Annotated in this window: 55 protein-coding genes (2 of these 55 cut by a window edge); 27 read left to right on the top strand and 28 right to left on the bottom strand. The window is 71.6% G+C overall.

What is annotated here, in order from left to right; genetic code table 11:
* Both JSY14_RS05035 and JSY14_RS05030 read left to right on the top strand, forming a co-directional pair.
* Positions 1-331, top strand: the end of a protein-coding gene (locus JSY14_RS05035; protein ID WP_259557673.1) for a prolyl oligopeptidase family serine peptidase. The gene continues 1,799 nt to the left of window position 1, outside the view; the window shows 331 of its 2,130 coding nt (coding positions 1,800-2,130); its start codon lies beyond the left edge, outside the window; it ends in the stop codon at positions 329-331.
* Positions 328-1,656 (top strand): alpha/beta fold hydrolase, encoded by a 1,329-nt coding sequence (locus JSY14_RS05030; RefSeq protein WP_259557672.1) that lies wholly within the window; start codon positions 328-330, stop codon positions 1,654-1,656. Before JSY14_RS05035 ends, JSY14_RS05030 begins: the two co-directional genes overlap by 4 nt.
* Before the next feature lie 26 nt (positions 1,657-1,682).
* On the opposite strand, the gene JSY14_RS05025 is transcribed toward JSY14_RS05030, so the two are convergent.
* Both JSY14_RS05025 and msrA read right to left on the bottom strand, forming a co-directional pair.
* Complete coding sequence (locus JSY14_RS05025; protein WP_259557671.1) at positions 1,683-3,053, bottom strand: DUF2079 domain-containing protein; 1,371 nt, start codon at positions 3,051-3,053, stop codon at positions 1,683-1,685.
* 22 nt (positions 3,054-3,075) lie between these two features.
* Entirely contained in the window at positions 3,076-3,747 is a 672-nt protein-coding gene (gene msrA, locus JSY14_RS05020) for a peptide-methionine (S)-S-oxide reductase MsrA (RefSeq protein ID WP_259557670.1), read from the bottom strand.
* 173 nt (positions 3,748-3,920) lie between these two features.
* Here msrA and JSY14_RS05015 point away from each other — a divergent pair, with 173 nt between their 5' ends.
* A complete protein-coding gene (locus JSY14_RS05015) occupies positions 3,921-5,741 on the top strand; it encodes an HNH endonuclease signature motif containing protein (RefSeq protein WP_259557669.1) in 1,821 nt (606 codons plus the stop codon).
* Between the two features lie 10 nt (positions 5,742-5,751).
* Here JSY14_RS05015 and JSY14_RS05010 read toward each other — a convergent pair whose 3' ends face one another.
* Genes JSY14_RS05010 through JSY14_RS04965 form a run of 10 tightly spaced genes read right to left on the bottom strand, consistent with a single transcriptional unit; the run spans position 5,752 to position 17,147 of the window.
* On the bottom strand, positions 5,752-6,990 hold the full coding sequence (locus JSY14_RS05010; RefSeq protein ID WP_432803649.1) for a class I SAM-dependent methyltransferase: 1,239 nt from the start codon (positions 6,988-6,990) through the stop codon (positions 5,752-5,754).
* Positions 6,977-7,915, bottom strand: a complete 939-nt coding sequence (locus JSY14_RS05005; RefSeq protein ID WP_259557667.1) for a quinone oxidoreductase family protein — start codon at positions 7,913-7,915, stop codon at positions 6,977-6,979. The genes JSY14_RS05010 and JSY14_RS05005 overlap by 14 nt, the downstream gene beginning before the upstream one ends.
* Positions 7,916-7,927: 12 nt before the next feature.
* Positions 7,928-9,142: a sialidase family protein gene (locus JSY14_RS05000; RefSeq protein ID WP_259557666.1), complete on the bottom strand. Its 1,215-nt coding sequence runs from the start codon at positions 9,140-9,142 to the stop codon at positions 7,928-7,930.
* Positions 9,143-9,178: 36 nt separating this feature from the next.
* Complete coding sequence (locus JSY14_RS04995) at positions 9,179-9,868, bottom strand: N-acetylmannosamine-6-phosphate 2-epimerase (protein ID WP_259557665.1); 690 nt, start codon at positions 9,866-9,868, stop codon at positions 9,179-9,181.
* Entirely contained in the window at positions 9,868-10,782 is a 915-nt protein-coding gene (locus JSY14_RS04990) for an ROK family protein (protein ID WP_259559553.1), read from the bottom strand. The genes JSY14_RS04995 and JSY14_RS04990 overlap by 1 nt, the downstream gene beginning before the upstream one ends.
* A 1-nt stretch (position 10,783) precedes the next feature.
* Positions 10,784-11,740 carry a dihydrodipicolinate synthase family protein gene (locus JSY14_RS04985; RefSeq protein ID WP_259557664.1) on the bottom strand — a complete coding sequence of 319 codons (957 nt, stop codon included), beginning with the start codon at positions 11,738-11,740 and terminating at the stop codon, positions 10,784-10,786.
* A gap of 24 nt (positions 11,741-11,764) precedes the next feature.
* Positions 11,765-12,556, bottom strand: coding sequence for an ABC transporter ATP-binding protein (locus JSY14_RS04980; protein ID WP_259557663.1), 792 nt, complete (start codon positions 12,554-12,556; stop codon positions 11,765-11,767).
* Positions 12,553-14,550, bottom strand: a complete 1,998-nt coding sequence (locus JSY14_RS04975; protein WP_259557662.1) for a dipeptide/oligopeptide/nickel ABC transporter permease/ATP-binding protein — start codon at positions 14,548-14,550, stop codon at positions 12,553-12,555. The genes JSY14_RS04980 and JSY14_RS04975 overlap by 4 nt, the downstream gene beginning before the upstream one ends.
* Before the next feature lies 1 nt (position 14,551).
* Positions 14,552-15,517, bottom strand: coding sequence for an ABC transporter permease (locus tag JSY14_RS04970; protein ID WP_259557661.1), 966 nt, complete (start codon positions 15,515-15,517; stop codon positions 14,552-14,554).
* A 22-nt stretch (positions 15,518-15,539) separates the two neighbouring features.
* Positions 15,540-17,147, bottom strand: a complete 1,608-nt coding sequence (locus tag JSY14_RS04965) for an ABC transporter substrate-binding protein (RefSeq protein ID WP_259557660.1) — start codon at positions 17,145-17,147, stop codon at positions 15,540-15,542.
* Positions 17,148-17,301: 154 nt separating this feature from the next.
* On the opposite strand from JSY14_RS04965, the gene JSY14_RS04960 reads away from it, so the two are divergent.
* The 3 genes from JSY14_RS04960 to JSY14_RS04950 are packed head-to-tail and all read left to right on the top strand — an operon-like array spanning position 17,302 to position 19,728.
* On the top strand, positions 17,302-18,012 hold the full coding sequence (locus JSY14_RS04960) for a FadR/GntR family transcriptional regulator (RefSeq protein ID WP_259557658.1): 711 nt from the start codon (positions 17,302-17,304) through the stop codon (positions 18,010-18,012).
* A 13-nt stretch (positions 18,013-18,025) separates the two neighbouring features.
* The gene (locus JSY14_RS04955) at positions 18,026-19,207 is read left to right on the top strand and encodes a molybdopterin molybdotransferase MoeA (protein ID WP_259557657.1); all 1,182 of its coding nucleotides are present in this window, start codon (positions 18,026-18,028) and stop codon (positions 19,205-19,207) included.
* Positions 19,208-19,221: 14 nt separating this feature from the next.
* A complete protein-coding gene (locus tag JSY14_RS04950) occupies positions 19,222-19,728 on the top strand; it encodes a PH domain-containing protein (RefSeq protein ID WP_259557656.1) in 507 nt (168 codons plus the stop codon).
* 42 nt (positions 19,729-19,770) lie between these two features.
* Here the strand turns inward: JSY14_RS04950 and JSY14_RS04945 are convergent, their stop codons facing one another.
* Genes JSY14_RS04945 through JSY14_RS04930 form a run of 4 tightly spaced genes read right to left on the bottom strand, consistent with a single transcriptional unit; the run spans position 19,771 to position 25,572 of the window.
* On the bottom strand, positions 19,771-21,480 hold the full coding sequence (locus JSY14_RS04945; protein WP_259557655.1) for an ABC transporter family substrate-binding protein: 1,710 nt from the start codon (positions 21,478-21,480) through the stop codon (positions 19,771-19,773).
* A gap of 32 nt (positions 21,481-21,512) precedes the next feature.
* On the bottom strand, positions 21,513-23,612 hold the full coding sequence (locus JSY14_RS04940; RefSeq protein ID WP_259557654.1) for an ABC transporter ATP-binding protein: 2,100 nt from the start codon (positions 23,610-23,612) through the stop codon (positions 21,513-21,515).
* On the bottom strand, positions 23,605-24,564 hold the full coding sequence (locus JSY14_RS04935; protein ID WP_259557653.1) for an ABC transporter permease: 960 nt from the start codon (positions 24,562-24,564) through the stop codon (positions 23,605-23,607). The genes JSY14_RS04940 and JSY14_RS04935 overlap by 8 nt, the downstream gene beginning before the upstream one ends.
* 3 nt (positions 24,565-24,567) lie before the next feature.
* Complete coding sequence (locus JSY14_RS04930; protein ID WP_259557652.1) at positions 24,568-25,572, bottom strand: ABC transporter permease; 1,005 nt, start codon at positions 25,570-25,572, stop codon at positions 24,568-24,570.
* A 213-nt stretch (positions 25,573-25,785) separates the two neighbouring features.
* Between JSY14_RS04930 and JSY14_RS04925 the strand changes: the two genes are divergently transcribed.
* Positions 25,786-26,907 carry a ThiF family adenylyltransferase gene (locus JSY14_RS04925; RefSeq protein WP_259557651.1) on the top strand — a complete coding sequence of 374 codons (1,122 nt, stop codon included), beginning with the start codon at positions 25,786-25,788 and terminating at the stop codon, positions 26,905-26,907.
* Positions 26,908-26,909: 2 nt separating this feature from the next.
* On the opposite strand, the gene JSY14_RS04920 is transcribed toward JSY14_RS04925, so the two are convergent.
* Together JSY14_RS04920 and moaA are read right to left on the bottom strand one after the other, a co-directional pair.
* Positions 26,910-27,149, bottom strand: a complete 240-nt coding sequence (locus tag JSY14_RS04920) for a MoaD/ThiS family protein (RefSeq protein WP_259557650.1) — start codon at positions 27,147-27,149, stop codon at positions 26,910-26,912.
* A 5-nt stretch (positions 27,150-27,154) separates the two neighbouring features.
* Positions 27,155-28,252, bottom strand: coding sequence for a GTP 3',8-cyclase MoaA (gene moaA / locus JSY14_RS04915; protein ID WP_259557649.1), 1,098 nt, complete (start codon positions 28,250-28,252; stop codon positions 27,155-27,157).
* A gap of 68 nt (positions 28,253-28,320) precedes the next feature.
* Here moaA and JSY14_RS04910 point away from each other — a divergent pair, with 68 nt between their 5' ends.
* From JSY14_RS04910 to JSY14_RS04890, 5 genes are read left to right on the top strand one after another with little or no spacing between them, the layout of a single operon-like run.
* Positions 28,321-29,532, top strand: a complete 1,212-nt coding sequence (locus JSY14_RS04910; RefSeq protein WP_259557648.1) for a molybdopterin molybdotransferase MoeA — start codon at positions 28,321-28,323, stop codon at positions 29,530-29,532.
* Positions 29,529-30,011 (top strand): cyclic pyranopterin monophosphate synthase MoaC, encoded by a 483-nt coding sequence (gene moaC, locus JSY14_RS04905; RefSeq protein WP_259557646.1) that lies wholly within the window; start codon positions 29,529-29,531, stop codon positions 30,009-30,011. The genes JSY14_RS04910 and moaC overlap by 4 nt, the downstream gene beginning before the upstream one ends.
* Positions 30,008-30,571, top strand: a complete 564-nt coding sequence (locus tag JSY14_RS04900) for a MogA/MoaB family molybdenum cofactor biosynthesis protein (protein ID WP_259557645.1) — start codon at positions 30,008-30,010, stop codon at positions 30,569-30,571. The genes moaC and JSY14_RS04900 overlap by 4 nt, the downstream gene beginning before the upstream one ends.
* Positions 30,568-31,089 (top strand): molybdenum cofactor biosynthesis protein MoaE, encoded by a 522-nt coding sequence (locus JSY14_RS04895; RefSeq protein WP_259557644.1) that lies wholly within the window; start codon positions 30,568-30,570, stop codon positions 31,087-31,089. The genes JSY14_RS04900 and JSY14_RS04895 overlap by 4 nt, the downstream gene beginning before the upstream one ends.
* A gap of 22 nt (positions 31,090-31,111) precedes the next feature.
* Positions 31,112-31,981, top strand: a complete 870-nt coding sequence (locus JSY14_RS04890) for a metallophosphoesterase (protein ID WP_259557643.1) — start codon at positions 31,112-31,114, stop codon at positions 31,979-31,981.
* A gap of 9 nt (positions 31,982-31,990) precedes the next feature.
* Here JSY14_RS04890 and JSY14_RS04885 read toward each other — a convergent pair whose 3' ends face one another.
* Positions 31,991-32,155, bottom strand: coding sequence for a hypothetical protein (locus JSY14_RS04885; protein WP_259557641.1), 165 nt, complete (start codon positions 32,153-32,155; stop codon positions 31,991-31,993).
* Between the two features lie 300 nt (positions 32,156-32,455).
* Here JSY14_RS04885 and groES point away from each other — a divergent pair, with 300 nt between their 5' ends.
* From groES to JSY14_RS04835, 10 genes are all read left to right on the top strand, one after another.
* Positions 32,456-32,752, top strand: coding sequence for a co-chaperone GroES (groES, locus tag JSY14_RS04880; protein ID WP_259557639.1), 297 nt, complete (start codon positions 32,456-32,458; stop codon positions 32,750-32,752).
* A gap of 4 nt (positions 32,753-32,756) precedes the next feature.
* Positions 32,757-34,343 (top strand): chaperonin GroEL, encoded by a 1,587-nt coding sequence (groL, locus tag JSY14_RS04875; protein ID WP_259557637.1) that lies wholly within the window; start codon positions 32,757-32,759, stop codon positions 34,341-34,343.
* 116 nt (positions 34,344-34,459) lie between these two features.
* Complete coding sequence (locus JSY14_RS04870; RefSeq protein WP_259557635.1) at positions 34,460-35,152, top strand: hypothetical protein; 693 nt, start codon at positions 34,460-34,462, stop codon at positions 35,150-35,152.
* Complete coding sequence (locus JSY14_RS04865; protein WP_259557634.1) at positions 35,149-36,078, top strand: pseudouridine synthase; 930 nt, start codon at positions 35,149-35,151, stop codon at positions 36,076-36,078. Before JSY14_RS04870 ends, JSY14_RS04865 begins: the two co-directional genes overlap by 4 nt.
* Positions 36,075-36,800, top strand: coding sequence for a hypothetical protein (locus tag JSY14_RS04860; RefSeq protein WP_259557633.1), 726 nt, complete (start codon positions 36,075-36,077; stop codon positions 36,798-36,800). Before JSY14_RS04865 ends, JSY14_RS04860 begins: the two co-directional genes overlap by 4 nt.
* On the top strand, positions 36,797-38,296 hold the full coding sequence (gene guaB, locus JSY14_RS04855; RefSeq protein ID WP_259557632.1) for an IMP dehydrogenase: 1,500 nt from the start codon (positions 36,797-36,799) through the stop codon (positions 38,294-38,296). Before JSY14_RS04860 ends, guaB begins: the two co-directional genes overlap by 4 nt.
* Positions 38,297-38,350: 54 nt before the next feature.
* Entirely contained in the window at positions 38,351-38,731 is a 381-nt protein-coding gene (locus tag JSY14_RS04850; RefSeq protein WP_259557630.1) for a hypothetical protein, read from the top strand.
* Positions 38,728-39,432 carry an exonuclease domain-containing protein gene (locus JSY14_RS04845; protein ID WP_259557629.1) on the top strand — a complete coding sequence of 235 codons (705 nt, stop codon included), beginning with the start codon at positions 38,728-38,730 and terminating at the stop codon, positions 39,430-39,432. The genes JSY14_RS04850 and JSY14_RS04845 overlap by 4 nt, the downstream gene beginning before the upstream one ends.
* 41 nt (positions 39,433-39,473) lie before the next feature.
* Positions 39,474-40,583, top strand: a complete 1,110-nt coding sequence (locus tag JSY14_RS04840; protein ID WP_259557628.1) for a GuaB3 family IMP dehydrogenase-related protein — start codon at positions 39,474-39,476, stop codon at positions 40,581-40,583.
* 4 nt (positions 40,584-40,587) lie between these two features.
* Positions 40,588-41,187, top strand: coding sequence for a GNAT family N-acetyltransferase (locus JSY14_RS04835; protein ID WP_259557627.1), 600 nt, complete (start codon positions 40,588-40,590; stop codon positions 41,185-41,187).
* Here the strand turns inward: JSY14_RS04835 and JSY14_RS04830 are convergent.
* The 3 genes from JSY14_RS04830 to pta all read right to left on the bottom strand — a co-directional run bounded on the left by JSY14_RS04830 (position 41,144) and on the right by pta (position 45,109).
* Entirely contained in the window at positions 41,144-41,758 is a 615-nt protein-coding gene (locus JSY14_RS04830; RefSeq protein WP_259557626.1) for a hypothetical protein, read from the bottom strand. The genes JSY14_RS04835 and JSY14_RS04830 overlap by 44 nt on opposite strands.
* Positions 41,759-41,819: 61 nt before the next feature.
* Positions 41,820-43,028, bottom strand: a complete 1,209-nt coding sequence (locus tag JSY14_RS04825; protein WP_259557625.1) for an acetate/propionate family kinase — start codon at positions 43,026-43,028, stop codon at positions 41,820-41,822.
* Positions 43,025-45,109, bottom strand: a complete 2,085-nt coding sequence (gene pta, locus JSY14_RS04820) for a phosphate acetyltransferase (protein ID WP_259557624.1) — start codon at positions 45,107-45,109, stop codon at positions 43,025-43,027. Before pta ends, JSY14_RS04825 begins: the two co-directional genes overlap by 4 nt.
* Positions 45,110-45,142: 33 nt before the next feature.
* Between pta and JSY14_RS04815 the strand changes: the two genes are divergently transcribed.
* The 4 genes from JSY14_RS04815 to JSY14_RS04800 all read left to right on the top strand — a co-directional run bounded on the left by JSY14_RS04815 (position 45,143) and on the right by JSY14_RS04800 (position 49,022).
* Complete coding sequence (locus tag JSY14_RS04815) at positions 45,143-45,883, top strand: SURF1 family protein (RefSeq protein ID WP_259557622.1); 741 nt, start codon at positions 45,143-45,145, stop codon at positions 45,881-45,883.
* Entirely contained in the window at positions 45,880-46,242 is a 363-nt protein-coding gene (locus JSY14_RS04810; protein ID WP_259557620.1) for a DUF3817 domain-containing protein, read from the top strand. The genes JSY14_RS04815 and JSY14_RS04810 overlap by 4 nt, the downstream gene beginning before the upstream one ends.
* Complete coding sequence (gene guaA, locus JSY14_RS04805; protein ID WP_259557619.1) at positions 46,239-47,840, top strand: glutamine-hydrolyzing GMP synthase; 1,602 nt, start codon at positions 46,239-46,241, stop codon at positions 47,838-47,840. Before JSY14_RS04810 ends, guaA begins: the two co-directional genes overlap by 4 nt.
* A 246-nt stretch (positions 47,841-48,086) precedes the next feature.
* Positions 48,087-49,022: an endonuclease domain-containing protein gene (locus tag JSY14_RS04800; RefSeq protein WP_259557618.1), complete on the top strand. Its 936-nt coding sequence runs from the start codon at positions 48,087-48,089 to the stop codon at positions 49,020-49,022.
* Between the two features lie 58 nt (positions 49,023-49,080).
* On the opposite strand, the gene JSY14_RS04795 is transcribed toward JSY14_RS04800, so the two are convergent.
* The gene (locus tag JSY14_RS04795; RefSeq protein WP_259557617.1) at positions 49,081-50,172 is read right to left on the bottom strand and encodes a GNAT family N-acetyltransferase; all 1,092 of its coding nucleotides are present in this window, start codon (positions 50,170-50,172) and stop codon (positions 49,081-49,083) included.
* Positions 50,173-50,195: 23 nt separating this feature from the next.
* The gene (locus JSY14_RS04790) at positions 50,196-51,179 is read right to left on the bottom strand and encodes an acyltransferase domain-containing protein (RefSeq protein WP_259557616.1); all 984 of its coding nucleotides are present in this window, start codon (positions 51,177-51,179) and stop codon (positions 50,196-50,198) included.
* A gap of 58 nt (positions 51,180-51,237) precedes the next feature.
* On the opposite strand from JSY14_RS04790, the gene JSY14_RS04785 reads away from it, so the two are divergent.
* The gene (locus JSY14_RS04785) at positions 51,238-52,770 is read left to right on the top strand and encodes a DUF853 domain-containing protein (RefSeq protein ID WP_259557615.1); all 1,533 of its coding nucleotides are present in this window, start codon (positions 51,238-51,240) and stop codon (positions 52,768-52,770) included.
* A 76-nt stretch (positions 52,771-52,846) separates the two neighbouring features.
* Here the strand turns inward: JSY14_RS04785 and JSY14_RS04780 are convergent, their stop codons facing one another.
* The 4 genes from JSY14_RS04780 to JSY14_RS04765 all read right to left on the bottom strand — a co-directional run.
* Positions 52,847-53,698 (bottom strand): hypothetical protein, encoded by an 852-nt coding sequence (locus JSY14_RS04780; RefSeq protein ID WP_259557614.1) that lies wholly within the window; start codon positions 53,696-53,698, stop codon positions 52,847-52,849.
* A gap of 183 nt (positions 53,699-53,881) precedes the next feature.
* Complete coding sequence (locus JSY14_RS04775) at positions 53,882-54,628, bottom strand: phosphoglyceromutase (RefSeq protein WP_259557613.1); 747 nt, start codon at positions 54,626-54,628, stop codon at positions 53,882-53,884.
* Between the two features lie 4 nt (positions 54,629-54,632).
* A complete protein-coding gene (gene dtd, locus JSY14_RS04770) occupies positions 54,633-55,064 on the bottom strand; it encodes a D-aminoacyl-tRNA deacylase (protein ID WP_259557612.1) in 432 nt (143 codons plus the stop codon).
* Positions 55,061-55,850: the 3' portion of a phosphotransferase family protein gene (locus tag JSY14_RS04765; RefSeq protein WP_259557609.1), read on the bottom strand. The gene runs 467 nt beyond the window's last position; 790 of the gene's 1,257 nt are visible here — the last part of the coding sequence; the start codon falls outside the window, past its right edge; its stop codon occupies positions 55,061-55,063. The genes dtd and JSY14_RS04765 overlap by 4 nt, the downstream gene beginning before the upstream one ends.

Raw genomic sequence — 55,850 nt, 5'->3', positions numbered from 1 at the left:
CCTGCTGGCCGGTGCCTCCTGGATGGCGGAGTACGGCGACCCCGACACCGACGACTGGGAGTTCCTGCAGACCTTCAGCCCGTACCACCGGCTGCGGGAGGGTGTCACCTACCCGCCGACGCTGGTGCTGACCTCCACCCGTGACGACCGTGTGCACCCCGGCCACGCCCGCAAGTTCACCGCGGCGCTGCGCTCCCTCGGGGCGGATGTGCGCTCGTGGGAGAACATCGAGGGCGGCCACGGCGGCGCCGCCACCACTGAGCAGGCGTCCCGCATGCACGCCCTGATGTACTCCTTCCTGTGGGCGACGCTCGGCGGAGACACCCGGTGAGCACCCTGCTCGACCGGGCCGGGCAGGACGAGCTGCTGACCTCCCGCGGTGATGTGATGACGGTGCTGCGCGAGGTCGTCGACGGAGAGAGGGACCTGTTCCCCCTGCGGTACGCCCGCATGATGTCCCGCCACCACCGCCCATCCGGTGCCGTCCCCGTGCTGGTGCTGCCCGACGGCCCCGGCATCGCCTCGGTGCTGCCGTACGACGTGGTGCGCCGCCAGCTCGCTGCCCACGGCGTCGACGTGCTGATGATGGAACACCGCGGCGTCGGCCTGTCCCGTCTCGACGCCCGCGGTGACGACCTCCCCGCCCGGGCACTGCGCCTGGACCATGTGCTGGGCGACATCACGGCCGTGCTCGACCACGCCCGGGTACCGCAGGTGGCCCTGTACGGAGTGGGTTACGGCGCGCTGCTGGCGCAGGCCTTCGCCGCACGCCACCCGCAGCGGGTGCGGGCCCTGGTGCTGGACTCCCCGATGTCCGGGCCCGACGACGAGGCCGTCTCCCAACGGGCCGTGCGGCAGCAGTACTGGGAGGGCGATCAGGGCCTCGCCCCCCTGCTGCGGACGCTCGACGAGGACGGTTCCATCGCCGCCTCGGAGGCCGGGCCCGTGATCATGGCGGTCCACGAGGTCGGCGGCCCAGACGCCGTCCGGGACCTGGTGAACCTGCTGGCCGGGGGTCGCGGCCTGGTCGCCTACCAGGGGGTGCGGGACGTCCTCGCCCGCCGCTGGTTCGACGCCGCCCCGTACCTGAACGAGCGGGATCTGCTGGCGCCGATCGCGGTCGGGCAGCTGGGCATGGGGCGGCACGCCGACGGTGGACCGCTGGACCCGCTGGTCAACGCCGGGCATGACGCCTGTCGTGCCCATGAGGAGGGCGTGAGGTTCGAGGGGCTGCCGTGGGAGGCCGCGACGCTGTCCGCACAGGTGCTGGCCCCCACCCTGGTGCTCACCGGCGCCCAGGACCTCCTCACCCCGCCGCAGATCGCCCGTGACCTGGCCCGCCTCCTGCCCCGGGCGGCGCTGGTCGAGGTCCCGGGGGCCGGTCACTCCATGCTCGACTCGCACAGTCGCATCGCCCAGGTGGCGATCCGTTGGGCGGCCGTCGGGGCGGTGCGGGAGCTCGCCGATCGGGCCGAGGACCTGGCGCAACTGCCGGAGGCACCGCTGTCCCAGGTGCTGTCGGCGGGTGTGCGACTGGCGCTCGCCGCGGAGCGACTGTCCCCGTGGGCCCTGCGCCTCCAGCGGGCTCGCCTGCACCGTCTGGAGCAGCGCCGCAGTCCCACCTCGCGGTCGAGTCGGCGTGTGACCGTGCGCTGAGGCGTCGGCCCCGGGCCGGCCCGCGCTCAACGGCAGACCGTGTGGAACCCGTCGACGGAGACGACCGTCCGGAACGGCACTCCCCAGCGGTGCTCGGCCCAGGTGGCGGGGTCGCCGATGTCGCCGGGTTCCCACGGGTAGGTGAGCTCGTCGATCACCGCGCAGTCGGGAACGCGCCGGTTTACACCGTGGATCCACTGCACGTCATGACCGGGCACCATCGGTGCCAGCAGTGGCAGATCGGTCGCCACCACCGACCCCTCCGGGGCCGCGGCCATCGCGGTGCGGGCGGCGCCCAGTCGTGGTGAGGGCTCCCAGGTGTGCGGGTTGGTCAGGGCCACCAGCGGGAGGGACGCTCCCAGTACCGCGGTGGCGGCCCCGGCCGACAGCACCGACGGTCCGCGTAACCACCCGTGGGACCGCAGCGGGGTGTGGGCGAGGGCATCGACCAGCGCTGCCGTCGCGATCGGCATCAGCACCGCGCTGTAGTGCCATTCCCAGCCCCAGTAGAAGGGAACGGTGCCGGTGAAGCGCCAGGCGAGGGTCGGCAGCATCAGCAGGACCAGCGGGCTGCGCACCCCCACCACGCCGGCGGCGATCACCAGCAGCAGGACGGTGCCCCACTTCTCCGCCGGCACCAGCACCAGCCACGGGGATCCCAGTCGGTCGGTGTAGTCGTACCGGCCGGCGGTGTTCATCAGAGGAAGGATCACCGCCGTCGACAGCACGAACCAACCGACCCCCCACAGGGCGAGGCCCACGCCCTCCCGCCGATACCGCGTATGACGCCAGGCGATCACCGCCCCCAGCATCAGCACGGTGAGGCCCAGGTCCTCCTTCACGAACACCAAGGGCGCGGCCCACAGGATGCTCGCGCCCACCCGGCCGCGCAGCAGCGCCGCAAGGGAGGCCGCCAGCAGTGGCACCGCGAGCGCGATCTCGTGGAACTGGACGTCCTGCGCGGCCTGCAGCCCGAAGGAGAACGCGTAGGTCACCCCGGTCACGGTGCCCCAGGCGGGACCGAGCAGGGCCCGGGCGGCTCGGGTCAGCGGCACCGCGGAGACCCCGAACAGAGCGGCCTGGGCCCACATCAGTGCCAGGCCCGACGGCCACACCCACCACAGCGGGGCGAGCACCACCAGCGCCGGGTGGAAGTGATCGCCCAGGAGGTTCACGCCGTCGCCCTTGATCGGCACGATCGGTGCACTCAGGGTGCCGTAGGCCTTCACCAGTTCGGTGAAGATCCCCAGGTCCCAACTGGGCGCCTCGAGTGACCGCCACTGCAGGGTCGACAGCGTCCCGTACAGCACGGTCGCGACCAGCGCGATCCCGGTGGGAACCAGGATGTCGGGGGTGCGGGGGGTCGCGGCGGGGGAGTCGGGCGCGGCGGGGGTCACGTCCTCGAGGTTAGCGGCCGGTTCACCCGAGCCGGCACGCCACCCCGTTGAACCCGTGGTTGCAGTACCCGCCGGGATGCACGGCGAGGTACTGCTGGTGCTCGGGCTCCGCCGGGTAGTAGTGCCCCTCCCCGGCCTCTGCCAACGGCGCCAGCTCCGTCGTGATACGGCCTCGCCCGGCGGCGTCGAGGGCCTCCTGGTAGCGGGCGGCGGAGTCGCGCACCACCTCGCCCTGCCCGGGCTCGGTCCAGTAGACGGCGCTGCGGTACTGGGTGCCGACGTCATTGCCCTGCCGCATGGCGGTGGTGGGATCGTGCTGCTCCCAGAACTGGGTGAGGATCGCGCGCAGGGTGTCGTCACCGCCCTCGTAGACCACGCGGACGGCCTCGGCGTGTCCGGTGCGGGCCGAGAAGACCTCCTCATAGGTGGGGTTCGGGGTCCAGCCGCCCGCGTACCCGGCACTGGTCGTCACCACCTGCGGCACCTGCCACATGACGCGTTCGATGCCCCAGAAGCACCCGCCGGCCAGCACGATCTCCTGCTGTCCGGGCCCGGTGGGGGCCAGCATGTCGGTCCCCAGCACGCGATGCTCCCGCAGCAGCGGGTACGCCGGGGCGTCCCGACCGGGCAGCGCCTCCTCCCGCGGGACCATCTGCTTCTTGTGCGCGTTCAGCAGGTCGAAGTACTGCCACATGCCCCCGAGGCTAGTACGCGACCACCCTTCCCGCAAGCGGAGGTTCGTCTGTCGGGGGTGTGGTCCAGACTGGGGGTGTTCGCACGAGAGGGCGCGTGACCTGCGGTGTCACCCGGAGCGGCCGGGCCGCGGGCGGGCGCACCAGGGCTATGGGAGGGACGGAGGTGATCGCCATGGGCGGACGGACCGGAGAGTCGGAGGGAACAGACGCGGCTGCCCCGGCGATCACCCGTCGGGAACTGCTGGACCGGGCCGACGAGATCCGCCAGCGCCGCGAGTGGGCGGCCCGACACCGGCACGACCCGATCGCGCGACCGCCGCGAGGGGGATTCCGCTACGAGCGCGACTGGCCGCAGCCCACCGCCGAACTGGACCGGCCGGTGCACCTGCACGACGTGTGCGCACCGGGTCGCCGCCCCGACCTCGACGACCCGATGGCGGCGGCCTTCTGCGAGCTCGCGGAGGAACGGGCCGAGGCACGTCGCGCCGCCCAACGGTACCTGCGGCCCGCGCCGATCTCCCCGGAGACCATCGCCGAGCGCACCGGCGCCGTCGAGGACGCCCGCCGCGCCGAGACCTACCTGGCGCTGCACGAGATCGAACAGGAGCGCACCCGCCTGCACGCCCGGTACCTGCGGCGGATCGCGGAACTGCACGACATCGACGATCTCCCCGACCCCGACGACCCCCTCGGCCGAGAGGAGCGTCGCCTCGAGGCGAGCCTGCCGCTGCGCCAGACCACCTCCCGCACCGCGACCACCATCGAGCGTGCGCACCGCGCGGTGACCTTCTTCCCGCGCAGTTTCGAGCTGTTGGACCAGGGCATCTTCCCGATGGAGTGGTTCGAACGGATGCTCTCGCGCAGCGGCGACCTCGAGGACCCGGTGCTGTGGGATCGGGTCGACGAGAAGGTCGCCGCGCTCGACCTGCCGCGCCTGTCGGCCGACGCCTTCCAACGGCGGCTGCGGGAGATCCTCCTGCTGGTGCGTCACCCCGAGCCGACCCCCGATCCCGATGCCCGCCGGCGTGTTCTCCTCAGCGAACCGGATCCGGTCGCCGGGACCGTCGACCTCGTCATCACCGCGCCGATCCCCGAGGGCATCGACCTGGCCAACCGCCTCGACACCGTCGCCCGGCGGATCCGCACCGAGCAGCGGTCGGCCCTGCGCAGCATCGCCGAGCTGACCGCCCAGGGGGACGAGCACGGCGCCGCCGCGGTGGAGATCCCCTTCGATCCCGACGGCACCGCGCGCCGTACCGGCCGCCCGCTGTCACTGGCGACACTGCGATACCTGGTGCTCACGCAGTCGCTGCTGCAGCACGATCCGGTGCATGTGCCGCCCCGGTTCCGGGTGAACGTCACCGTCCCCATGCTGACCCTGCTGGGGGAGGACGCGCCCGGGTTGGTCGAGGGGCAGCATCCGATCCCGCCCGATCTCGCGCGGGAGCTCGCCACCGGCAGCACCGAGCTGTACCGGATCCTCACCGACCCGGCCACCGGCCGGTTCCTCGACGCCGACGCCACCCGGTACACCGTGGGCCGGGGGCTGCTGGAGCATCTGCGACTGCGACACCCCGTGTGTGCGACCCCCGGCTGCACCCGACCCACCCTGACGGGCGCCCAGGCTGATCACATCGAGGAGTTCGATCATCGCGATCCCGCCGCCGGCGGCCCGACGCGGTTGGAGAACCTGCATCTGCTGTGCGAGACCCACCACCAGCTGAAGACCGCTCGGCGGATCGACCCGATCCGCGGTCCCTCCCCGGGACCGACCGGTGCACCGCCCACCACCATCTGGCGGATCGGACCCGTGGAGACCACCGTCGAGGAGACCACGGACCTGCTGACCGCGGGCCGATGGCGCAGCCTGCGCGAGGCCCAGGCCTACGCGGAACGTCTGGCGCAGCGACGTACCCGCGCGGCCGAACACGCCACGACACCTGCGCACACCACGACACCCGCGCACGCCACGATCGAGCCGCCACCCTTCTGAGCGGGGCGTCTCAGGCGCGGGGTGTGCTGGCGTGGGGTGTGGCCACCACGACGCTCTGCTCGCCGGCGATGCGGGTGAGGATCAGCGTCGCCGACTCGTCCCCGAACCGGCGGGGTCGCAGTCGGCGGCGCAGCTCCTCCGGTTCGACCGCGGTGCCGCGCTTCTTGATCTCCAGGATCCCCAGCCGGTGCACCCGCAGGTAGGCCGTGAGGCGCTTCAGAGAGAACGGCATCACCTCCCGCACCGCATACCCGCGGGCGAAGGGCGTGGTCGCCGCGGTCGGCGCCGTCAGGTAGGCAATGCTCGGATCCAGGGTGTGGGCCCCCAGGTCGGCGGCCAGGCGCCCCAGCAGGCCCGCCCGGATCACCGCCCCGTCGGGGTCGTAGACATGCGCCTCGAGCGGCCCCGGGTCCGGGTCGGCCGGCACGCCCTCGGGGCCGGACGCATCCAGCCGATGCGCGCCGTCACGGTCCACCACCAGGGCACTGCGCGGCACCCCCGGGCGGGCCAGCGGACCGAACCAGCACACCGCCTCCAGCACCTGTCCGTGCCACGACAGCCACTGCGTCTCCGTGCCCTCCGGCAGGGCCTCCCGGTGGATCCCCGGCCCGAGCTTGGCGCCCACCGGCAACCGGGTGGCGATCTGCGCGACCGTCGACAGTGGGGGTTCGTACTCCTCCGGGTCGTGCAGGCGGCGGGTGCGGCCCCCGGCGGGGGTGCGTCGCGCCGGGTCCATCCACACCCCGTCCACCCGGGACAGGTCGAAGTCCTCGGCGGTGCCGAGCTCCGCCCGGGAGTCCGGGAACGGCCGCAGGTTCACGGTGGCCACCGCGACCGTCGCGGGGTCACGGTCCACCGCCGTCACCTGCAGACCCAGGGCGCTCGCCGCCATCGCATCCCCACCGATGCCGCACCCCAGATCGGCCAGGTGCTCCACCCCGGCATCGCGGAACCGGCGGGCGTGCAGCGCCGCGACCGGCAACCTGGTCGCCTGCTCTAGCCCCTGCGGGGTCAGCAGCATCGTGTCGGCGAACTCGCCGAACTTCTCCCGCGCCCGCGTCCGCAACCGCGCCTGCGTGAGCACCGCCGCGACGGTGTCGGGATCATGCCCCTGCTCCCGCAGTCGCGCCCCGAGCGCCAGGGCCTGCGATTCGTCGTACGGCGGCAGCGACTGCAGCAGCTCCCATCCGGCCGGCTGCAGCACCCGCTCCAGCTGCGTCAGCAGCGTGTCGGACTCAGGCACGGGTATCCAGCACGATCTTGCCGCGGGTGTGGCCGGTCTCCAGACGGCGGTGGGCCTCCGCGGCCTGGGCGAGCGGCAACACCGCCGACACCTCCAGCGGAAGGGTGTCGTCAGCCAGCAGCTCGAGCAGAAGCTCCAACCGGTCGCGCCCGAAGACCATCTCCGCGATCTGCGCGTCCACACCGCGCTCCCGCGCCGGAGTGAGATCCGCCAGCGACGGCAGCACCACCATCCGGCCGGCCGACGCGAGCAGAGCCAGGCTCGGCACGAACGTCGAGTGGTAGTGGGTGTCGAGCACCACGTCCACACCGCGGCCGTCGGTGGCCTCCCGCACCGCCGTGGCCCAGTCGCCGCGGTCATGCGGCACCGGTTCCGCCCCCAGCTCCCGCACCCGGTCGGCGTTCTCCGCGCGGGAGGTGGCGAGAACCCGGCCGGCGCCGGCGCGCCGCGCCAGCGGCACGAGCAGCTGGCCGACGCCACCGGTGCCGCCGTGCACCAGGACCGTGTCGCCGGGCTGCACCCGGGCCTGGTCCAGCGCACCGAGCGCGGTCAGGCCCGCGAGGCCCAACCCGCCCAGATGGGGCAGCTGGTCGCGCCGGTCCGCCAGGGAGGCCGGCACCGGCGCGACCGCGCTGGCGGGGATGACGATCTGCTCCGCATAGGTGCCGCGCAGGTCGTCGGGGGTGCGGACCCCGACCACCAGGCCGCCGCCGTCGGCGCGTTCGCCGACGAACTCCCGGCCCAGCACCGCCGGCAGCTGCAGCTGCTTCGCCAGACGGTTCGACCCGTCGCGCATCTTGTGGTCCACCGGGTTGGTGCCCGCGTAGAGCACCTGGACCAGCAGCTCGCCGTCGGCGGGTTCGGGAGTGGGGGCGTCGGTGAGGACGAGCTCCTCAGGGCCGCCGAAGGCGCGGATCTCGATCTGTCGCATCCCCCCAGCGTGTCACCGCCCGAGCACCCAGTCCAGGGTGAAGCGCGCGAAGGTGAGCGTGTCACCGGCGGCCTCATAGAACAGGCCATACTCGCCGTTGCCCAGGGCCGTCACCACCGAGTACGAGCAGGCGCCCGGCTGGAACACGCGCGTGCGGATCCAGGTGCGACCGTCGTCCTCCGAGTACCAGAGGGTGCCGTTGCGGCGCTGGGTCGGGTGGTTCGCGTTCGAGAACAGCAGCACCTTCGCCTTCGCCGAGCCCTCCGGGGCGTCCGGGAAGGCGCGGGTGATGTGGGCGTTGCAGGACGGGTCCACCAGCTGCGGCTCCCGTACCGGCTCGGTCCAGGTCTCCCCGCCGTCGTGGCTGTACGCCACCCACCGGTCACCCCGACGCGGGTTCTGGCGGGAGTTCAGCATCAGCGTGCCGTCGGACAGCTCCACGACCTTGTTCTCATCCATACCGCGGCCCACGAAGGCGCCCCGCTGCCAGGTCTCGCCGTGGTCGTCGGAGTACAGGGACCAGGCGCGCACGACCTCGGACCCGTCGGCCTCCCGCACGAACCCGGCGTACTGCTGCACCAGACGGCCACGGTGCGGGCCGTAGCGCAGCTGGATGCCGGCACCGGAGGTGGCGAAGGTGCTGCGGACCTCAGCGGGTTTGGCCACCGTCGTGACCGAACGGTGGGTCCAGGTGTGGCCGGAGTCGTCGCTGATGCTCACGGCGCAGGACAGCACGTTCCGGTCGGCGTCGTCGTTGCCGTACACCGAGCCCCAGAAGCCCTGGTTCTTGGAGAACACGTGGAAGCACAACACTCGGCCGGCCTCCCGATCCACCACGTACGAGGGATCGCTGTAGCCGGTCTGGGTGGTGCGGTCCCCGGTTTCGAGCCCCGCGTGCACCACGGTCGGCGGCTCCCAGGTGCGACCGCCGTCGCGGGAGCGGCGCTGCCAGATGGAGTTCGGGCTCGGGGCGTCACCCCAGACGGGGCGCTTGTCATAGGCCGCGAGCAGGTCACCATTCGGGGCGACCGCCAGGGCGGGGATGCGGAAGTTCGCGACGCCGTAATCCCCGGCCTTCGCGAGGATCTGCTCCTCGTACACGCCGTGGGTGGTGGCGCGTGGGTTTTTCGGGTCCGGCAGGGCGAGGGCCGGGGCCGCACAGGCGGCGGCACCGATGCCGGTGAGGGTGCCCAGCAGGGCGCGGCGGTTCAGGGCGGAACGGGACATCGTCGTCTCTCCTTCGGGACGGTGGGGGAGTGGGTATCACTGCTCCTCGACCGCGCTACGGAACCAGCGGGTGAGGGTCGTCGGATGCGTGATGGCGGTGCCGACGACGACCGCCCGGGCACCGGCGGCGAGGGCCGCTGAGGCCTGGGCGGGGGTGTGCACGCGGCCTTCGGCCACGAGCATCGGCCCGGCAGGAAGCCGGTCTGCGAGCTCCCGCAGGAGCTCGAGATCAGGGCCCTCGGTGCGGGGGCGGGCCGGGGTGTAACCGGCGAGGGTGGTGCCGATGATGTCGGCGCCAGCGGCGGCCGCCTCCAGAGCGGAGGGGATGTCGTCGCAGTCGGCCATGATCGGGCCGTCGAAGCGGTCGCGCACCGCGGCGAGGGTCTGGGCGAAGGTGCGGCCGTCGGGGCGGGGTCGGCGGGTGCCGTCGAGGGCAAGAATGTCGGCGCCCGCGTCGATCACGGCCAGGCAGTGCTCCAGGGTGGGGGTGATGAACACGCCGTCGGTGCCGTCCTTCCAGATGCCGATCACCGGCACGTCGACGGCGGCCTTCACAGCGCGGATGTCGTCCAGGCCCTGGGCGCGCACGGCGCTGGCACCGCCCTCGACCACCGCGGCGGCGATCTGCGCCATGGTGCGGGGGTCGCGCATCGGCTCGCCCGGGTACGCCTGGCAGGAGACGATCAGAGTGCCCTCCAGAGGGGCGAGGACGGGATGCAGGGTCATCAGGAGCTCCTCTCGGGGGCATGGTCGTGAGCATGGACGGCGGCCCCCAGCAAAGCGGCCCGCACCCCGGCCCGGGCACGGAACAGCGGGGTGCCTCGCACGGCGTCCAGGGCGTCGTGACGGAAACCCTCCCGCACGGCCTCCCACCAGGGGCCGACGGCTTCGGCGACACCGCCGGTCAGGACGATGACTTCGGGGTCGAGGGCGTTCGCGAGCCCGCCGAGCACACGGCCGGTGGCGACACCCGCGCGCTGGTAGGCGGCGGCGGCGTCGGCGTCCCCGGAGGCGGCGGCCGCGGCGAGGGCCCGACCGTCCCCGGCTCCCACCTGGCGCAGGATCCCCGGGCCCGAGGCGAAGCCCTCCAGGTGACCGGTGCGGCCACAGGAACAGGGCACGCCCTCGGCCTCCGGCACGGGAAGGTGTCCCACATGCCCGGCCACCCCGTGGTGTCCCGGCACCACGGAGCCGTCGAGCAGCACCGCCCCACCGATGCCGGTGCCGACAGCCACCAACAGGGCGCTCGTGGCTCCGGCAGCCGCGCCGAAGCGCGCCTCCCCGAGCCCGTGGGCGTGGACGTCGTTCAGCGCCGCGGCGGGAAGGCCGAGAGCCTCGGCCAGGCCGTCCCGCACCGGAGTGCCCGCCCATCCGGGCAGGGAATCGGTGGCGTGGGTGATGGCACCGGTGTCCGGATCCACCACCCCGGCGGTCGCGATGCCGAGGGCCCGCGGCTCCGGATGCCCCTCCCGCACGTCGCGCAACAGCTGCGCGGCCGTCGCCAGCACCGCCTCCGGATCCGCCGAGGCGGGCGTCGGGGCGGTGCGATCGGCGAGCACCGTCGCCTCCCCGCGGGCCACGTCCAGGGCGACGGCCGCGGCGGTGGTCTTGGTACCGCCGATGTCGACGGCGAGCAGCACGTCAGGCAACGTGCGCTCCCAGCAGACCAGCGCGCTCCAGCACCGTGCGGATGCGAGCGGTCTCGTCGTCGTCGAGGCTGGCCATCGGGGCGGACATGGTGTTCGTCGAGAAGATCCCCATCTCCCGCAGGGCCGTCTTGAAGGCGCCCACCCCGGCGGTGGGGCCGACCCGGCCGGGGGCCTGGAACACGATCTCGAACAGCGCGGCCAGGCGGTCCTGTTCGCGGCGCATGCTCTCCCAGTCACCGCGCTGCGCGGCGGCATGCATCCGCGCGTACCCGGCGGGATCCACGTTGCCGAGGCCCGGTACGCAGCCGTGCGCCCCGGCCAGGTACGCCCCGTCGACGACGATCTCGTGCCCGGTCAGCAGCGCCAGACCGGTTCCAGCCTCGCGGTTCATCGCGGTGAGGCGGCGGAAGGAGACGTCATCGCCGCTGGAGTCCTTCACCCCGACGATGACACCGTCGGCGGCGAGCCGCACCAGATGCTCCGGCGCCAGTTTCACGTGCACGCACACCGGGATGTCGTAGGCCCACAGCGGGGCCGGGGCGGTGGCCGCCGCCGCCCGGAAATGCGCGTCGATCTCCGCCGGACCGGTGATCGCATAGAACGGGGCGGTGGCCACCACACCCGCGAGGTCATAGCGCGCGAGGTCCCGCATGTGCTGCTGCACCCGCCGCGTCTCCATGTCGATGGCGCCGACGATGAGCGGCACCTGCCCGCCGACGATGCCGGTGACCGCATCGAGGATCCGGCGTCGCTGCGCATCGTCGGAGAACGCGACCTCGCCGCTGGAGCCGAGCACGAACAACCCGTCGACCCCACCACGGATCAGATGGTCGATGAGGCGCTCCAGCGAGGGGACGTCGAGCTCACCGTCGGCGTCGAGCGGGGTGAGCAGGGGCGGCACGACACCGCTCAGGGCGCCGGCGCGGAGAGGGGCAGCGATGCTGGTCATGAGGGTTCTTCCGGTGAGTCGAGCTCACAGCAGCGTCGGGGCCGCTGCGAGGAGGGTGCGGGTGTAGTCGTCCTGCGCGTCGGTGAAGAGCTGCTGCGCGGGACCCTGTTCGACGATCCGGCCGCGGTTCATCACGATCATCTCGTCGGAGATGAAGCGGACGGTCGAGATGTCGTGGGAGATGAACACCAGGCCCAGGCCCAGCTGGGCTTTCAGGTCGGTGAGGAGGTTCAGCACCTGCGCCCGGACGGACACGTCGAGGGCGCTGGTGGGTTCGTCGGCGACGATGATCTCCGGTTCCAGGGCGAGGGCGCGGGCGATCGCCACGCGCTGCCGCTGACCGCCGGAGATCTGCCGGGGCAGCACATCGAGAGCGGACTGCGGCAGCCCCACCAGGTGCAAGAGCTCCTTCACCCGGGCGAGACGCTGGGTCTCGGTGCCGATGCCGTGCACCCGCAGGGGGTCGATGAGGGTGTCGCGCACCAGCATCCGCGGATTGAGGGCGGTGGCCGGGTCCTGGAACACCACCGACACCGCCCGGCCGAGCTCCCGCCGGGCGGCGCGACCGTGGGACAGCGGACGCCCGTGGAACAGCACCGTGCCGGAGGTGACCGGCTGCAAGCCGATCATCACGCGCGCCAGGGTGGACTTGCCGGAACCGGATTCGCCGACGATGCCGAGCACTCGGCCGCGGTGCACATCGACGGACACGCCATCGACGGCCCGCACGGTGTCGGGGCGGAACAGCCCGCCGGTGCGCAGACGGTGCACCACGTGCACGTCCCGCAGGGAGAAGACGGGGGTCTGATCACTCATCGCGCACCTCCGGGGAGGACGAGGGCCTGGGGGACGTCGCCGGTGGTGGCCACCCGATGGTGGTCATCGCCGTCGACGGGCAGCAGGTGGAGAGGCGCCTGCGGGTCGGCGTCGGGGCGCAGAGACCGCGGTGCGAACCGGTCACCCGGGGCGAACTCCCGTGGCGAGGGCACCGTGCCGGGCACCTGGTGCAGACGCTCGGCCTGCGCCTCGATCGACAGGACCGAACCGAGCAGACCACGGGTGTACTCGTGGCGCGGGTCGGTCAGCAGGGTGCGGGTGGGGGCCTGCTCCACCACCTGACCGGCGTACATCACGGTGATGCGGTGGGCGAGCTGCGCCACCAGCGCCAGATCATGGCTGACGAACACCATGGCGAAACCGAGCTCGTGGCGCAGCCGGTTCAGCAGCTCCACCACCTGCTTCTGCACCGTCACATCGAGGGCGGTGGTGGGCTCGTCGGCGATCACCAGCTTCGGGTCGCGGGTGAGGGCCATGGCGATCAGCACGCGCTGGCGCTGTCCGCCGGAAAGCTCGTGCGGGTACGAGGCGAGGGTCCGCTTCGGATCCAGACCCACCAGCTCCAGCAGCTCCTCCGCCGAACGGGTGCCCCCGCGGCGGCTCAGCTGCGCCATCTGGGTGCGGATCAGCATCGAGGGGTTCAGGGAACTGAGGGCGTCCTGGTAGACCATCGCGATCTCGTGACCGCGGCGGGCATTGAGCTCCCGCGGCGACATGGACAGCAGATCCTCCCCGTCCAGCAGGATCCGGCCGCTGATCCGCGCGGTGCGGGGCAGCAGACCCATGATCGCCAGGCTGGTGACGGACTTGCCGGACCCGGATTCGCCGACCAGGCCCATCACCTCTCCGGGGCGGACGTCGAAGGAGACGCCGTCGAGGATGTCCACGTCGCCGTGGGCCTCCGGGAACGCCACCCGCAGGTTCTCCACCCGCAACAGCGGTTCGCCCTCGGTGGGGCCTGCCTCGCGGGCGGGGCGGGCGCTCTCGGCGGCGCGCAGCTGCGCCAGGGAGTCACCCAGCACCCGGCCGGCCTCCGCCGGATCGGTGGCGCCCAGCGTCGCGGCCGAGGTCGGCTCGCGCTGCTCATCGGCCTCGACGTCGACATGGTGGCGGATCCGCGGGGAGGCGAAGGTGTCGGTCAACCCCTCCGACAGCACGTTCAGCGCCAGCACCGTCAGCAGGATCATCAGGCCGGGGAAGAAGGTCGGCCACCAGAACCCGCCCAGCAGCAGCTGTTTGCCCTCGGAGAGCATGTTGCCCCACGACGGGGCGGGCGGCTGCACACCGGCGTTGAGGAAGGACAGCGAGGCCTCGAAGACGATCGCGTCGGCCACCAGCACCGTGGCGAACACCATCACGGGGGCCAGGCAGTTACGAGCCACATGCTTGGCGAGGATCCACGCGGTGGAGGCACCCATCACCTTCGAGGCCGCCACATAGTCCTCCCCGAACTGCGCCAGCACGTTCGCGCGGACCACGCGGCTGAGCTGCGGCACGTACAGGAAGGCGATGGCGAACACGATCACCGGGAGGCTGGTGCCGAACACCGCGACGAACACGGCCGCCAGGGCGATGCCCGGGAAGCTCATGATGATGTCCAGCGCCCGCATGAGGATCTCCGAGGGGATCCGGGCGGCGGTCGCGGCGATGGAGCCGAGCACCGCCGCCACCAGCAAGGCGGTGGCGGTGGCGGCCAGGCCGATCACCAGGGAGGACCGGGCGCCGTGCAGAGCACGGGAGAGGATGTCGCGGCCGATGGCGTCGGTGCCCCACGGGTGGGTCGCGCTCGGCGCCTGCACCGGGGTACCGGTGGCGAGCGGGTCGTGGGGGGAGATCCAGGGGGCCAGCAGCGCCGCCATCACCAGCAGCCCCAGGAAGGCCAGGGCGATGCGGGAAGGCCAGCGCAGGTCCGCGAGGGCGCGCAGCGGGGCGCCGACGGTGCCGGACAGGCGTGAGTCGAGTCGGGGGCGCATGTCAGATGCTCCTGATCCGCGGGTTCACGAGGACGTACAGGAGGTCCACGAGGATGTTGACGACGATGAAGGCGATGGCCACGGTGAGGGTCACGCCCTGCACCAGGAACACGTCGTTGCGCTGGACGCCATCGAGGATGAGCTTCCCCATCGCCTGGATGTTGAAGATGATCTCGATGATCACGGCGCCGCCCATCAGGTAACCGATGCGCAGACCGAGCACCGTGATCGGCGTGATCAGGGCGTTGCGCAGCACGTTGCGGGAGACCACCTCCGCGTACGGCACGCCCGCGCCCATGGCGGTGCGCACATAGTCACGGTCGAGCTCCTCGACCATGGCGGTGCGCACCACGCGGGTGAGGGACCCGGCGACCGGGATCGCCAGCGCCAGCGCCGGCAGCGCCACGTTCCGCGCCCAGGTGGCGGGATCCTCCGTGAACGGCACCCAGCGGGTGACGAGCGCCGGGAACAGACCCCAGCCGCCCGGCACCTCGCCCAGCCACTGGATCATGAGGATCGCCAGCCAGAACGAGGGGGTGGCCAGCGCCGCGATCGACAGCACGCGGATGATCTGGTCGAGCCATCGGTCCCGGAACAGGGCAGCCAGCACACCGGCCACCGCGGCGATGACCACCGCGATGATCAGACCCAGGAAGGTGAGCTGCAGGGTGATGGGGAAGGCGGCAGCCACGCGCTCCGTGACGGGCACGTTGCCGCTGGAGGTCCCCAGGTCGCCCTGCAGCATCCCGCCGAGGAACGACAGATAGCGCAGGTGCAGCGGTTCCTTCAGGCCGTTGGCCTCCCGGTAGGCCTCCAGCGCGGCCGAGCTCGCGCTCTCACCGAGCGCGAGCCGGGCCGGGTCGGCCGGGGAGAACGACATCACGACGAACACCAACAGGGTGACGCCGAGGATCATCACCGGCAGCGCCAGCAGGCGCCGCCCGATCAGACGCAGAAGAGTGGACACGTGATGCTCCCGGGGCGGATCGTCACCTCGCCGAGGTGCCGACACCCACGAAACTGAGGCCGGTCAGCGATATGGGCTGGAAGTCGACCAGGGCGGTCGGGTCCCAGGCGGTGGGGGTCTTGCGGTGGAACAGCGGGTACAGCGGCACGGTGTCGGAGAGCAGATCGAGCATCTGGCCCCAGATCTCGGTGCGCTTGGCCTCGTCGGTCTCCTGGATGGACTGGTCGAACAGCGCCTGCAACTGGGTGTGGCTGTCCTGGCCCTTCCAGTGCATGCGGCCGTCGGTCCAGACGTCGGCGGCGTACCACCAGCGCATCAGGAGATCCGGGTCGTTGCCGAACACCGACGGGTCACCGGGGGCGATCACCACGTCGAAGGCCTCCGGCTTGCCGTCGATCGTGTTGTACACATCGGCCGACTTCTTCTGCTCGAAAGAGACCGTCAGGCCCGCCGCGGTGAGCGACTCCTGGATGATCGGGGTCACCTGCTGCACCCAGTCGTGATCCGTGCACAGCAGCCGCATCGAAGTCAGACCGGTCTCGGCGAAGGCGGCCGTCGCGGCGGCCTGATCGAAGGTGTAGACCGTCTTGGCCTTCTTGTAGTTCGGGTGCTCCTCGTGCAGGAAGCTGGTGGCGGGCGCGGCCTGACCCCGCAGCGCAGTGTCGATGACCTTCTGCATGTCGATCGCCCGCAGCACCGCCTGACGGTTGCGCACATCGTTGAAGGGGTTGCCCGGCGCGTTGTTGAACATCGCGAACAGCAGACCGAATCCCTGCACCGACTCCACCGTGGACGAGGCCTGCAGCTGCTCGATCGACAGGTACGGCACCGAGTCGATCGCCTGCACGGACTTCGACTGCAGGGCGTTGGTGCGGGTGGCGGCATCCGGGATGATCTGCCACTCCATGGTCTTGGCCTGTGCCGGCTGCGGGCCGGTGTAGTCGTCGAAACGCTCGAAGGTGATGACCTGGCTGGAAGCGCCGTTGTCGGTCATCCTCCACGGGCCGGTGCCGATGGGGTTCGCGTCGAAGGCCTTCGGGTCCTTCTCGACCGCGGCCTTCGGTACGATCTTCACGGTGGACAGGCGCTCGGCCAGCACGCCCACCGGGTGGGCCAGGGTGAAGGTGACGGTGCGCTCGTCCTTCGCGGCCACCGTCGAGATGAAGGGGATGAAGCTTGCGTACAGCGAGGCGTTCGCCGGGTCCAGCACCCGTTCGAAGGAGAAAACGACGTCCTCGGCGGTGACCGGGGTGCCGTCGTGGAACACGGCGCCGTCGCGCAGGGCGACGTCGACGGTGGTGGAATCGCCGGAGGGCAGTTCTGCGGCCAGTGCCGGGTACACCTCGCGGGTGGCGGGGTGCAGCTCCGTCAGACCCTCCAGGGTGTGCCAGTTCGCGGCCACGGTGAGGGCTGCGCTGGTGGTCATGGGGTCGTAGCCGTTGGTGCCGAGCTCGTAGGAGATCGCGGCGCGGATGGTGCCGTCGGCGTCGGCCGGACCGGCGGCGCCCGCATCGGAGGAGCCGTTGCCCCCGGCGGTGCCGCCGTCGCGCGGGGCGCAGGCGGCGAGGGCGGCGGCGATGCCGGCCGCACCGGCAGAGAGGACGAACCGGCGGGAGATGCTGTGGGTCATGATCGGGTCCCTTTCCGGGGATCGACGTGGCCGCAGCGCCGCGGCCACCGTGCCGTCAGAAAATCGGACGTCTGATGTCCGATGTTGGGTGTACTGTACACCACGCAGAGCGGGTCGGCGCCACCGGCCCCGCCAGTCGTCAGGAGGACCGCGGATGCCGGAGAAGTCGTCCCGCCCCGCCCGACGCACCGATGCCGCGGTGCGCGCGATCGAGGACCTCATCCTGGAGGAGGGCCTTACCCGGGGAGACCCCCTTCCCACCGAGGGTGAGCTGGGGGAGCGCTTGGGCATGTCCCGTTCCTCCGTGCGCGAAGCCGTGAAGATCCTTGCGAGCCTCGATATCGTCGACGTCCGCCACGGTCATGGCAGCTTCGTGGGGGAGTTGTCCCTGGCCCCCCTGGTCAACGGCCTGATGTTCCGGGCGCGGTTGGATCGCAAGGATGGTCTGCGCTCGCTGCGGGAGATCGTCACCGTGCGCCGCGGGCTGGACCTGTCACTGGCCGACGACCTCGCTGAGGTCTACCGCGGCACCGACAACCCCCACTTGCGCGCCCACGTGGAACGCATGCGGGAGCTGGAGGGCACCGGAGAATCCATCGCCGCGCCCGACTCCGCCTTCCACCGTGAGCTCATCGCCCCGCTCGACAATCGGCTCGTGCAGCAGCTGGTGCAGGCGTTCTGGGAGGTCCACACCCACGCCCTGCCGGTGCTCGGGATCGGCACCGCCAGGGGCGTGCGCCGCACCATTGAGGCCCACGAGGCGATGATCGACGCCCTCGAGGACGGCGACGCCGCGCGCTTCCAGCAGGCTGTGCGGGAGCACTACACCCCCCTGGAGGAGGCCCTCGACGCCGCCGTCGGCTGAGTACCATCGCTGCGTGCATCCCTGGACCTGGCGCCGACAGCTGCTGGACGAGCTGGCGCTCCCGACGCCGCCGATCCTGTGGCGCGACCCCCGTGCGGCCCGCGGGCTGCGCCTGGCGCAGGACGTCCACGCCCCCGAGGCGATCCCCGCCCTGCCGATCTCCGCCATGGACGGATTCGCCGCCCGCTGGGCGGACCTGCGGCGGGCCGTCGCGGAGCCCCTGCCGGTGGTGCTCGACATCCCTGCCGGTCCCGGCGGGGTGCTGACCCTCCCCGACGGAGCGGCCGCCCGGATCATGACCGGAGCGCCGCTCCCCGAAGGCGCCGACACCGTGGTGCCGGTGGAACTCACGGACGCCGACCCCGTCGGTCCCGCCCCCGCCCACGTGCGCCTGTCCTCGGGGGCCACCGAGGCCCTGTCGGTCGGCCGCCACGTGCGCCGACGCGGCGAGGAGGTCACCGAGCGGGGGCTGCTGGCCGCTGCGGGGACGCGGGTGCGCCCCGGCCTGGTCGGTCTCGCCCTCTCCCTCGGAATCGTGCAGCTGCCGATCCGGGTACCCCACCGGGTAGCCGTGGTGGTCACCGGCGACGAACTCCAGACGGGGGAAGCCCCTGCGCGCGGTACCGGCGCCATCCGTGAATCCAACGGCGCCATGCTCGCCGCCGAGCTCGACGCCCTGGGGGTCGAGGTGACCGGTCTGTGGCGCAGCGGCGACGACCCGGCCGAGCTGCGGGACGTCCTCGCCCGGTCCGCCGACGGCGCCGATCTGGTCGTCACCACCGGGGGAGTGGGCCACGGCGCCCACGACGTGGTGAAGGCCGCCCTGCAGGACACATCGTGCTTCGCGCACCTGGCGATGCGACCCGGCGGCCCCCAGGGCTACGGCCGACTGCCGGGCGGCACCCCCGCGGTGCACCTGCCCGGCACCCCCGTCGGCGCGCTCGTCGGGATGCACCTGTTCGTGCGGCCGCTGCTCGGTGCTCCTGGCGCTGAGCTGCGCCTGCCCGTCACGGGTCCGGCCCTGCCCCCCGCGACCCCGGGGCGGCTGCACGTCCTCCCGGGTCGCCTCACTGCCGGTGGGGTCGCGCTGGTGCCCGGACACCGCCTGCGACCGTACGCGCAGGCGGATGCGCTGATCCTCCACGAGGAGGCGGTGCAGGACGGCACTGTGGCGGTGCTGCCCCTGCTGGCCTGAGCGATGATGGGGGGATGATCCGCCTGCGCCCCCGCTTGTCCACCGGCACCTGCCTCGTCCTGTGGGGGCTGTCAGCGGTCCTGGTGCTCGATGCCGTGCTCCGCGCCGGGGTGCGGGCACTGCCCTACACCGCGCCCGTGCTGCTGCTGTGCGCGGTGGCCTGGTGGGGACTGTGGCGGCCCCAGGTGATCATCGACGACGCCACCCGCAGCGTCACCGTGCGCAACGTGCTGAGCACCTGGCATCTGCCGTATGGGTCGATCCGTGAGCTGACGCTGCGCTCATGGGTGCGACTGCGGGTGCGGGTCGCCGGTGGACGTGAGACGTCGATCAGTGCGTGGAACGCACCCGGTCAGGGGCCGCGCAGCACGGCGGTATCACCCTTGGACCGGGACTGGCTGCGCTGGGAGGACGGCCCTGAGGACGCCGTCGCCCACCGCACCTGGAACGTACTGCCCCTCGCAGTGGTGGCAGCGCTCGCGGTGCTGACCGTCCTCAGCACGACGGCGATCCTCCGCTGACTCAGCGGAGGATCGCCGTCGTGGTCTCAGGCGATCAGACGATCAGGCCTTGATGCCGACCGCGGTCCAGTCGACGGACTCGAACTGCGAGGCGCCGTAGTTCACGATGCCCTTCTTCACGCCCACGATGATCGGGGTCGCGTAGAACGGGATCACGTTGAAGGACGACGCGACCTGCTTCGAGAACTCGTTCGCGATCTCGATGCGCTTGGCCTGGTCGAACTCCTGCTGGAGACGCCCGTTGATCTCGACGAGCTTCTCGTCCTTGAGGTTGGTGTAGTTCTGCTCCGACTCCGGCATGAACTTGTTCGGGCCGGACTGGATCGGGAACAGGGTGCCGACCCAGGAGAAGGTCACGACGTCGAACTGCTTCGGGGAGATGTACTCGTTGAAGTAGGCGTCGCTCGGCACCTCCTGCATGTCCACCTTGAAGCCGATGGCGTTGAGGTTGGTCATCACCTGGCGGGCGCGGTCCGAGTTGGACTTGGTGTCCGCCGGGACGATCACGGAGAAGGCCAGCTGCTTGCCGTCCTTCTCGCGGACATCGCCGTTGAGCGCCCAGCCCGCGTCGTCGAGGATCTTCTTCGCGGCCTCCGGGTCGTACTCGAGGCCGCCGAAGGAGTCCTCCCAGCCCTCCTGGCCGGGCATGAAGATGAAGTTGTTCTGCAGCACGATCGGCGCCTCGAGCGGGCCCACCACGGCGCGGCCGATGGCATCCCGGTCGATGCCGCGGGCGATGGCCTCACGCACCTTCACATCGCCGAGGGCACCGTCGGCGCCCTGGGTGTTGATGGTCAGGTGGGTCCAGGTCAGGCCGTTGGTGCGCTGGATGGTGGCGTCCTGGCGGCCCTTGGCGAGGCTCAGTACGTCACCGGTGGCGATCTCGACCACGTCGATCTCGCCGTTGGCGAAGGACTGAGGCTGGGTGGTCTGGTCCACCACGCGGAAGACGATCTGCTCGAGCTTCGGCGCGCGGCCCCACCACTTCTCGTTGCGCACGAGGGTGATGACGCCACCGTTCTTGTCGAGGCTGCCGATCTTGAACGGACCGGAGGCCGGCACCGGCTGCTCGGCATGGCCGGTGTTGAAGGCCTGCGGCGTTGCGGTGGTCGCCGCCGGCAGCGTCGGGTAGGTGTAGATGATCCAGTCCGCGTACTTCTTGGCGTACTCGATCTCGCAGGTGTACTCGTCGTCGGTCTGGACGATGTTCTTGATGGAGCTCCAGCCCTCGGTGGAGACGACGTTGAACTCCTTGTTGGTGCCGTTGCAGGCCTTCCACTGGGAGATGAGATCGGCCACGACGATCGGCTTGCCGTCTCCCCAGACGGCCTTCATGTTGAAGACGACCTTGACCTTCTGCGGGTCCTCGCTGATCAGCTCGGCGGATTCGATGTAGTCGGGGTTCGGGGTGACCTTGCCGGTCTCGTCGCCGCGCAGGGCCTGGTCGTACCCCATCGGGTTCGTGACCGCGGCGGTGTCGGCGTTGTTGCCGTCGATCTGGCTCTGGTTCCAGTTCACCGGGTACTGCAGGATCGAGACGGTGATGGTGCCGCCGTCGGGCACCTGGTCGTACTCGAGGCGCTCCCAGGCGGTGTTGGGCAGCTCGCTCTGCTGTTCCGCGGCCTTCTCGTTGTCGGCCGCGGCCTGCGAGGCCTGCTCCTCGGCGGTCTGCTGACCACCGCAGGCGGCGAGGAGCGCAGCGGAACCGGCAGCGCCGGTGCCGGCGAGGAACGTGCGTCGGGTGCTGAACATGTGTGGGTTTCCCTTCCTGGATGGGCTCGTCGTCACTGACGGGTGCCAGCGACGGGAGTCTCGTGGGGCTCGCGGGCGAGACGGTGGATCTCGTCCACGTGGTGGCAGGCCACGCGGCTGGCCCCGTGGCGCGTGGGCGCCGGGTCCTCGCTGGTGCACCGGGCCTGCTGTGACTCGTCGAGGAGCTTGTACAGCGGGCATCGGGCGGCGAAGTTGCATCCGGTGATGTCCTCCGTGGGGGAGGGCTGGTCACCGGTGAGCAGGATGCGCTGGCGGGAGCGCTCGGTGGCCGGGTCCGGCACCGGGACGGCGCTCATGAGCGCATGCGTGTAGGGGTGGCGCGGGTTCTCGTAGACCTCACTCACCGGGCCGTACTCGACGATCCGGCCGAGGTACATCACCGCGATGGTGTCGGAGATCTCCCGCACGATCGCGAGGTCATGCGCCACGAACAGGTAGGACAGGCCGAGCCGGTCGCGCAGGTCCTCCAGCAGGTTGATCACACCCGCCTGGACGGACACGTCGAGCGCGGAGACCGGCTCGTCGAGCACCAGCACCTTCGGCTCGGTGATGAGGGCACGCGCGATGCCGATGCGTTGCCGCTGACCGCCGGAGAACTCGTGCGGGTACCGGTCGGCCATCTCAGGCTCGAGGCCCACCAGCTCCAGCATCTCGCTCACCCGGCGGTTCTGCTCGGCCTTGGGCACCTTGTGGACCGTCAGCGGCTCGGCGATGATCTCGCTGACCGGCATGCGCGGATCCACCGCGGCCATCGGATCCTGGAAGACGATCTGCACATCGCTGCGCAGGTCCAGGCGCTCGCGGCGGGTGAGGGTCGCGAGGTCCTTGCCGGCGATGCGGAGCGTGCCCTCCTGGGGCTTCTCCATCTCCATCAGCTCGAGGCTGGTGGTGGACTTGCCGGAGCCGGACTCACCCACCAGACCGAGGGTCTGGCCGGGCATGACCTCGAAGTCGACGCCGTCGACGGCTTTCACCACGCCCTCGACACGGCGGAACACCGCGCCCTTGTACAGAGGGAAGTGCCGCTTGAGGCCCACAGCCTCCACGATCGGTTCCGTCTGGGCATCGGGGTCGAGCACCCGGTTCGGGTGTTCGGGACGCGGGAAGATGTCGGAAGGACGCAGCGTGCCGGCGGTGATCTCGTCGGCCCGATGGCAGGCCACCGTCCGCGGCGAGGCATCGTGGGAGCGCAGTTCCGGTTCCACCTCGCGGCAGATGTCGATCGCGGCGGGGCAGCGGTTCGCGAACGGGCAGCCCTTCGGCAGATTCGCCAGACTCGGCGGACGGCCCTCGAGCGGCACCAGACGCTGCTTGCCGGCGGTGAGCAGGTTCGGCACGGACCGCAGCAGACCCATGGTGTACGGCATCCGCGGAGCCTCGAAGACACTGTCGACGTCGCCGATCTCCACCAGCTTGCCCGCGTACATGACGGCCACGCGATCCACGTTGCCGGCGACGACGCCGAGGTCGTGGGTGATGAGCACGACGCCCGCCCCGGTGACCTCCTTCGCGGTCTGCAGCACGTCCAGCACCTGGGCCTGGATGGTCACGTCCAGAGCGGTGGTCGGCTCGTCGGCGATGATCAGCGCCGGATCGTTCGCCATGGCGATGGCGATCATGGCGCGCTGGCGCATACCGCCGGAGAACTCGTGCGGGAAGGCCTTCACGCGGCGCTCCGCGGCGGGGATGCCGACCAGCTTCAGCAGCTCGACGGCGCGCTTGTGCGCCAGGTCGGAGGAGATACCGCGGTTGTGCAGCCGCAGCGCCTCCTCGATCTGCTCGCCGATGGTGTACACCGGGGTCAGGGCCGACAGCGGGTCCTGGAAGATCATGGAGATCTCGTCGCCGCGCAGCGACGACATGCGGCGGTCGGAGGCCCCCAGCAGGGGTTGACCGCGGAACAGGATCTCGCCGGTGATCTTCGCGGAGGTGGGCAGCAGGCCCATCACCGCGAGGGAGGAGACCGACTTGCCGGACCCGGACTCGCCGACGATGCCGAGGAACTCACCCGGCTGCATCGAGTAGTTCACGCCACGGACGGCGTGCACGTCACCGCTCGCGTTGGGGAAGGTCACGCTCAGGTCGCGGACCTCGAGGAGGGGCTCAGCCACGGTTCACCTCACTGGTCGGGTCGATCGCGTCACGCAGGGCATCACCCATCAGGGCCACCCCCGTCAGCAGCGTGACCAGGAACGCCGCCGGGATGACGAACAGCCAGGGGCGGGACACCGCGGCGGGGGTGCCGTCGCGCAGCAGGGTCCCGAGCGACACGTCGGGAGCCTGGATACCCAGGCCGAAGTAGGACAGGGAGGTCTCGGCGAGGATCACGCCGGCCACGCCCAGGGCGGCATCGAGGATCAGCAGTGAGGCCACGTTCGGGATGATGTGCCGCCGCAGGATGGTGAAGGTGCCCACGCCCATGTACCGCGCCGCCTTGACGTACTCACGGTTGCGCAGGGACTTGGTCTGGTTCTTCACGATCTGCGCCATGATCATCCAGCTGAACAGGCCGATCGCCACCACGATCAGCATCCAGCCGGAGTCCTGCATCACCGGGGAGACGATCATCAGCACGTAGAAGATCGGCAGCACCAGCAGCAGGTTGATCAGGTAGGTGATGACGGCCTCGACCTTGCCGCCCAGGTACCCGGCGATGGACCCCATGAAGGCCGCGATCAGGGTGGACAGCGGGGCGGCGAGGAAGCCGATGATCAGGGACTTGCGCAGCGCCTCCGTGGTGGACGCGTACAGGTCCACACCGATGGAGTCGGTACCGAAGTAGTGCTGGGCGCTCGGCGGTGAGTTGAAGTTGTACGGATCCTGCTGACCCTGCTCGTAGATGTTGAACAGGTCGCCGAAGAGGGCGAACAGGATGATCGACAGCACCACCACGGTGCCGATCCAGAAGTTCGGCTTCCGCTTGAGGCGGCGCCACACCAGGCGCCCTCGGGAGACCGGCTTGTACGGCTTCGAGGGCGAGCCGGGTGCCTTCGTGACGGTCTCGCCGTCGAAGGACTCGGTGACCTTGATGTCGTCGTCAGGGGTGAGAGTGCGCTGCGTCATGGATCAGGACCTCACGCGCGGGTCGAGGGCGGCGAACAGGACCTCGGACAGAGTGGAGCTGAACAGCAACAGGATCGAGGTGAAGGCCACCGTCCCGGCCAGAGCGTTCACATCCGACTGCTGCACGGCGACGATGCCGTACTTGCCCATGCCCTCCCACGAGAACACGATCTCGAGGAAGGCCGAGCCGGAGATCAGCAGGCCGAAGTTGTAGGCGAAATAGGTGGACATGGGGATCAACGCGACACGCACGCCGTGCTTGATGAGCGCGCGGGCGCGGGTGGCGCCCTTCGCGCGGGCGGTGCGGATGAAGTCACTGCCCAGCACGTCCAGCATGATCGAGCGCTGGTACCGGGAGTACCCGGCGGCGCCGAACAGGGTCAGGGCGATGGTCGGGAGGATCAGGTGGTTCGCCCGGTTGAGGAACCAGTCGAGGGTCTTCGGATCGTCCGGCCCGCCGATACCCGGGGTGTAGGGGCCGGTGAACGACAGCATCTGGAAGCCCAGCAGGTTGTTGATGTTCGTCGCCAGGATCATCAGCAGCACGCCGCCGACGAAGGTCGGCGTGGAGATGAGGATGAAGCTGAGGTAGGTGACGACCTGGTCCGACAGCTTGTACTGCCGCACCGCGCCCCACACACCCAGGGCCACACCGAGGATCGCAGCGCACAGGGCGCCCAGGATCAGCAGGTTCAGCGACAGCATCGAGCGGGTGGCGATCTGCTCCATCACCAGGTTGCCGGAGGCGTCCATCCCGAGCTTCCCGGAGAACGGCTCGGTGATGATCCGCTCGATCCACCACCAGGTGCGCAGCAGCACCGGGTCCTTGTCGTTCACACCCAGGGCGCTCAGCTGCGCATCGATCGAGGCCTCATCGATCGGAGGGTTCCGTCCGAGGTAGCGCTTGCGCGGGTAGAAGAACGTGCTCGCGGCGATGTAGACGAACACCGTCGCGAAGATGGTGAGGAGCAGGTAGTTCAGGAACCTGCGCAGGATGTACTTGCTCATGCGTTCTTTCCCCGTGCGAGCGCCGCGACGGTGCGGGAGTCGCAGGACGTGGACCAGGTCGTGGACGGCCATTGACGGCCGGATTGGGATGGATGCTAGCCCATGTGACGGCGGTCGCATGCCGCCGTCGCGGGCCGGTGCCGAATCGTTACCGAACCGTCTTCACCATCCCGACGGCCCACCTCCCAGGCCCTCGACGGTAGGTTGCCGACCATGACCCCTCGCCCCCGCCCCGTCACCCCGGCCCCCGTCCTGGACCCCGCGAGCGCGGCCCGCACCCGCCGCCAGATGCGCCTGCCGCAGATCGGGGAGGAGGGGCAGCGGCGCCTGGCCGCGGCCCGCATCGCGGTGGTCGGGGCCGGAGGGCTCGGCTCCCCGGTGATCGAGTACCTCGCGGCCGCGGGCGTCGGCCGGCTGACGATCCTCGACCCCGACGTGCTGGAGCCCTCGAACCTGCACCGGCAGGTGGTGCACTCCGCCGCCGACCTCGGCCGCCCCAAGGCCGTCTCCGCGGCGGAGCGCGCCCGCGCCCTCGCCCCCGGGGTGGAGGCGGTGCCCGTGCAGCGGGCCGTGGATGCGGCGAGCGCGGTGGAACTGCTCGCCGGGCATGACGTCATCGTCGACGGCAGCGACAACTTCCCCACCCGCTATGCGGTCTCCGATGCCGCGGAGATCCTCGACCTGCCGGTGGTGTGGGGGTCGATCCTCGGTTTCGACGGGCAGGTGGCGGTGTTCTGGTCCGACGCCGGCCGGGGCGCGACCTACCGCGACCTGGTGGCCAGCCCCCCGGCCCCGGGGGAGGTGCCGTCCTGTGCGGAGGCGGGCGTGGTCGGCCCGCTGTGCGGGCTGATCGGCTCGGCGATGGCCCTGCAGGTGATCCACCTGGTCCTGGGCAGCGGGGACCCGCTGCTGGGGCGCCTCGCCGTGCTCGATGCGCTCACCCTCACCTGGGATCAGGTGCCGCTGCAGCGCCGCCCCGGGCGGCCCGTGGTGACGACCGTGGAGGACGTGGCCCTCACCTGCGGCCTGCCCGGCGCCCCCACCGCCGCCGACGGCCCGGCCCCCGTGGAGCCGCAGGAGCTGCCCGGTCTGATCGCGGACGGGACGCTGGTGGTCGATGTGCGCGAGGAGACGGAATGGCAGCAGCGTCACCTGCCGGGCACCCGGCACCTGCCGCTCGCGCAGCTGCTCGCGTCGGGCGGGCCGGAGCTGGAGGGGGCGGTGCTGCTGTGCGCCAGCGGCCGACGCAGCGAGACCGCCCGCCGCGCGCTCGCCGAACGCGGCATCACCACGCGGTCCGTGCGCGGGGGCCTCGAAGCCGTTCCGGAGGGCTGAGCTCAGCCCCCGGCGAAGGGCGGCAGTACATCCACCCGCGTGCCCGCGGGCAACGGCCACGAGGCCTCGTCGCGGCTCACACCGTCGACCAGCAGGCTGCTGCGGGCCAGGACCCGTCGGCCCTCACCGTCGGTGCGGGCATCGAGCTCATTGCGCAGGGCGCCGAGCGTGGGGGCCGGCAGCTCCAGGGTGCGGGCGCCCACGGCCGCGGCGGCCGCGGCGAACAGTCGCACGGTGACCATCCGAGTCATCCTCCGATCGCGCTCATGGGGCGTTCCGGCGGGGCGAAGGAGGCGGCGCCGATGCCGTGACCGGCGGCCTTGCCCCATTGTGCGGCGCGCCAGCGCTCGGCGATGCGCTCGTCGTCGGCGCCACCGCGCAGCAGCCCCATCAGGTCCGTCTCCTCATGCGAGAACAGACAGGTGCGCACCCGTCCCTCTGCGGTCAGCCGGGTGCGGCGGCAGTCGGCGCAGAACGGCTCCGTCACCGAGGCGATGATGCCCACGCGACCACGGGGCACCTCCCCGCGACGGTCCACCGCATCGAACAGTTCGGCGGGGGCGCCGTCCCGCGCGACCGGGGCGGGGGAGAGGTCGAAACGCCGCCCGATCAGTTCCCGGGTGCGAGCCGCGGTGACCATGCCCTCCCGGTCCCAGACACCATCGGCGTCCAGCGGCATCTGCTCGATCACCCGCAGCTGCAGGTCCCGTTCCAGGCACCAGGCCAGCAGGTCCGCTACCTCCGGCTCGTTCAGCCCCGGCAGCAGCACGGCGTTGATCTTCACCGGGGTCAGGCCGGCCTCCCGTGCGGCGTCGATCCCGGCCAGCACCCGGTGCAGCATCGGCCGCCGGGTGATCCGTTCGAACGTCTCCTCCACCACGGAGTCCAGCGAGACGTTGATGCGGTCCAGCCCCGCGGCAGCGAGGCGCGCGGCCCTCTGGTCCAGGCCGATCGCGTTGGTGGTCACCGAGATCTCGGGCCGCGGGGTGAGGGCCGCGATCCCGGAGATGATCTCCTCCAGGTCGGGTCGCGTCAGGGGTTCCCCGCCGGTGAGACGCACCTTGCGGATCCCCAGACGCTCCACGCCGATGCGCACCAGCCGCACCGCCTCCTCGGTGGTGAGCATCTGCGTGCGGCGCAGGAACGTCAGCCCCGCCTCCGGCATGCAGTAGGTGCAGCGCAGATTGCACACATCGGTGAGGGACAGGCGCAGGTCGGTGGCGGTCCGTGCGAAACGGTCCACCAGGGCGGGGGTGTCGGGGCGGTCGGGCGCGGCGGGCTCGGGGCCCAGCGGATCGGCGCGACGGGGCTTCGGCATCCCCAGGCCGACACGACGCGGTGCCATGCGCTCTCCTTCCGCGGATCGATGGTCGACCCAGCCTACGGCCCGGGACCCACGGGATACTGGGGCGCATGACCGAGACCACCCCGCGCCTGCCGCTGCGCGACCACCAGGAGGACGTCGCGGCGCTGGTCGCGGGCCTGCGCCGCGTGGAGACGGTGCCGCTGGGGGCCGGAGCGGTCGGTCGGTGCTCCGCCGTGGACGTGCGCAGCCGGGTCGACGTCCCGGCGCTCGCGAACTCCCAGATGGACGGGTTCGCGGTGCGGCGTGAGGACCTCGGCGGACCGCTGCCAGTGGGGGAGCCCGCCCCCGCCGGGGCAGCGCCGCGCGAGCACCGCCCCGGCACCGCCACCCCCGTCATGACCGGCGCGCCGCTGCCCCGCGGCGCCCAGCTGGTGGTGCCGATCGAGGAGAGCGCCGAGGGGCGCTTCGACCTGCCCACCGTCACCCTCCACCCCACCGACACCACGCCCGGTCGGTACGTCCGCCCCGCCGGCAGCGACACCCATGCCGGGGACCTGGTGCTGCGCGAGGGAGAGACCCTCACCCCCGCGCGGATCGCCCACCTCGCCGCCTGCGGCCTGCCGGAGGTGCCCGTCCTGGAGCCCGTGCGGGTGCTCGTCGCCTCCACCGGGCGGGAGCTCACCGCCCCTGGCAGTACCCTTCCGCCCGGTGGCGCCTACGACGCCAATGGCCCCGGCCTGGCGGCGGCCCTCACCCGCGCCGGCGCCGACGTCGTCGCGACCCTCCGGGCGGGTGACGCCCCCGGGGAGCTCGTCGCCGCTCTGCGCCGCGCCCTCGCCGACCATGCAGTCGACCTCATCGTCACCTCCGGTGGGGTGAGCGCAGGGGCGTACGAACCGGTGCGTCTGGCCGCCGACGATCCCGGGGTGCGCATGAGCCTGGTGCGGGTGGCGATGCAGCCCGGCGGGCCGCAGGGCATCGGCCGCCTCGACGACACCGCGTGGGTGGCGCTGCCCGGGAACCCCGTCTCGGCGCTGCTGTCGGCCGAGGTGCTGCTGCGCCCCGCCCTCGGGGCCGCGCCGCGCCGGGTCCTGCAGCTGCCGCTGAGCACCGAGGAGCCCGCCGACTCCCCGCCCGCCCTCGAGCAGTACCGCCGCGCCCGGGTGTTGCCGACCGGCAGGGTCCGGCTCGTCGGCGGTCCCGGCTCACACCTGCTGGGGGCGATGGCACAGTCCGACGCCCTGGTGCGGATCCCCGTCGGCACCGCGCGGGTGCACGATGGGGACACGGTGGACACGATCCTGATCGGAGACGAATGAGCGAGCTCACGCACCTGCGCCACGACGGCAGCAGCCACATGGTCGATGTCGGCGACAAGGCCGTCACCGCCCGGGAGGCCACCGCCGAGGCGACCCTGCACACCCGCGAGGACGTCGTCGAGCGCGTACTGGCCGGTGACCTCCCCAAGGGGGAGGCCCTGCCCGTGGCGCGGATCGCCGGGATCCAGGCCGCCAAACGCACCTGGGACCTCATCCCGCTGTGCCATCCGCTGCCGCTGACCGGCATCGAGGTCGATATCGTCCGGGCCGGTGCCGACACCCTGCGCGTCACCGCGACCGTGCGCACCACCGCCCGCACCGGGGTGGAGATGGAGGCACTCACCGCCGCCTCCGTCGCCGCCCTGACCCTGTTCGACATGCTGAAGGCCGTGGACCACCTGGCGACCATCGACGGCACCCGGGTGCTGGCGAAATCCGGGGGCCGCAGCGGCGACTGGCACCGTGAGGAGGACCAGTGAGCACCGAGGATCCGCGCGACCGCACCCGCGCCCGCACCGACGCCGACTGCCACGCCCGCGACGAGACGCAGACGGCAGCCGCCCTGGTCGGCACCGCGCACGTGGTGATCGCCTCCACCCGCGCCGCCGACGGCACCTACGAGGACCGCACCGGCCCGCTGCTGGTCGACTGGCTGCGCGGGCGTGGCCTCGAGGTGACCGGGCCCGTGGTGGTGCCCGACGGCCCCGCTGTCGGCGACGCCCTGCGCGCCGCTCTGGGGGAGGCCGCCGACGTGGTCATCACCTCCGGCGGTACCGGAATCACCCCCGATGACCGCACCCCGGAGGAGACCGAGCCGTTCGTCGACCGCCCCCTGCCCGGGATCCTCGAGGAGATCCGCCGCCGCGGCGCCTCCCAGAAGATGGCCGCGCTGCTCAGCCGCGGCGTCGCCGGGATGGCCGGTCGTTCTCTGGTGGTCAACCTGCCCGGTTCCCGCGGCGGCGTGAAGGACGGCATCGCCGTGCTGGACCCGCTGCTGGACCACCTGCTCGCACAGCGCGACGGCGAGGGCCACCAGTGACTCACCACCACCACGACCCCCACGGCGGCGGGCCCCTGTTCACCGGAGATCCGCAGACCCTGCGGGTGGGGGACGACCCGCCCCTGGGGAGCGTTGCGGAGCGGGTGCGGCACGCCGCTGTCGGCACCGCCCCTGTCGCCGCCGCCGAGCTCGCCCCCCGGGTGGCCGATGTGCGCTGCGGCGCCGTCGTCACCTTCGACGGAGTGGTGCGCGACCACGACGAGGGCCGCGACGTCGTCGCCCTCAGCTATGAGGCGCACCCCGAGGCCGGTCGCGTCGCCCGTGAGGTCGCCGAGGAGATCGCCGAACGCTACCAGGACGTGCTCATCGCTGTGGAGCATCGCGTCGGGCCGTTGCGGGTGGGGGAGGTGGCGCTCGCCGTGGCCGTCGCCTCCGGGCACCGCAAGCTCGCCATCGCTGCCCTCGACGATCTCATCGACACTGTCAAACGGCGGCTGCCGATCTGGAAGCATCAGGAGTTCGGGGACGGCTCCCAGGAGTGGCTCGGCTCCCTCTAGGGTCGGCCCCTAGGCTCGGGGCATGCGCATCCTGCACCTGACCGACACCCATCTGTTCGGGCCCGGCGGTGTCCGGCACTACGACCGCATCGACACCGCCGCCGCCCTCGCCGGGGTGATCGACCGCCTCGCGCCGCTCGGCGCGGTGGACCTGGTGGCGCACACCGGGGACGCCTCCGAGGACGGCACGGTGGAGAGCTACCGGCGGCTGCACGCCCTGCTGGAGCCGCTCGCGCAGCGCCTCGGCGCGCAGCTCGCCATCGCCATGGGCAACCACGACGTGCCCGCCCGGTACGCGGAGGTGGCCGGCCCCGGGGACCACGGCGGGCCGTGGCAGGACCGAGTCGTGGACCTGCCCGGCGGAGGCCGTGCGGTGGTGCTCGACACGACGGTGCCGGGGGCCGGGTGGGGCCGCCTGGAGCCGGAACAGCTCGAGTGGCTGCGTGCCGTGCTGGCGCAGCCCGCCCCGGGGGGCCGCGGCACCGTGCTGCTGCTGCACCATCCGCCGGTCGCGGCGGCCACGCGGATGCTGCGCTCCCTGGAGCTCGCGGAACCGGGTGACCTCGCCGCGGTGATCGCGGACAGTGATGTGCGGATCGTGCTCGCCGGCCATTACCACCATGCGATGGGCGGCACCGTGGGAGGGGTGCCGGTGCATGTGGCCCCCGGCATCACCAATGTGGTCGACCCGGTGGGCGCCAGCGGGGACGAGGAGATCTCGCTGCCGCTGTCGGGGGCGAGCCTGGTGGAGCTGCCCGATGACGATGCGGCGCCGAGGATCGCCACCTCCGTGTGGCCGAACGCGGGGGACACGCTGCGCGACGCATCGCGCCCGGTCTACCGCTTCGGCCCGCAGGAGGTGCAGGCGATCATCGACGCCGCGGGTCGGTGAGGGAGGGGCTCAGCGCCCCATGCCCAGGCCGATGCCGCCGCGCGCGGTGTGCGCGTACATGACGGAGGCGCCGGCCTGGCCGCGGCGCCCCGCGGGGGTGGTGTCCTCACGGCGGTCGCGACGGTCATGGGAGAGACGGAGGGTTTCACGGGCGGTGCGGAGGATGCGGCTCATGACTCCGTTATCGCATCGTGACCTTTCGGGGCGCCAGCGGTGCGGACATTTCGTCGTGCACCTCACCAGAATCCCGTGACCTGCGTCGCTACGCCCTGGGCGAGAGCGGTTGGCACTCGCCTTGCACGAGTGCCAGAGCGGCCCTAGAGTGGCGTGCGTTGGCAGTCCTCCGGCGAGAGTGCCAGAGCTGCCTCGGGGTCCCACCCGGTCGGCACCGCGACGACGGCCTGGACCGGGACCACGTCTCCCGACGTCGGCACCGCCGACGTCCTGACCTCTCACGTGAAGGAGTGAACCCGCATGTCGGTCTCCATCAAGCCCCTTGAGGATCGTGTCGTCGTCAAGCCGCTCGAGGCCGAGCAGACCACCGCGTCCGGCATCGTGATCCCGGACACCGCCAAGGAGAAGCCCCAGGAGGGCGAGGTCGTCGCCGTCGGCGAGGGCCGGTTCGATGACAAGGGCCAGCGCGTTCCCATGGACGTCAAGGTCGGCGACAAGGTCGTCTTCTCCAAGTACGGCGGCACCGAGCTGAAGTACGGCAACGAGGAGTACCTGATCCTGGGCTCCCGCGACATCCTCGCGATCGTCGAGGGCTGAGCGCATGGCCAAGGAGATCATCTACGACGAGGAGGCACGGCGCGCGCTCGAGCGCGGCGTCGACCGTCTCGCGAACACCGTCAAGGTGACGCTCGGCCCCAAGGGCCGCAACGTCGTGCTCGACAAGAAGTGGGGCGCCCCCACCATCACCAACGACGGCGTGACCATCGCCCGTGAGATCGAGCTCGAGGATCCGTTCGAGAACCTCGGTGCGCAGCTCACCAAGGAGGTCGCGACCAAGACCAACGACGTGGCGGGCGACGGGACCACCACCGCCACCGTCCTGGCCCAGGCGCTCGTGCACGAGGGCCTGCGCAACGTCGCCTCCGGCGCCGCCCCGGCCGCCCTCAAGCGCGGGATGGAGAAGGCCGTCGAGGCCGTCTCCGAGAAGCTCGGCGAGATCGCGATCGAGGTCGAGGGCAAGGAGCAGATCGCGAACGTCGCGGCCGTCTCCTCCCAGGACCGCGAGATCGGCGAGCTGCTGGCCGAGGCCTTCGACAAGGTCGGCAAGGACGGCGTCATCACCGTGGAGGAGTCCTCCACCACGGCGATGGAGCTGGACTTCACCGAGGGCATGCAGTTCGACAAGGGCTTCATCTCCCCGCACTTCGTGACCGACGCCGACCGCCAGGAGGTCGTGCTCGAGAACGCCTACGTGCTGCTGAACCAGGGCAAGATCTCCGCCGTGGCGGACCTCCTGCCGCTGCTGGAGAAGGTCGTCGAGTCCGGCAAGCCGCTGTTCGTCATCGCCGAGGACATCGACGGTGAGGCCCTGTCCACCCTGGTGGTGAACAAGATCCGCGGCACCTTCAAGGGCGCCGCCGTGAAGGCCCCCGCCTTCGGCGACCGCCGCAAGGCCATGCTGCAGGACATCGCGGTGCTCACCGGCGCCCAGGTCGTCACCCCCGACCTCGGCCTCGACCTGAAGACCGTGGGCCTGGACGTGCTCGGCACCGCCGGCCGCATCGTCGTCACCAAGGACACCACCACCATCGTGGGCGGCGCCGGTGACGACCAGGCCGTGGCCGACCGCGTCGCGCAGATCCGAGGCGAGATCGAGCACACCGACTCCGACTGGGACCGCGAGAAGCTCCAGGAGCGTCTCGCGAAGCTCGCCGGCGGCGTGTCCGTCATCAAGGTGGGCGCCCACACGGAGGTCGAGCTCAAGGAGAAGAAGATGCGGATCGAGGACGCGGTCTCCGCGACCCGCGCCGCGATCGACGAGGGCATGGTGGCCGGTGGCGGCAGCGCCATCGTCCAAGCCTCCTCCGTGCTCGACGGTGACCTCGGTCTGACCGGGGACGAGGCTATCGGCGTGCGCGCCGTGGCCAAGGCCCTGGTGGAGCCGCTGCGCTGGATCGCCGAGAACGCCGGCCTCGAGGGTTACGTCGTGGTGGAGAAGGTCAAGGCCGCGCAGACCGGCCACGGCCTGAACGCCGCCACCGGCGAGTACGTGGACCTGGTGGACGCGGGCATCATCGACCCCGTCAAGGTCACCCGCTCCGCCCTGCGCAACGCCGCCTCCATCGCCACCCTGGTGCTCACCACCGAGACCCTGGTCGTGGAGAAGAAGGACGACGACGAGGACTGATCCTCCCGCCGCCCGACCGACTGGCCGACGCCCCGTCCACCCCGTGTGGGCGGGGCGTCGCCGTGCGCGCCTACGATGAACCCGCCACCATCCGTCCGCCCCAGGAGGCTCCCACCGTGAGCGACACCGCTGAGCTGTCCGACCAGCGCAGGGACCGCACCTCGAGCCGCGTGTTCGGGCCACCCCCGGCCGCGGTGATCGCGGCCCTGGTGGCGGCAGTGGTCTTCGCCCTGGCGCTCGAGTTCCTGGTGATCATCAGCTTCATCGGGCAGCGCCTGTGGAACGACCCGCGACTGTTCCATGACCTGGTGTTCACCCTCCCGCTGATCGTGTGGATGCTGGTGGTGCTGGCGACGCTGGTGATGGTCGCGCGGATCGTCACCACCTGGCTGACGGTGGATGACCGTGGGCTGGTGCTGCGCGGGCTGTTCCGCCGCACCGTGCGGGCCGAATGGTCGCAGGTGCGCCGCGTGGTCGATGTGGTCGACGTCGTGCGCCGCGGCGCCGAGGAGCTCGACGGCCCCGCCCGCTCCCATGACCTGGTGCTGGTGCAGACGGGGACCGAGGCCGAGCCGGTGGCCATCGGCGGCCGCTTCTTCAGCCGCACCGCCCAGGCCGCCCTGGTGCGCCGCGCCGAGGAGCATGGCGTCGAGGTCGAGCGCATCGAACGCGCCACCCCTGCCGAGGTCAACGAGCATGTGCCGCACGCCCTCGCCGTCACCGACCGCCGCCCCGGCCTGGTGTTCGCGGTGGTCGCCCTGTTCTACGTGGCCCACAACGTCCTCACCTTCATCATCTGGGGCCTGTGAGCCGGCGGCCGCGGCCCCGGCCGCCGCTGCCGCAGCGCGACGGACTGGACCCGGTGCGGCTGCGCCTGGGCCCGCACGTACAGGGCACCGCGTTCACGGTGCTCGCCGAGCGGTTCCCGCCTGTGCTCGATCCCGCCGCCCGACCGCTCACAGAGCGTTTCGCCCGTGGGGAGATCGTGCGGGCCGACGGGAGCCCCTGGACGGCGGATGATCCGGCCCGCACCGGCGATGAGCTCTGGTTCCACCGCGAACTGCGGCCCGAACCTCGAGCAGATCAACCAGAGCTGCCGATCCTGCTGCACGACGAGCACCTGCTGGTGATCGACAAACCCCACGGGGTGGCGACCATGCCCCGCGGTGAGCACGTGCTGCGCTCTGCGCTCGTGCGCCTGCGGCAGAGCACGGGTCTGGAGGACCTCGCCCCGATCCACCGCCTGGACCGTCCCACCGCGGGGGTGCTCGCCTTCTCCTGCCGTCGGGAGGAACGCTCCGCCTACCAGGACCTGTTCGCGCAGCGAAGGGTGCGCAAGGTGTATCGGGCCGTCGTGGTGGCCGACGAGACCCTGCCCCTGGGTGCCGACATGCTGCTGGAGGACCGGCTGGTCAAGGACCGCAGCGTGCTGCAAGCGCGCGTCGAGACGGGCGCACCGAACGCGCGGACACGGCTGCGCGTGGTGGCGGTGGGGGACGGACGCGCCGAGGTGGAGCTGGTCCCGCAGACGGGGCGCACCCATCAGCTGCGCCTGCAACTCGCCTCGCGCGGCTGGGGCATCGTGGGAGATCCGCTGTACCCGCAGGTGAGGGACGCCGAGGCCGTGCTCGCGGCCGAGGGGCCGCTGCGGCTGCTCGCGGCGGAACTCGCCTTCACCGACCCGATCACGGGGGAGCCACGCGACCTGGCCAGCCCCCGTAGCCTGGAGCCATGACCCTCGACGCCCCGCCGACACCCCGTCGTACCCGCGCGGGTGCGATCCTCGTGGGCCCGTCGTGGCGGGCGCGGTGGGTGCCGTTCGTCGCCCTCGGGGCGCCGATCCTCACCCTGGTGGTGACGCCGTTGTCGGCGGCGGTCCTGCAGCAGCTCGGGGTGCCGGAGGGCTGGTCGTGGCTGCTCGGCCCGTTGACGGTGTGGGCTCTGCTCGCGGTGTGGGCGGCGCTGCTGCTGGGTCTCGCGGTCCGGGTGGTGTTCGAGCCGACAACCCGCCGACTGCAGCGATGGCGGGGTCCGCTACGACGCGACGAGGTGGGTATCGATCGGGTGGTGTGGGCGATCGGCGGCCCCGGTCGGGGTGACGCTGCCCGCATCGGCCTGGAGGTTCCGGGGGAGCCCGTCGACTGGTGGGTCGGCAGCATCGGCTGGGATGACGCCGCCTTCGACGGTCTGCGGGCGCTGCAGGACGCGGCCCACCTGCCCGTCGACCCACCGCGGTCGCAGCTCGCGGCCCGCGCCCGCGCGCTGCGCCGGACCGACGCCCACCGCGCCGCCGCCGAGCGGGTCGGGATGCCGTGGCGGGAAGAGTACGCCCACGACGAGCGGGCGTTCCTCGCGGAGTACGACAGGGTGCGGCGGGTGCTCGGCGGCCTCGAGCCCGCACTCCCGGGCGATCCCGTGCGGCCCGGCCGCGCGCACGCGACTACCCTGGATCCATGACGATCGCGGACCCCTTCGGCTTTGTCGGCCTCACCTACGACGATGTGCTGCTGCTCCCCGGCGAGACGGACGTGATCCCCTCCGAGGTGGACACCGCCAGCCGCCTCACCCGCGAGATCACCCTCAACATCCCCCTGGCCAGCGCCGCCATGGACACCGTGACCGAGTCCCGGATGGCCATCGCCATGGCCCGCCTGGGCGGCATCGGCATCCTGCACCGCAACCTGTCCATCGAGGACCAGGCCCACCAGGTCGACCTCGTCAAGCGCACCCAGACCGGCCGCATCACCAACCCGGTGACCATCGGCCCGGACGCCACCCTGGAGGACTTCGACCAGCTGTGCGGCCAGTTCCGCGTCTCCGGTCTGCCGGTGGTCGACCCGGAGAACCGCCTGCTGGGCATCTGCACGAACCGTGATCTGCGTTTCATCCCCGTCGCTGAATGGGCCACCACCAAGGTGCGGGACGTCATGACCACCGAGCTGTTCACCGCGCCGGATACCGTCACCGCGGAGGAGGCCACCGCCCTGCTGCGCCGCAACAAGCGCGAGCGGCTGCCGCTGGTGGACGCCGACGGCCGCCTCACCGGTCTGATCACCGTCAAGGACTTCGTGAAGTCGGAACAGTTCCCGCAGGCCTCCAAGGACGGCCAGGGCCGCCTGCTGGTCGGCGCCGGCGTCGGCTTCTTCGGCGACTCCCTCGACCGCGCCGGGCAACTGCGTGACGCCGGGGTGGATGTGCTGGTGGTCGACACCGCCAACGGCCACGCCCGCCTGGCGCTCGACATGATCAAGACCATCAAATCCGACCCGTACTTCGCGGACGTGCAGGTGATCGGCGGCAACGTGGCCACCTGCGAGGGCGCCCAGGCGCTGGTCGATGCCGGCGCCGATGCGGTGAAGGTCGGCGTCGGCCCGGGCTCCATCTGCACCACCCGCGTCGTCGCCGGTGTCGGCGTGCCGCAGGTGACCGCCATCCACGAGGCCTCCCGCGCCACCAAGCCCGCGGGCGTGCCGCTGATCGGTGACGGCGGTCTGCAGTACTCCGGTGACATCGCCAAGGCCCTCGTGGCCGGCGCCGACACCGTCATGATCGGCTCCCTGTTCGCCGGCACCGAGGAATCCCCGGGTGAGGTGGTGCTGGTCAACGGCAAGCAGTACAAGAGCTACCGCGGCATGGGATCGCTGGGGGCGATGGCCTCGCGCGGCAAAAAGTCCTTCTCCAAGGACCGTTACTTCCAGGCCGACGTCAGCAGCGACGACAAGATCGTCCCCGAGGGCATCGAGGGTCGTGTGGCGTTCAAGGGCGCCCTCGGCGGCGTCGTGCACCAGCTGGTGGGCGGGCTGTCGCAGTCGATGTTCTACGTCGGCGCGCACACCGTGCCGGAGCTCAAGGAGCGCGGCCGCTTCGTGCGGATCACCGCGGCGGGTCTGAAGGAATCCCACCCCCACGACCTCGCCGCCATCATGGAGGCCCCGAACTACACGGTGCGGTGACGGACGGGGCGTCCCCCTCGCCGCTGCGCATGGCCGGTGGATAGGTTGGAAGCCATGAGCACCGCACCCCCGCCCACCGACCGCTGGGGCCGCCGTGCCCTCACCGCCGTGATCATCGCCCTGCTCGGCGGGTTGCTCTGCGCCGGGATCATTGGCGCCACCGCCGGGCCGATGGAGGCCGCGCACGGGCGCCTGCTGACCGACACCCCCACCTGGTACCAGACCCTGGTGTGGGCGCTCGGGGCCCTCACCCTGCTGTGGAGCGGCCTGGGGCTGTTCGGCATCGGCGCCGCCATCGCCGCCCTGGTGCGGGGGGAGCGCCCCGGCCGTCCGGTCACGGCGATCGTGCTGGCGATCCTCGCGCCGGTGATCCTGTTCGGGCTGTTGACGGTGCTGATGCTGCTGACCGCGCCCGGATCTACCCTGACCCCATGACCTCCTGGCTGGACCGCCCGCTGCTCGGCTTCGACACCGAGACCACCGGAACCGACGTCACCACCGACCGCATCATCACCGTCGCCCTGGTGTACTCCGTCGCCCCCGGCCGCGACGGCGAGACCGTCGCCACCTGGCTGATCGACCCCGGCGTCGCGATCCCCGAGGCCGCGCAGGCGGTGCACGGCATCTCAGACGCGCATGTGCGCGCCCACGGCCTCCCGCCCGCCGAGGCGCTCGACGAGGTCGCCGCGCTCCTGGCGCGCGCGCTCGAGCAGGACGTGCCGATCGTCGCGTACAACGGATCCTTCGACCTGCAGATCCTCGAGGCCGATCTCGCCCGGTGTGGGTTGCCGACGCTGCGTGAGCGGCTCGGCCGGGAGATCGCGCCGGTGATCGACCCGCTGGTGATCGACCGCGGCGTCGACCGCTTCCGCAAGGGCAAGCGCAAGCTCGTCGACCTCATGGCCCACTACGGGGTGGAACAGGACGGCCGCCTCCACACCGCCGACGTCGACGTCTCCTCCACCCTGGATGTGCTGCGGGCCCTCGCCGCCCGCCACCCGGAGATCGCCGAGATGCCGCTGGACGAGCTGTTCCGCCGCCAGGGGGAGTGGCACCGCGACTGGGCGGAGAACTTCAACCGGTTCCTGGAGCGGCAGGGCCGCACCCCCGACGCACCCCTCGCCTGGCCGCTGTGACGGGCCGCGGGCGGGGGCCCGCTCGATAGACTCGAGGCGTGATGAGCGAGATCGAGATCGGCCGCAACAAGCGCGGACGCCGCAGCTACTCCTTCGACGACGTCGCCGTGGTGCCCTCCCGGCGCACACGCGACCCCGAGGATGTCTCCACCGCCTGGCAGGTCGACGCCTACCGGTTCGAGATCCCGATCTTCGCCGCCCCCATGGACTCGGTGATGTCGCCCGCCACCGCCATTGCCCTCGGCCGCGCCGGCGGCCTCGGGGTGCTGGACCTCGAGGGCCTGTGGACCCGCTACGAGGACCCCACCGCGCAGTTCGAGGCCATCGCCGACGCCGATGAGGACTCCGTCGTCGAGACCCTGCGCCAGGCGTATTCCGCGCCGATCCAGCCGGAGCTGATCACCGCCCGCATCCGGGAGCTGCGCGAGGCCGGGGTCACCGCCGCCGGTGCCCTGTCGCCGCAGCGCACCCAGGAGCACTACCGCACCGTCATCGACGCCGGAGTCGACATCTTCGTCATCCGCGGCACCACCGTCTCCGCGGAGCATGTCTCCAGCGGTCGCGAACCGCTGAACCTCAAGCGCTTCATCTATGAGCTCGACGTGCCGGTGATCGTCGGCGGCTGCGCCACCTACACCGCTGCCCTGCATCTCATGCGGACCGGCGCCGCCGGCGTGCTCGTCGGGTTCGGCGGCGGCGCCGCCCAGACCACCCGCGAGACCCTCGGCATCTCCGTGCCGCTGGCCACCGCGGTGGCCGACGTGGCCGCCGCCCGCCGCGACTACATGGACGAATCCGGGGGCCGCTACGTGCACGTGATCGCCGACGGTGGTCTCGGCCGCTCGGGTGACCTGGTGAAGGCCATCGCCTGCGGCGCCGACGGGCTGATGGTCGGGGCCGCCCTGGCCCGCGCCGCCGAGGCCCCCGGTCGGGGTTACCACTGGGGCAGCGAGGCCCACCATCCGACGCTGCCGCGCGGCCACCGGGTGCAGGTCGGCACCGTGGCACCGTTGGAGCAGATCCTCTTCGGTCCCGGTCTCGCCGCCGACGGCACCACCAACCTCATCGGTGCGCTGCGGCACGCCATGGCCACCACCGGGTACACCGACCTCAAGGAACTGCAGCGCATCGAGGTCGTCACCACGGTCTGAGCGCATGCGCCACGAGCTGGCCCTCACGCGGGGTCCGGTGCGGCTACGGCCCCTGGATCCCGCCGCCGACGCCGCCGCGCTGCGGGCCCTCGTCGACGCCGACTCCTGGGCGGGCATGAGCGTGCCGCTACCTTCCGATGACACGGCGATGCGCGGCCACCTCGAGAACCTCGTGGACCGCGCAGGGGACCTGTTCCTCGCGGTCGAGCTCGACGGGCGCTTCGTCGGCCGCACCGCGCTGTACGACGTGGCGCCGGGGTTGCGCACCGAGATCGGCCACACCATCTACGCGCGGGACGCCCGGGGTGGGGTCGTCAACCCGACCGCCAAGCTGCTGCTGATGCAGCATTCCTTCGAGGTCCTGCAGGTGGGGCGGGTGGCGCTGCGCTGCGATCATCGCAACGAGCGCTCCCGCCGCGCGATCCTGCGTCTGGGTGCCCGGTACGAGGGGACCCTGCGCGCCTTCCGTCCCGCCGCTGACGGAACCGTCGCGGACGTCGACTACTTCAGCGTGCTGGCGGCGGAGTGGCCGGCGGTGCGGGACGGGCTGGAGGAGCGGCTCAGAACCGCTGGGCGGCTTTCCCGCTCCGCACCCGGGCGATGATGCCCCAGATCAGCAGACCGAGGGAGACCAGCCCCAGCACGATCGGGATGCTGAAGCTCAGCAGGGAGGTGCCGAGGAAACCACCGACACCCACCGTGGCGATGGCGATGTCGCTGACGCCCTCGCAGAGCACCTGCACCTGACCGGCCCGCGCGGGGGTCACGCTGCCGATCTCCACGTACTCAGCGCCGTTGACCGTCTTGGAGAATCCGCCGTCGGCCACACTCGGCTCGAAGGTCGCACCGGCCCCTGAGGCCGTGCACTGGGCATTCTCCGCCTCCGTGGCCGGGGCGTAGACGTACACCAGATCCAGCGACTTCGCGGTCACCTCGGCACCGGGGGCTCCGGCCGACACCGCGGTGGCGCCGTTCATGGCGATCACAGCGCCGATGATCGCGGTGAGGAACGGAACCAAGAGCAGACCCACGGCGTTCGCCACCAGACCCAGGGACCCGAAGATGATCCGCTTGAGTCCGCGGCGACGGGGCGCCGGGGCCGCCGCGGCGGCGGGACCTGCCTGGTACTGCGGGGCGGGAGCACCGGGGTACTGGGGCGGAGGAGTGGTGGACATGAGTGGGGACCCCCTCGGTCGGGACGCGGGTTCGGTGGGACTCCCTCATCCTCCCACGCGCTCAGGCGCCGATGACCTCCACCGCCTGACGCGCGATCGCCAGCTCCTCGTTCGTCGGCACCACCAGCACCACGACCCGCGACTCCGGGGCGGAGATGATCCGTGCCTCCCCGCTGCGGCGGGCATTGGCCTCCCGGTCCAGCACGATCCCTAGGTCCTCCAGGCCGGTCAGCAGCCGCTCGCGCACCTCGTCGTCGTTCTCGCCGATGCCCGCGGTGAAGGTGAGGGCATCGAGCCCCCCGAGCACGAAGGTGTAGGCGCCCAGGTACTTGCGCAGCCGGTGGATGTACACCTCCATCGCGAGGGTCGCGGCCTCGTCACCGGCGGCGATCGCCTCGCTGACGTCCCGGAAGTCGCTCATCCCGCACAGGCCCAGCATGCCGGAGCGCTTGTTCAGCAGCTGGTCGACCTCGTCGGGGGACATCCCCGCCCGGCGGCTCAGGTGGACGTACACCGACGGGTCGATGTCCCCGGAGCGGGTGCCCATCACCAGGCCCTCCAGGGGGGTGAGCCCCATGGAGGTGTCGACCGGGCGGCCGCCGCGCACCGCCGAGGCGGAGGCGCCGTTGCCCAGGTGCAGCACGATCTGCCGCAGGTCGGAGACGTCGCGGCCCTGCGCGGCGAGCAGCTGCGCGGTGGCCTCGGAGACGAAGCGATGGCTGGTGCCGTGGGCGCCGTACCGGCGGATCGCATGCTCGGCCGCGACCTCCCGGTCGATCGCATAGGTGTGCGCGGCCGCCGGCAGATCGGTGAAGAAGGCGGTGTCGAACACCGCCACATGCGGCACCTGCGGCAGCAGAGCGCGGGCGGCGTCGATCCCGTCGACCGCCGCATAGTTGTGCAGCGGCGCGAGCTCGCCCAGCTCCCGGATGGCGTCACGCACGGCGTCGTCGATCGGCGTGGCCTCGGAGAACCGGGACCCGCCCTGCACCACGCGATGCCCGACCGCCCGCACCGACCCGTCGGTGAGGGACAGCCCCACCTGCGTCAGGAGCTCCTGCACCACGCCCATGGCGGCGACGTGGTCGGCGGCAGCACCCTCCCAGCGGTGCTCGTCGTCCCCGGCGGCGATCTTCGCGGAGGCGCGCTCCTGACCGATGCGCTCGACGATGCCTCGGGCACGCACCGCGCCGTCGGTGGGGTCGAGCAGCTGGAACTTCAGCGAGGAGGAGCCGGAGTTGAGGACGAGGACGATGGATGCGGCGCTCATGCGTTCTCCTGATCAGCGGCCTGCGCCTGGATGGCGGTGATGACCACGGTGTTGATGATGTCCTCCACCAGGGCGCCCCGGGAGAGGTCGTTGACGGGCTTGTTCAGGCCCTGCAGCACGGGGCCGATGGCGATGGCACCGGCGGAGCGCTGCACGGCCTTGTAGGTGTTGTTACCGGTGTTCAGATCCGGGAAGACGAACACCGTGGCACGTCCAGCGACCGCCGAATCCGGCAGCTTCGTCTTCGCGACGGATGCATCGACCGCAGCGTCGTACTGGATCGGACCCTCCACGTCGAGCTCCGGACGCGCGGCGCGCACCAGCTCGGTGGCCTCGCGCACCTTGTCGACGTCCGCCCCGCTACCGGAGGTGCCGGTGGAGTACGACAGCATCGCCACCCGCGGGTCGATGCCGAACTGGCGCGCGGTGGCCGCGGACTGGGCGGCGATGTCCGCCAGCTGCTCCGCCGTCGGATCGGGGTTCACGGCGCAGTCGCCGTACACCAGCACCCGGTCCTCCAGGGCCATGAGGAACACGGAGGAGACGATCTTCGCGTCGGGCTTCGTCTTGATGATCTCGAAGGACGGCCGGATCGTGTGGGCGGTGGAGTGGACGGCGCCGGAGACCATGCCGTCGGCCTCACCCATCTGCACCATCATCGTGCCGAAGTAGGAGACGTCCTGCACCCGCTCGCGGGCCTGCTCCAGGGTGACGCCCTTCTTCGCGCGCAGGCGCGCGTACTCGGCGGCGTACTTCTCCACCAGCTCCGGGTCATGCGGGGAGACGATCCGAGCCTCGGAGATGTCGTGACCCAGCTGGGAGGCCTGTGCCCGGATCGCGGTCTCGTCACCCAGCAGGATCAGATCGGCGACACCGCGGGCCAGCAGCGACTCGGCGGCGGCGAGGATCCGCGGCTCGTCGCCCTCCGGCAGCACGATCCGCTGCTTCGCGCCGCGGGCCCGGCCCAGCAGCTGGAACTCGAACATCCGCGGCGTCACCACGGTGCTCTCGGCCACGTCGATCCGTGCGAGCAGCTCGTCCACCGGGAGGTTCTCGGCGAGCACACGGCGGGCGGCGTCGAGCTTCTGCGGGCTGTCGGCGGTGAGGCGCCCACGGGCCGAGCCCACGCGGATCGCCGCATCGAAGGTGGTGAGGTCGCTGGAGATCACCGGCAGGTCCTGCTGCACACCGGCGATCAGGCGGGTGACCTCATCGGGCACCTCGTACCCGCCGGTGAGGATGATCGAGCTGAGGGTGGGGAAGGTGCCCGACTGCTGCGCCATGAACAGTCCGGGCAGCAGGTCGTAGCGGTCGCCGGGGGCCACCACGGTGCAGTTCTCCGTGAGGCGGCGCAGCACGTTCGGCAGGCTCATGGCCGCCACCACGGTGCCGAGGCTCACGCGGCCCAGCCACTCGGGGCTGCCCTGCACCAGGGTGCCGTCCACGGCGTCCTTGAGGGCCTGGACGGTCGGCGACATCACCACCGGGCTCTCCGGCAGCGCCGCTACCAGCAGGTCCCCGCCGAGGCGCTCCGAGACCGCCTCCCGCACCGCGTCGAGCGACTCCGGGGCGGCGCGGTTCACCACCAGGGCGATGGGCGTGGCGTGGTGGGAGACGTACTGGCTGCGGGAGACGTCGGCGAGGGCGGCCACCTGGTCGGGGCTGCGGTCCATGCCGGAGACGACGATCACCACCGGGGCGCCGAGGTTCGCCGCCACATCGGCGTTGAACGCCAGCTCCGCCGGGTTTGCGACGTCGTCGTAGTCGGAGCCGATCACCACCAGCGCCGAGTAGCGCTGGGAGAGCTCGGCATGGCGGGCCAGGATGATCTCCTGCGCCCGCTCCGGGTCATCCACCATCAGGGCGGAGTCGACGCCGAGGGCCTCGTCGTAGGTCTGGTCGACCCCCGGGTGGGAGGTGAGGAGATCGGTCGCATAGTCGCGGGCCACCCCGGATTTCACGACGGGGCGGAACACCCCCACGCGGGTGGAACGCGCGATCAGGGCTTCGAGCACGCCGAGGGCGACGGCCGACTTGCCGGTGCTTCCTTCAGGACTGGCGATGTACACGCTGTGGGACACGCTCTCCAGCGTACCGACGCGTACGATCGTCAGGTGCTCCGAACGGCCCTGCGACCGCGCTCCCTGGCGCTGCTGGCGCTGATGCTGGCCGCCACCATGGTGTGCGGCCTGCTGGCGTCCTGGCAGTGGGACCGTGCGCAGCGGACGGTGACGGGCCGGGAGCAGCCCGTGCGGGAGATCACGCTCGGCAGCGACCTGCGGCCCGAGGACCCGGTCACAAACGAGCTGGTCGGCGCGCGCACCACGGCGACCGGACGGTTCGACCCGGCGCGTCAGGTGCTGGTGCCGGGCCGGCGGATCGACGGGCAGGACGCCGTGATCGTGGTGACTGCGCTCGAGGTCCCGCAGCCCGGAGCGGACACCGCCGTGATCCCCGTCGCCCGTGGATGGCTCCCCGCTGAGGGGGACCGCCTCCCCGCGACGATCCCGTCACCGCCGACCGGGGACGTGACGCTCACCGCACGCCTGGAACCCGCCGAGGCCGCCCAGTCCGGCCTCGGCCCCGACGGCACCGTGCAGGAGATCTCCACTCAGCTGCTGGTCAACGAATGGGGCGGCCCCATGTACGCCGGATACCTCGCCGAGGATGACCCGGCCTCGCCGCTGCGCCCCCTGCCCGCCGCCGAATCGGCCTTCCAGCAGGGCCTGAACCTGCAGAACGTGGGATACACCGCGCAGTGGATCCTCTTCGGAGGGTTCTTCCTGTACCTGTGGTGGCGCACCGTCCGCACGCAGTACCTCGACAGCCTCGACTCCCAGGAGGGCAGTTCATGACCACCCGCCCCATCGACCCGGTCCCCGCGCGCACCGCCTTCGCACGGTTCCGCGTCGCCAGCATCGTCGAGGGCATCGCCCTGCTGATCCTGGTGGCGATCATGGTGATGAAGTACCTGGTACTGCCGGGGGATCCCACGTGGGAGCGGATCTCGTCGATGTGGTCGCCTATCCACGGGGTCATCTACTTCGTGTACGTGGTGCTCGGTTTCGACCTGTGGTCGAAGATGCGCTGGGGACTGCCGCGGATGCTGCTGCTGATGCTGTTCGGCGTGGTGCCGGTGCTGTCGTTCGTGGGGGAGCGGTGGACCCACGCCCGCATGGAGGAGGACCTCGCAGACCGTAGGATTCCCTCGTGACCGAGACTTCCCAGCGCCCCGTCCTGGTGGTCGATTTCGGAGCCCAGTACGCCCAGCTCATCGCGCGGCGCGTGCGCGAGGCCGACGTCTACTCCGAGATCGTCCCCCACACCGCCGACGCCGCCGACATCCTGGCGCGTGAACCCCTCGCGATCATCCTCTCCGGCGGCCCCTCCAGCGTGTACGCCGACGGCGCCCCGCGCCTCGACCCCGCCATCCTCGACGCCGGGGTGCCCGTGCTGGGCCTGTGCTACGGCTTCCAGGCCATGGCCGCGGCGCTCGACGGCACCGTCGCCCCCACCGGTGTGCGCGAGTACGGCGCCACCCGGCTCGAGGCCGTCGACGGCGCTTCCGTGCTGCTCGACGGGCAGGACCTCGACCAGAACGTGTGGATGAGCCACGGCGACTCCGTCACCGAGGCCCCCAGCGGCTTCCGCGTCATCGCCACCAGTGCCGGCAGCCCGGTGGCCGCCTTCGAGCACCCCGAGCGGCGCCTGTTCGGCGTGCAGTGGCACCCGGAGGTCGGGCATTCCGACCGCGGCCAGGAGGTGCTGCGGAACTTCCTGTACCGCGGTGCCGGCATCGACCCGTCGTGGACCACCGGCAACGTGATCGAGGAGCAGGTCGAGCGGATCCGCGAGCAGATCGGTGACGGCACCGCCATCTGCGCCCTCTCCGGCGGGGTCGACTCCGCGGTGGCCGCCGCCCTCGTGCAGCGCGCCATCGGCGACCGCCTCACCTGCGTGTACGTGGATCACGGGCTCATGCGGCAGGACGAGTCCGCGCAGATCGAGAAGGCCTTCGGTGAATCCACCGGCGGTGCGCAGCTGCGGGTGGTCGACGCCTCCGAGCAGTTCCTCGCGGCCCTCGCCGGGGTCACCGACCCCGAGACCAAGCGCAAGATCATCGGCCGCGAGTTCATCCGCACCTTCGAACGCGCTCAGGAGGAGATCCTCCGGGAGCGCGGGGTGATCGAGGGCAGTGGCACCGACGCGCACGCCGAGGCCACCGCCTTCCTGGTGCAGGGCACCCTCTACCCGGACGTCGTCGAATCCGGCGGCGGTGAGGGCGCGGCGAACATCAAGAGCCACCACAACGTCGGCGGTCTGCCTGAGGACCTCACCTTCGAGCTGGTCGAGCCCCTGCGCACCCTGTTCAAGGACGAGGTGCGGGCCGTGGGTCACGAGCTCGGGCTGCCCGACGAGATCGTGTGGCGCCAGCCGTTCCCCGGCCCCGGCCTGGGCATCCGCATCATCGGTGAGGTGACGAAGGAGCGGTTGGACGTGCTGCGCCGCGCCGACGCCATCGCCCGCGCCGAGATGACCGCCGCCGGGCTGGACCGCGAGATCTGGCAGTGCCCCGTGGTGCTGCTGGCGGACGTCCGCTCCGTCGGCGTGCAGGGCGACGGACGCACGTACGGGCACCCGATCGTGCTGCGGCCCGTGACCAGCGACGACGCCATGACCGCGGACTGGGCGAAGCTCCCGTACGAGGTGCTGGGGCGGATCTCCACGCGCATCACGAACGAGGTCCCCGAGGTCAATCGGGTCGTGCTCGATGTGACGAGCAAGCCGCCGGGCACCATCGAGTGGGAGTGACGGCGCAGGGCCAAGGCCCCGCGCGCCCGGCCCCCGATCCGTGGAGGATTTCGTGAGGAATCGAGGGCGGATTCCCGACGAAATCCTCCACTCTTGCGCCGGGCCGGGGTGCGTGGGCCGGACCGGGGTGCGTAGGCCGGGGTGACCCGCGGTGACGCAGTGGGGAGGAAACCCGTCCCGTCCCGGTGACCTGTGCGTTGTGGATCCGCGCCTCCCCGCCGCTGTCGACGCGCCGAGACTCGGCCCATGGCTCGCCGACCGACACCTCTGCCGGACGCTCTCCCCTCCCCGGTGTTCACGACCGTTGATGCCCTGTCCCTGGGAATCCCCGCCCACCGGCTCCTGGCGCGTGACGTGCAGCGCCTGCGCACGGGCCTGTATCTCCGTGCAGGTCTCACCGCGGGACCGCTCGCCGTCGCGCAGGCGCTGTGCCGAAATGACCCCAGTGTGGTCGTGGTCGGGACGAGCGCGGCCCGGTGCTGGGGCATGCCACTGCCGCGGTGGATCTCGGCGTGGCCGCTGACTCTCGCGATCCCGCCGAGCAGCCGTCGGGAGAGTGATGACCTGGTGCGTTGGGTGCGGCGGCGGCTCGACGAGACCCGCGTGATCCATCGCGACGGCGTGCGGATCCTCGATCGGGTGGGGACGTGGGCCTCGCTCGGCTCGGAGCTGTCGGTCATGGATCTGGTCGTCATCGCCGACCACCTGCTGCGCCGGCCCCGCGCGTGCCACGAGGGCGGTCGCACCGCGCCCTACGCGACCCGCGACCAGTTGGAGCAAGCCCTCGAGGCGACACCGGGGATCGGTCGGCCCCGTGCTCGAGAGGCGTTGGCGCTCGCCCGCGTGGGCTCCGATTCGCCGATGGAGACGCGCCTGCGACTGGCCCTGCGGGCAGCGGGTCTGCCCGAGCCCGTCCTGAACCAACCGGTGGATGAGGCGGAGCTCGGGCCGACGCCGGACATGATGTGGCCGCGATTCCGCGTGGCGGCCGAATACGACGGGGACCACCACCTGACCCGCGAGCAGAGAGACCGTGACATCCTGCGGGCGGAAAGGTTCCGGCGACTGGGGTGGCTCGTCGTCCTGATCACCAGCCGGGACATGCAACGCGGTGCGCGACCCGCGGTGGCACGAGTTGAGGCGGCCCTGCGGGAGAGGGGATGGGAGCCGGGGACGCCGTAGGTCACCGCAGGCAGCCGCAGTGCACCCCTCGCCGGGGCCTCGATAAGGTGGCGCCTCCTCAGGCGGCCCCCGCCTCCAGGTTCGACGGCACCGAGGGCACCTCGCGATGCCAGGACTCGGACACGTTCACCGTCTCCCACCCCATCGACCGGTACAGCTCATCGGCCCGGGTGGGGGAGTCGTCATCGACCTCGAGGCCGATGCGGGTGCGGCCGCGCTCGGCGGCGTCGCGGATCGTGGCGCGCAGCAGGGCCTTGGCGACGCCCCGGCCCCGCGCGGTGCGGTGCACACCCAGGTACTCCAGGTAGGTGCCCTCCCCGGCGCCGTCCCGGGCGGGCATCACGTCCGCCACCAGCCCACCGCCGGGCCACCACGAGCCATCCGACTGTTGCACCTCCGCGATCCACCAGTGGTCCCACGGCACGTCCTGTGCGTCGCTCATCCGTGTCACGAACTCGCTGAACGACTCCGGGTAGGAGTTGAAGTGGTCCTCGAAGGACTCCTCCAGCACGATGTGCACCCAGCGCACGTCCTGCGCGAGCGGCAGCCCGGATTCGTGCCGCCGCACGCGCCTCACCCGCACGCCCTCACGCGGCGGCGGCGTGGTGGTCGCCTCCTGCGGCGTGACAGGCCGTTCCATGTGCAGCCAGGTGCGCACCTTCTCGTATCCGCCGGCGACCATCACCGCCCGGTGGTCCTCGTCGCGGGCGTCGCGGCCGTCGTTGATGATCGAGGTGGGCACCTGTCGATGGCGGGCGAAGGCCCCGCCGACAGCATCGGCCCAGGCGAACAGCGCACGGGCGAGCTCGGCCCGGTGGGGGAGCGAGGCGGGCAGCACCCACGTCAGGTTCACGCGTCCCGCGGCGCGGTCCTCCAGCGCCATCCAGCCGACGGGTTCCGCACCCTCGCGGGGGCTGCCATCAGCCTCCGCGGCGACCACCACGACCTGGCGGCGCGACCACGAGCGGGTGCCGACCAGCCGCGACCGCACCCCCTCCCGGTCGATGGTGGCGCCCGGTTCGATGCGCCGCCGGTCCTCCTCCATCAGCCGCGCGACGGCCTCCACATCGGCGTCGATCGGCAACCGCGTGGTGAGCTCACCGCGCAGGATCTCGGGCAGGACGGGTGGGAAATGGTCGGTGAGCAGCATCCGTCCATCGTGTCACGACCCGCTCAGTCGAGGCGCAGCTCCCCGATCCAACTCTCCCAGCCGCGGCCGTCGGCCAGCCGTTCGGCGACCAGCCGCTCCAGCCGGGTGCGGCGTGGCAGGCGACCGGGGTCATACGGCGGGCGCACCCCGAACACGAAGAAGGCGACGCTGTCGTCGTCGCGGCGGGATTCCAGCAGCCGCCACCGCGCGGCGAACGACCCGATGTTGCTGTCGGCGCCGAGGGTCTCGATCAGCAGCGGGTTCAGCAGCCAGGAGTCGCAGCGGAACTCCCGCCCCACTCCCAGGTCCGCATAGTGGGTCTCGGCGTAGGTGCGCATGGAGGTGAGGGCAGCGTCGACGGCGGCGGGCTCCAAGGGCCCCTCGGCGGGCACATGCACCCCGATCACCCACCGGTCCTCCACGCGGTGCAGGTCGAACTGCAGCCGCTCGCGGGTGACGAGCCGCCCCGCCCAGTTCAGGGCCGTCCACCGCACCTGGTGCAGCCCGAGCCGGCCGCTGGAGGCGCGGTGCACGCGCATCTGCTGCCCGAGGTCGGCGAGGGTGCGCCAGGAGTCGGCGGTGCTGAGGCCACGGGCGCGATGCCAGGTCTGCACGGGGTCGGTGGAGACCAGGTGCGCGAGGATCGCGATGAGGCCCTCCCCGGGGGCGATCCGCTGGGTGAGGGTGTCGTCCTCCTCCTGTACGGCGGGCAGGTCGACCGGTGGCGTCTCGAGGCCCGCCCTCGCCCGCAGGGCATTCGCCCGTTCGGTGATCCGCTGCAGCACGGCGTCATCGGCCGCGGCGGCGTCCATCAGGGCGGGCAGCTCGCGGGCATCCTCACCGGTGATCCCGAGCAGCTCCAGCAGACGGGTGCGGGAGGGGGCGGTGAGCATCACCCGCACCGCGGCGGCGCCGAGGGGGCCGTCGGCGCGGACCTCCCGCGGCGGGGTGGCGCCGGCGGGCGCGGAGTCGGGACGATGCTCCTGGTGCGGCTCCACAGGGTGCATACGGTCATGCTACGGACCCGCCCCTACGATGGGCGCAGCCACGTCGCGAGGAGGAACGATGACGGAGCAGGACGCGCAGAAGGTGCGCGAGGCCTACGCCTTCGAGGGGGGACGCATCAGCCTGGGGGCGCTCGTGGAGGGGGAGGAGCCGCGGGCCGATGTGCCGGTGAACCTGTCGCTGGCGATGCTGAACCGCCACGGTCTGATCGCGGGCGCCACCGGCACCGGGAAGACGAAGACGCTGCAGGTGATCGCCGAGCAGATCGCCGCCGCCGGCACGCCCGTGTTCGTCGCCGACATGAAGGGTGACCTCTCGGGCATCGCGGTGCCCGGTGAGCCGAGTGAGAAGCTCACCGCCCGTGCGGCCGCCCGCGGCCAGCAGTGGCAGGCACGCGCCGGAGTCACCGAGTTCTACAGCCTGGGCGGGCAGGGCACCGGGGTGCCGATCCGCACCACCGTGAGCGACTTCGGGCCGCTGCTGCTGTCGAAGGTGCTGGAGCTCAACGAGACGCAGGAATCCTCGCTGGAGCTGATCTTCCACTACGCCGACTCCCACGGCCTGGGCCTGCTGGATCTGAAGGACCTGCGCGCCCTGATCCAGTTCCTCACCTCCGACGAGGGCAAGAGCGAACTGAAGGGCATCGGCGGCATCTCCACCGCCACCGCCGGGGTGATCCTGCGGGAACTGACGGCCTTCGAGGCCTCCGGGGCCGACGTGTTCTTCGGGGAGCCGGCCTTCGACACCGCCGACCTGCTGCGCACCGCGCCCGACGGCACCGGCATCATCTCCTGCCTGGAGCTGCCGGGGGTGGCGCAGCGCCCGGCCCTGTTCTCCACCTTCATGATGTGGCTGCTGGCGGACCTCTACCAGGATCTGCCGGAGGTCGGCGACGCCGACAAGCCGAAGCTGGTGTTCTTCTTCGATGAGGCGCATCTGCTGTTCAAGGACGCCTCGAAGGGGTTCCTGGAGCAGGTGGTGCAGACCGTCCGCCTGATCCGCTCCAAGGGGGTGGGCGTCTTCTTCATCACCCAGACCCCGAAGGATGTCCCGGCGGATGTGCTGGCGCAGCTGGGCAACCGGGTGCAGCACGCCCTGCGCGCGTACACCCCGGAGGATGCGAAGGCGTTGAAGGCGACGGCCTCGACCTTCCCCACCAGTGCGTACGACCTGGTGGAGCTGATCCCCTCGCTCGGCACCGGTGAGGCGATCGTGACGGTGATGAGCGAGGACGGTGCCCCCACCCCGGTGGCCCGCACCGCGGTGCGCGCCCCGGAGTCGTCGATGGAACCCGCCCCGGCCGAGCAGATGCAGCGGATCGTGGCGGCCAGCCCGCTCGCAGCCCGCTACGGCCAGGTGGTGGACCGGGAGAGCGCCTACGAGATCCTCACCCGGCGGGCCTCACAGCCCGAGCCCGTATCCGAGCCCGAGCGTGTGCCGGAACCCGCCGCCCGTCCCCGTCGCAGCACGAAGGACAATGAGGGCTTCCTCGACAACCCGGCAGTGCGGTCGTTCCTGCGCTCGGCCGGCACGGCCATCGGCCGCGAGGTCACCCGCTCCCTGTTCGGCACCCGCTCCCGCCGACGCCGCTGAGACCGCCCGGACGGCGAACGGCCCGCCCCCGAATCGGGGCGGGCCGTTGCGCATCAGGCTCAGCGATGCGGGGACGTCACCAGATGCCGTTGGTGCTGTTATCGCCGGTCACGGAAGACCAGTTGCCGATGTTGCGGGTGTCGAACGTCTGGCCGGACTGCCACGGGCGGCCCACCTCAGCCGGGCTGGAGACAACCTTCGGCCCGGAGACGAACCACTCGAAGGGGTCCTCCCAGGTGGTGAGCTTCTGGTTGTAGTACGCGACGCACGCTTCGTTCACCGCCCAGGTCTCGCGCAGAATCGGAGCGCCGGAGGCCGTGCCCGGCGTGATGGTCATGTAGCTTTGCCAGCGCTGCAGGCCGGTGATGCCGTCACCGAACTGCACCGACAGGTCGGCCTCGTTGTCGCCGAGACCATTGCCCGGCAGGAGACCCGCGAAGAGCCACTCCACGGTGCCCTGGTTGCTGCCCACGGGCTGACCGGCGATGTTCTCGGACTCGCCGGTGCCGTTCAGAGTGCCCCAGCTGGTGTACACACCCGTGATGTCGCGGTTCTCCGACCCGGTGGTCACGACGTTGGCGTTGCGGATGTCGACATCGATGCGCAGGGGGTTGTCGGCCGTGAAGTTGATGTCACACGGAGACAGGTTCTTGACGTCGACGAAAGCGCCGGTGGCGTAACCATCACCGATGCCGTACGGCTGGTAGATGTTGATCTGCAGCTTCACCGGCTGACCCGCGCAGGTGTACAGAGTCTCGGCCGCCGTGAACGCCTGATCGATCTCGGCGATCACCGCCGGGTCGCAAACGACGGGGCTGCTTCCGGCAAACGCCGGCGCGGCGAGGCTGACGGCGGCGGTGGGGGCGGCCCAGGCGGCGCCGCGCATGAGCGAGCGACGTCCGAGGGACTGGGGCGTGGAGGAGGTCATGGGCACCCTTCCTGATCGTGTACTTCGTGGCTAAATGTCCGATTGGTAACCCTGTTCCCTTTGGGTGAGTAACGATCTATTTGAGCCCCTGTCCAATCCTCTGGCGGTGGCCTCGCGCACACAACGGCGCCCCGGGCGGATGGCCCGGGGCGCCGTTGTGTCCGATGTTGTCGGAATCGTCCGTTACTTCTGGCCCTGCTTCGCGACGGCCTCCGCCGCGGCCCGCGCCGCCTCCGGATCGAGGTAGCGGCCACCGGCGGTGACCGGCGTCAGGTCCTCGTCGAGCTCGTACACCAGCGGCTGCCCGGTGGGGATGTTGAGCCCGGCGATGTCGGCGTCGGAGATGCCGTCGAGCATCTTCACGATCGCCCGCAGGGAGTTGCCGTGCGCGGCCACCAGCACGGTCCGCCCGGCCCGCAGGTCCGGCACGATGCCCTCCTCCCAGTACGGCAGGAAGCGGTCGATCACCTGCTTGAGGGCCTCGGCCCGCGGCAGCTGGTCACCCAGGCCGGCGTAGCGGGGGTCCTGGTCCTGGCTGAACTCGCTGCCCAGCTCGATGTCCGGCGGCGGCACGTCGAAGGAGCGGCGCCAGGCCATGAACTGCTCCTCGCCGTACTTCTCGCGGATCTCCGTCTTGTTCAGGCCCTGCAGCGCGCCGTAGTGGCGCTCGTTCAGCCGCCAGTCGCGGCGCACCGGGATCCAGTGACGGTCAGCGGCGTCGAGCGCCAGGTTCGCCGTCATGATCGCGCGGCGCAGAAGGGAGGTGTGGACGACGTCCGGCAGCACGCCCTGCTGCTTCATGAGCTCGCCGCCGGCCACGGCCTCGGCGCGGCCCTTCTCGGTGAGGGGGACGTCCACCCAGCCGGTGAACAGGTTCTTCGCGTTCCAGTCGCTCTCGCCGTGGCGGAGCAGTACGAGGGTGTAGGTCATGACCTCACCCTACGGCCTCCACCAGGATGGTCATCGGGCCGTTGTTCACCAGCTGCACCCGCATCTGCGCCCCGAAGCGCCCCGTCGCGACGGTCAGGCCCCGTGCTCTTAGCTCGGCGACGACGAGGTCGACCAGCGGTTCGGCCACGGGCCCCGGAGCGGCGGCGTTCCAGGAGGGCCGCCGGCCCTTGCGGGTGTCGGCGTACAGCGTGAACTGCGAGACCACCAGGATCGGGGCGTCGAGATCCTGGGCGGAGCGCTCCCCGTCGAGGATCCGCAGCTCGGCGATCCGCCGCGCCAGGGTGCGGGCGTGATCCTCGGTGTCCTCATGGGTGACGCCGACGAGCGCTAGCAGCCCCTCACCCTCGATCACCCCGACGACCTCACCGTCGACCTCCACCGAGGCACCGTCCACCCGTTGCAGCACAGCTCTCATGGCGCCGATGCTAGGGGCCCGCCCTGGGCGGCATCGAGCCACTGCTCCGCCACGGTGAGGATCCGTTCCGTGGCGCCCTCCCAGGCGGGCTCCTGCAGACGATGGGGCCCGGTGGCCAGCGACAGCGCCACCCCGGCCGTGCGCACCTGCAGCTCCCGCCGGTCCACCCGCGCCGCCAGCACCGGCCACCAGGCCCGCAGGGCCTCACGCGCCCCGGGTGCCGCGAGCCCCAGCACGGACAGGTGCGCGAGCAGGCAGGCGAGGTCATCGGCCCGCCGCCCCGGCCCGACGGTGTCGACGTCCAACAGGCCGGTGACGCGCCCGTCGGCGACCATCACCTGGGCCTCATAGAAATCGCCGTGCACGACCTCCAGGGCGGCCGACCCCACCCGGGACGCCGCCTCATCCAGCCCCGCCCGGACCCGCTCGGCGATGGTCAGCGCCCGCGGCGCCAGCGCCGGGACACTGCGCGCGACGATCCCGGCGTAGAAATCGGCGGAGGCCGACCACGGTGGCCGCGCCGGAGCCGTGACCAGCACGGCGGGGAGGCGGTCGAGGACCGCCACCAGGTCCTCGGGGCGGCAGGCCGCCGGACCGAGATGCTGCACCGCCTCTGACAGCGAGATCCCCGGCAGCTCGGCCGACACCACCAGGCCGTCGCGGTGACCGAGCACCGTCGGTGCCGGCACCCCGGTGGCGTGCAGTGTCGCGTGGCGGTGCACCATGTCCGCGCTCACTCCCGGTGGCAGCACCTTGAGGTACACCCGGCGGCCCGCGAGATCAGCG

Source organism: Brachybacterium sillae, from assembly GCF_025028335.1.
Taxonomy (GTDB): domain Bacteria; phylum Actinomycetota; class Actinomycetes; order Actinomycetales; family Dermabacteraceae; genus Brachybacterium; species Brachybacterium sillae.
The sequence above is the reverse complement of the archived record's forward strand: the minus strand, read 5'-3'. Positions and strand labels throughout refer to the sequence as shown.

Bases quoted from the DNA above. Each gene is read 5' to 3' on its own strand.
- moaC (WP_259557646.1), top strand. From the start codon at position 29,529: ATGAGCGAGCTCACGCACCTGCGCCACGACGGCAGCAGCCACATGGTC.
- JSY14_RS04840 (WP_259557628.1), top strand. From the start codon at position 39,474: ATGAGCGAGATCGAGATCGGCCGCAACAAGCGCGGACGCCGCAGCTAC.
- JSY14_RS04790 (WP_259557616.1), bottom strand. From the start codon at position 51,179: ATGCACCCTGTGGAGCCGCACCAGGAGCATCGTCCCGACTCCGCGCCC.
- JSY14_RS04985 (WP_259557664.1), bottom strand. From the start codon at position 11,740: ATGACCAGCATCGCTGCCCCTCTCCGCGCCGGCGCCCTGAGCGGTGTC.
- JSY14_RS04810 (WP_259557620.1), top strand. From the start codon at position 45,880: ATGACCACCCGCCCCATCGACCCGGTCCCCGCGCGCACCGCCTTCGCA.
- JSY14_RS04800 (WP_259557618.1), top strand. From the start codon at position 48,087: ATGGCTCGCCGACCGACACCTCTGCCGGACGCTCTCCCCTCCCCGGTG.
- JSY14_RS04920 (WP_259557650.1), bottom strand. From the start codon at position 27,149: ATGGTCACCGTGCGACTGTTCGCCGCGGCCGCCGCGGCCGTGGGCGCC.
- JSY14_RS04785 (WP_259557615.1), top strand. From the start codon at position 51,238: ATGACGGAGCAGGACGCGCAGAAGGTGCGCGAGGCCTACGCCTTCGAG.
- JSY14_RS05015 (WP_259557669.1), top strand. From the start codon at position 3,921: ATGGGCGGACGGACCGGAGAGTCGGAGGGAACAGACGCGGCTGCCCCG.
- JSY14_RS04860 (WP_259557633.1), top strand. From the start codon at position 36,075: ATGACCCTCGACGCCCCGCCGACACCCCGTCGTACCCGCGCGGGTGCG.
- JSY14_RS04945 (WP_259557655.1), bottom strand. From the start codon at position 21,480: ATGTTCAGCACCCGACGCACGTTCCTCGCCGGCACCGGCGCTGCCGGT.
- groES (WP_259557639.1), top strand. From the start codon at position 32,456: ATGTCGGTCTCCATCAAGCCCCTTGAGGATCGTGTCGTCGTCAAGCCG.
- JSY14_RS04775 (WP_259557613.1), bottom strand. From the start codon at position 54,628: ATGACCTACACCCTCGTACTGCTCCGCCACGGCGAGAGCGACTGGAAC.
- JSY14_RS04835 (WP_259557627.1), top strand. From the start codon at position 40,588: ATGCGCCACGAGCTGGCCCTCACGCGGGGTCCGGTGCGGCTACGGCCC.
- JSY14_RS04925 (WP_259557651.1), top strand. From the start codon at position 25,786: ATGACCCCTCGCCCCCGCCCCGTCACCCCGGCCCCCGTCCTGGACCCC.
- JSY14_RS04950 (WP_259557656.1), top strand. From the start codon at position 19,222: ATGATCCGCCTGCGCCCCCGCTTGTCCACCGGCACCTGCCTCGTCCTG.
- JSY14_RS04795 (WP_259557617.1), bottom strand. From the start codon at position 50,172: ATGCTGCTCACCGACCATTTCCCACCCGTCCTGCCCGAGATCCTGCGC.
- JSY14_RS05000 (WP_259557666.1), bottom strand. From the start codon at position 9,142: ATGTCCCGTTCCGCCCTGAACCGCCGCGCCCTGCTGGGCACCCTCACC.
- JSY14_RS04850 (WP_259557630.1), top strand. From the start codon at position 38,351: ATGAGCACCGCACCCCCGCCCACCGACCGCTGGGGCCGCCGTGCCCTC.
- JSY14_RS04995 (WP_259557665.1), bottom strand. From the start codon at position 9,868: ATGACCCTGCATCCCGTCCTCGCCCCTCTGGAGGGCACTCTGATCGTC.
- JSY14_RS05005 (WP_259557667.1), bottom strand. From the start codon at position 7,915: ATGCGACAGATCGAGATCCGCGCCTTCGGCGGCCCTGAGGAGCTCGTC.
- JSY14_RS04975 (WP_259557662.1), bottom strand. From the start codon at position 14,550: ATGCGCCCCCGACTCGACTCACGCCTGTCCGGCACCGTCGGCGCCCCG.
- JSY14_RS04830 (WP_259557626.1), bottom strand. From the start codon at position 41,758: ATGTCCACCACTCCTCCGCCCCAGTACCCCGGTGCTCCCGCCCCGCAG.
- moaA (WP_259557649.1), bottom strand. From the start codon at position 28,252: ATGGCACCGCGTCGTGTCGGCCTGGGGATGCCGAAGCCCCGTCGCGCC.
- JSY14_RS04825 (WP_259557625.1), bottom strand. From the start codon at position 43,028: ATGAGCGCCGCATCCATCGTCCTCGTCCTCAACTCCGGCTCCTCCTCG.
- JSY14_RS04885 (WP_259557641.1), bottom strand. From the start codon at position 32,155: ATGAGCCGCATCCTCCGCACCGCCCGTGAAACCCTCCGTCTCTCCCAT.
- groL (WP_259557637.1), top strand. From the start codon at position 32,757: ATGGCCAAGGAGATCATCTACGACGAGGAGGCACGGCGCGCGCTCGAG.
- dtd (WP_259557612.1), bottom strand. From the start codon at position 55,064: ATGAGAGCTGTGCTGCAACGGGTGGACGGTGCCTCGGTGGAGGTCGAC.
- JSY14_RS04890 (WP_259557643.1), top strand. From the start codon at position 31,112: ATGCGCATCCTGCACCTGACCGACACCCATCTGTTCGGGCCCGGCGGT.
- JSY14_RS04935 (WP_259557653.1), bottom strand. From the start codon at position 24,564: ATGACGCAGCGCACTCTCACCCCTGACGACGACATCAAGGTCACCGAG.
- JSY14_RS04965 (WP_259557660.1), bottom strand. From the start codon at position 17,147: ATGACCCACAGCATCTCCCGCCGGTTCGTCCTCTCTGCCGGTGCGGCC.
- JSY14_RS04910 (WP_259557648.1), top strand. From the start codon at position 28,321: ATGACCGAGACCACCCCGCGCCTGCCGCTGCGCGACCACCAGGAGGAC.
- JSY14_RS04980 (WP_259557663.1), bottom strand. From the start codon at position 12,556: ATGAGTGATCAGACCCCCGTCTTCTCCCTGCGGGACGTGCACGTGGTG.
- JSY14_RS04780 (WP_259557614.1), bottom strand. From the start codon at position 53,698: ATGACCTCCTCCACGCCCCAGTCCCTCGGACGTCGCTCGCTCATGCGC.
- guaB (WP_259557632.1), top strand. From the start codon at position 36,797: ATGACGATCGCGGACCCCTTCGGCTTTGTCGGCCTCACCTACGACGAT.
- JSY14_RS04845 (WP_259557629.1), top strand. From the start codon at position 38,728: ATGACCTCCTGGCTGGACCGCCCGCTGCTCGGCTTCGACACCGAGACC.
- JSY14_RS04930 (WP_259557652.1), bottom strand. From the start codon at position 25,572: ATGAGCAAGTACATCCTGCGCAGGTTCCTGAACTACCTGCTCCTCACC.
- JSY14_RS04960 (WP_259557658.1), top strand. From the start codon at position 17,302: ATGCCGGAGAAGTCGTCCCGCCCCGCCCGACGCACCGATGCCGCGGTG.
- msrA (WP_259557670.1), bottom strand. From the start codon at position 3,747: ATGTGGCAGTACTTCGACCTGCTGAACGCGCACAAGAAGCAGATGGTC.